General features: G+C 37.3%; 53 protein-coding genes, 1 tRNA gene and 2 riboswitches (2 of these 56 cut by a window edge). Of the genes, 5 read left to right on the top strand and 49 right to left on the bottom strand.

The window, feature by feature from the left end; translation table 11 throughout:
* The 4 genes from GH741_RS04960 to GH741_RS04945 form a co-directional block, all read right to left on the bottom strand.
* Positions 1 to 465 carry the start of an aliphatic sulfonate ABC transporter substrate-binding protein gene (locus GH741_RS04960; protein ID WP_153735677.1) on the bottom strand. It extends 540 nt beyond the left edge of the window, so only the first 465 of its 1,005 coding nucleotides appear in the window; its start codon is at positions 463 to 465; its stop codon lies beyond the left edge, outside the window.
* A 36-nt stretch (positions 466 to 501) separates the two neighbouring features.
* Positions 502 to 2,298, bottom strand: a complete 1,797-nt coding sequence (locus tag GH741_RS04955) for a PLP-dependent aspartate aminotransferase family protein (RefSeq protein ID WP_153735676.1) — start codon at positions 2,296 to 2,298, stop codon at positions 502 to 504.
* A 100-nt stretch (positions 2,299 to 2,398) separates the two neighbouring features.
* Positions 2,399 to 2,513: riboswitch (SAM riboswitch) on the bottom strand.
* Between the two features lie 76 nt (positions 2,514 to 2,589).
* Positions 2,590 to 3,693, bottom strand: a complete 1,104-nt coding sequence (metX, locus tag GH741_RS04950; RefSeq protein ID WP_153735675.1) for a homoserine O-acetyltransferase MetX — start codon at positions 3,691 to 3,693, stop codon at positions 2,590 to 2,592.
* 107 nt (positions 3,694 to 3,800) lie between these two features.
* A riboswitch (SAM riboswitch) is annotated at positions 3,801 to 3,911 on the bottom strand.
* Positions 3,912 to 4,120: 209 nt separating this feature from the next.
* Positions 4,121 to 4,193, bottom strand: a tRNA-Arg gene (locus GH741_RS04945).
* Positions 4,194 to 4,903: 710 nt separating this feature from the next.
* On the opposite strand from GH741_RS04945, the gene clpP reads away from it, so the two are divergent.
* Positions 4,904 to 5,494: an ATP-dependent Clp endopeptidase proteolytic subunit ClpP gene (gene clpP / locus GH741_RS04940; protein ID WP_153735674.1), complete on the top strand. Its 591-nt coding sequence runs from the start codon at positions 4,904 to 4,906 to the stop codon at positions 5,492 to 5,494.
* Between the two features lie 95 nt (positions 5,495 to 5,589).
* Here clpP and GH741_RS04935 read toward each other — a convergent pair whose 3' ends face one another.
* The 9 genes from GH741_RS04935 to GH741_RS04895 form a co-directional block, all read right to left on the bottom strand.
* Positions 5,590 to 5,841, bottom strand: coding sequence for an HPr family phosphocarrier protein (locus GH741_RS04935; RefSeq protein ID WP_153735673.1), 252 nt, complete (start codon positions 5,839 to 5,841; stop codon positions 5,590 to 5,592).
* Between the two features lie 117 nt (positions 5,842 to 5,958).
* On the bottom strand, positions 5,959 to 6,894 hold the full coding sequence (gene whiA / locus GH741_RS04930; protein ID WP_153735672.1) for a DNA-binding protein WhiA: 936 nt from the start codon (positions 6,892 to 6,894) through the stop codon (positions 5,959 to 5,961).
* Positions 6,895 to 6,924: 30 nt separating this feature from the next.
* Complete coding sequence (locus tag GH741_RS04925; RefSeq protein ID WP_153735671.1) at positions 6,925 to 7,878, bottom strand: gluconeogenesis factor YvcK family protein; 954 nt, start codon at positions 7,876 to 7,878, stop codon at positions 6,925 to 6,927.
* A gap of 2 nt (positions 7,879 to 7,880) precedes the next feature.
* Positions 7,881 to 8,765 carry an RNase adapter RapZ gene (gene rapZ, locus GH741_RS04920; protein WP_153735670.1) on the bottom strand — a complete coding sequence of 295 codons (885 nt, stop codon included), beginning with the start codon at positions 8,763 to 8,765 and terminating at the stop codon, positions 7,881 to 7,883.
* Between the two features lie 16 nt (positions 8,766 to 8,781).
* Positions 8,782 to 9,246, bottom strand: a complete 465-nt coding sequence (locus tag GH741_RS04915) for an 8-oxo-dGTP diphosphatase (RefSeq protein ID WP_153735669.1) — start codon at positions 9,244 to 9,246, stop codon at positions 8,782 to 8,784.
* Positions 9,247 to 9,653: 407 nt separating this feature from the next.
* Complete coding sequence (gene trxB / locus GH741_RS04910) at positions 9,654 to 10,604, bottom strand: thioredoxin-disulfide reductase (protein WP_153735668.1); 951 nt, start codon at positions 10,602 to 10,604, stop codon at positions 9,654 to 9,656.
* 127 nt (positions 10,605 to 10,731) lie between these two features.
* Positions 10,732 to 11,733 carry a tetratricopeptide repeat protein gene (locus tag GH741_RS04905; RefSeq protein ID WP_153735667.1) on the bottom strand — a complete coding sequence of 334 codons (1,002 nt, stop codon included), beginning with the start codon at positions 11,731 to 11,733 and terminating at the stop codon, positions 10,732 to 10,734.
* A gap of 215 nt (positions 11,734 to 11,948) precedes the next feature.
* Positions 11,949 to 13,610 carry a glycerol-3-phosphate dehydrogenase/oxidase gene (locus tag GH741_RS04900; protein ID WP_153735666.1) on the bottom strand — a complete coding sequence of 554 codons (1,662 nt, stop codon included), beginning with the start codon at positions 13,608 to 13,610 and terminating at the stop codon, positions 11,949 to 11,951.
* A gap of 133 nt (positions 13,611 to 13,743) precedes the next feature.
* Entirely contained in the window at positions 13,744 to 13,941 is a 198-nt protein-coding gene (locus tag GH741_RS04895; protein ID WP_153735665.1) for a hypothetical protein, read from the bottom strand.
* A gap of 316 nt (positions 13,942 to 14,257) precedes the next feature.
* Here GH741_RS04895 and GH741_RS04890 point away from each other — a divergent pair, with 316 nt between their 5' ends.
* Positions 14,258 to 14,428 carry a hypothetical protein gene (locus GH741_RS04890; protein ID WP_153735664.1) on the top strand — a complete coding sequence of 57 codons (171 nt, stop codon included), beginning with the start codon at positions 14,258 to 14,260 and terminating at the stop codon, positions 14,426 to 14,428.
* Between the two features lie 32 nt (positions 14,429 to 14,460).
* Here GH741_RS04890 and GH741_RS04885 read toward each other — a convergent pair whose 3' ends face one another.
* The 12 genes from GH741_RS04885 to uvrB all read right to left on the bottom strand — a co-directional run bounded on the left by GH741_RS04885 (position 14,461) and on the right by uvrB (position 26,238).
* Positions 14,461 to 14,991 (bottom strand): acyltransferase, encoded by a 531-nt coding sequence (locus tag GH741_RS04885; RefSeq protein WP_153735663.1) that lies wholly within the window; start codon positions 14,989 to 14,991, stop codon positions 14,461 to 14,463.
* Positions 14,992 to 14,995: 4 nt separating this feature from the next.
* Positions 14,996 to 15,634 carry a pyrophosphatase PpaX gene (gene ppaX / locus GH741_RS04880; RefSeq protein WP_153735662.1) on the bottom strand — a complete coding sequence of 213 codons (639 nt, stop codon included), beginning with the start codon at positions 15,632 to 15,634 and terminating at the stop codon, positions 14,996 to 14,998.
* Positions 15,609 to 16,571 (bottom strand): nucleoside recognition domain-containing protein, encoded by a 963-nt coding sequence (locus GH741_RS04875; RefSeq protein ID WP_153735661.1) that lies wholly within the window; start codon positions 16,569 to 16,571, stop codon positions 15,609 to 15,611. The genes ppaX and GH741_RS04875 overlap by 26 nt, the downstream gene beginning before the upstream one ends.
* Positions 16,572 to 16,586: 15 nt before the next feature.
* On the bottom strand, positions 16,587 to 17,414 hold the full coding sequence (lgt, locus tag GH741_RS04870) for a prolipoprotein diacylglyceryl transferase (RefSeq protein ID WP_153735660.1): 828 nt from the start codon (positions 17,412 to 17,414) through the stop codon (positions 16,587 to 16,589).
* 13 nt (positions 17,415 to 17,427) lie between these two features.
* Positions 17,428 to 18,375 (bottom strand): HPr(Ser) kinase/phosphatase, encoded by a 948-nt coding sequence (gene hprK / locus GH741_RS04865; RefSeq protein ID WP_153735659.1) that lies wholly within the window; start codon positions 18,373 to 18,375, stop codon positions 17,428 to 17,430.
* Between the two features lie 124 nt (positions 18,376 to 18,499).
* A complete protein-coding gene (locus GH741_RS04860; RefSeq protein ID WP_153735658.1) occupies positions 18,500 to 18,862 on the bottom strand; it encodes a phage holin family protein in 363 nt (120 codons plus the stop codon).
* On the bottom strand, positions 18,859 to 19,059 hold the full coding sequence (locus tag GH741_RS04855) for a PspC domain-containing protein (protein ID WP_153735657.1): 201 nt from the start codon (positions 19,057 to 19,059) through the stop codon (positions 18,859 to 18,861). Before GH741_RS04855 ends, GH741_RS04860 begins: the two co-directional genes overlap by 4 nt.
* A gap of 11 nt (positions 19,060 to 19,070) precedes the next feature.
* The gene (locus GH741_RS04850) at positions 19,071 to 20,156 is read right to left on the bottom strand and encodes a DUF4097 family beta strand repeat-containing protein (RefSeq protein WP_153735656.1); all 1,086 of its coding nucleotides are present in this window, start codon (positions 20,154 to 20,156) and stop codon (positions 19,071 to 19,073) included.
* A 38-nt stretch (positions 20,157 to 20,194) separates the two neighbouring features.
* Entirely contained in the window at positions 20,195 to 20,851 is a 657-nt protein-coding gene (gene bshB2, locus GH741_RS04845) for a bacillithiol biosynthesis deacetylase BshB2 (RefSeq protein ID WP_338079246.1), read from the bottom strand.
* 20 nt (positions 20,852 to 20,871) lie between these two features.
* Positions 20,872 to 21,225, bottom strand: a complete 354-nt coding sequence (locus GH741_RS04840) for a YojF family protein (protein WP_153735654.1) — start codon at positions 21,223 to 21,225, stop codon at positions 20,872 to 20,874.
* Positions 21,226 to 21,372: 147 nt separating this feature from the next.
* The gene (gene uvrA / locus GH741_RS04835) at positions 21,373 to 24,249 is read right to left on the bottom strand and encodes an excinuclease ABC subunit UvrA (RefSeq protein ID WP_153735653.1); all 2,877 of its coding nucleotides are present in this window, start codon (positions 24,247 to 24,249) and stop codon (positions 21,373 to 21,375) included.
* A gap of 6 nt (positions 24,250 to 24,255) precedes the next feature.
* Positions 24,256 to 26,238 carry an excinuclease ABC subunit UvrB gene (uvrB, locus tag GH741_RS04830; protein WP_338079245.1) on the bottom strand — a complete coding sequence of 661 codons (1,983 nt, stop codon included), beginning with the start codon at positions 26,236 to 26,238 and terminating at the stop codon, positions 24,256 to 24,258.
* A gap of 329 nt (positions 26,239 to 26,567) precedes the next feature.
* Between uvrB and GH741_RS04825 the strand changes: the two genes are divergently transcribed.
* Positions 26,568 to 27,332 (top strand): FixH family protein, encoded by a 765-nt coding sequence (locus GH741_RS04825; RefSeq protein ID WP_153735652.1) that lies wholly within the window; start codon positions 26,568 to 26,570, stop codon positions 27,330 to 27,332.
* A gap of 42 nt (positions 27,333 to 27,374) precedes the next feature.
* Here GH741_RS04825 and GH741_RS04820 read toward each other — a convergent pair whose 3' ends face one another.
* A complete protein-coding gene (locus GH741_RS04820) occupies positions 27,375 to 28,967 on the bottom strand; it encodes a peptide chain release factor 3 (protein WP_153735651.1) in 1,593 nt (530 codons plus the stop codon).
* Positions 28,968 to 30,116: 1,149 nt separating this feature from the next.
* Here GH741_RS04820 and GH741_RS04815 point away from each other — a divergent pair.
* Positions 30,117 to 33,335 carry a DEAD/DEAH box helicase gene (locus tag GH741_RS04815; protein WP_153735650.1) on the top strand — a complete coding sequence of 1,073 codons (3,219 nt, stop codon included), beginning with the start codon at positions 30,117 to 30,119 and terminating at the stop codon, positions 33,333 to 33,335.
* A gap of 200 nt (positions 33,336 to 33,535) precedes the next feature.
* Here GH741_RS04815 and GH741_RS04810 read toward each other — a convergent pair whose 3' ends face one another.
* The 17 genes from GH741_RS04810 to flaG all read right to left on the bottom strand — a co-directional run bounded on the left by GH741_RS04810 (position 33,536) and on the right by flaG (position 51,317).
* The gene (locus GH741_RS04810) at positions 33,536 to 34,279 is read right to left on the bottom strand and encodes a diacylglycerol/lipid kinase family protein (protein ID WP_153735649.1); all 744 of its coding nucleotides are present in this window, start codon (positions 34,277 to 34,279) and stop codon (positions 33,536 to 33,538) included.
* A gap of 187 nt (positions 34,280 to 34,466) precedes the next feature.
* On the bottom strand, positions 34,467 to 35,660 hold the full coding sequence (locus GH741_RS04805; RefSeq protein WP_153735648.1) for a PDZ domain-containing protein: 1,194 nt from the start codon (positions 35,658 to 35,660) through the stop codon (positions 34,467 to 34,469).
* 160 nt (positions 35,661 to 35,820) lie between these two features.
* Positions 35,821 to 37,320 (bottom strand): S41 family peptidase, encoded by a 1,500-nt coding sequence (locus tag GH741_RS04800; protein ID WP_338079244.1) that lies wholly within the window; start codon positions 37,318 to 37,320, stop codon positions 35,821 to 35,823.
* A gap of 133 nt (positions 37,321 to 37,453) precedes the next feature.
* Positions 37,454 to 38,833: a murein hydrolase activator EnvC family protein gene (locus GH741_RS04795; RefSeq protein ID WP_153735647.1), complete on the bottom strand. Its 1,380-nt coding sequence runs from the start codon at positions 38,831 to 38,833 to the stop codon at positions 37,454 to 37,456.
* Positions 38,834 to 38,887: 54 nt separating this feature from the next.
* Entirely contained in the window at positions 38,888 to 39,781 is an 894-nt protein-coding gene (ftsX, locus tag GH741_RS04790) for a permease-like cell division protein FtsX (protein ID WP_153735646.1), read from the bottom strand.
* Positions 39,771 to 40,457, bottom strand: coding sequence for a cell division ATP-binding protein FtsE (ftsE, locus tag GH741_RS04785; protein ID WP_153735645.1), 687 nt, complete (start codon positions 40,455 to 40,457; stop codon positions 39,771 to 39,773). The genes ftsX and ftsE overlap by 11 nt, the downstream gene beginning before the upstream one ends.
* 414 nt (positions 40,458 to 40,871) lie before the next feature.
* Positions 40,872 to 41,171, bottom strand: coding sequence for a c-type cytochrome (locus GH741_RS04780; RefSeq protein ID WP_153735644.1), 300 nt, complete (start codon positions 41,169 to 41,171; stop codon positions 40,872 to 40,874).
* A 125-nt stretch (positions 41,172 to 41,296) separates the two neighbouring features.
* A complete protein-coding gene (locus GH741_RS04775) occupies positions 41,297 to 42,163 on the bottom strand; it encodes a YitT family protein (protein WP_153735643.1) in 867 nt (288 codons plus the stop codon).
* 642 nt (positions 42,164 to 42,805) lie between these two features.
* Positions 42,806 to 43,907, bottom strand: a protein-coding gene (prfB, locus tag GH741_RS04770; protein ID WP_153735642.1) for a peptide chain release factor 2 whose coding sequence is annotated in 2 segments (ribosomal slippage) — positions 42,806 to 43,834 and positions 43,836 to 43,907 — 1,101 coding nt in all. Because the reading frame shifts where the segments join, the coding sequence is not laid out codon by codon here.
* A 99-nt stretch (positions 43,908 to 44,006) separates the two neighbouring features.
* Positions 44,007 to 46,514 (bottom strand): preprotein translocase subunit SecA, encoded by a 2,508-nt coding sequence (gene secA, locus GH741_RS04765; RefSeq protein WP_153735641.1) that lies wholly within the window; start codon positions 46,512 to 46,514, stop codon positions 44,007 to 44,009.
* A 253-nt stretch (positions 46,515 to 46,767) separates the two neighbouring features.
* A complete protein-coding gene (locus tag GH741_RS04760; protein WP_153735640.1) occupies positions 46,768 to 47,001 on the bottom strand; it encodes a hypothetical protein in 234 nt (77 codons plus the stop codon).
* Between the two features lie 375 nt (positions 47,002 to 47,376).
* A complete protein-coding gene (gene hpf / locus GH741_RS04755; protein ID WP_153735639.1) occupies positions 47,377 to 47,937 on the bottom strand; it encodes a ribosome hibernation-promoting factor, HPF/YfiA family in 561 nt (186 codons plus the stop codon).
* A gap of 260 nt (positions 47,938 to 48,197) precedes the next feature.
* Entirely contained in the window at positions 48,198 to 48,581 is a 384-nt protein-coding gene (locus GH741_RS04750) for a DUF8042 domain-containing protein (protein WP_153735638.1), read from the bottom strand.
* Positions 48,582 to 48,589: 8 nt separating this feature from the next.
* Positions 48,590 to 48,943: a flagellar protein FliT gene (fliT, locus tag GH741_RS04745; RefSeq protein WP_170287563.1), complete on the bottom strand. Its 354-nt coding sequence runs from the start codon at positions 48,941 to 48,943 to the stop codon at positions 48,590 to 48,592.
* Complete coding sequence (gene fliS, locus GH741_RS04740; RefSeq protein WP_153735636.1) at positions 48,943 to 49,341, bottom strand: flagellar export chaperone FliS; 399 nt, start codon at positions 49,339 to 49,341, stop codon at positions 48,943 to 48,945. The genes fliT and fliS overlap by 1 nt, the downstream gene beginning before the upstream one ends.
* A gap of 27 nt (positions 49,342 to 49,368) precedes the next feature.
* A complete protein-coding gene (locus GH741_RS04735; protein ID WP_153735635.1) occupies positions 49,369 to 50,898 on the bottom strand; it encodes a flagellar hook-associated protein 2 in 1,530 nt (509 codons plus the stop codon).
* A 17-nt stretch (positions 50,899 to 50,915) separates the two neighbouring features.
* A complete protein-coding gene (flaG, locus tag GH741_RS04730) occupies positions 50,916 to 51,317 on the bottom strand; it encodes a flagellar protein FlaG (protein WP_240795417.1) in 402 nt (133 codons plus the stop codon).
* Positions 51,318 to 51,650: 333 nt separating this feature from the next.
* Here flaG and GH741_RS04725 point away from each other — a divergent pair, with 333 nt between their 5' ends.
* On the top strand, positions 51,651 to 52,517 hold the full coding sequence (locus tag GH741_RS04725; RefSeq protein WP_153735634.1) for a DNA endonuclease: 867 nt from the start codon (positions 51,651 to 51,653) through the stop codon (positions 52,515 to 52,517).
* A gap of 396 nt (positions 52,518 to 52,913) precedes the next feature.
* Here GH741_RS04725 and GH741_RS04720 read toward each other — a convergent pair whose 3' ends face one another.
* From GH741_RS04720 to flgK, 6 genes are all read right to left on the bottom strand, one after another.
* Positions 52,914 to 54,203: a flagellin N-terminal helical domain-containing protein gene (locus GH741_RS04720; RefSeq protein WP_153735633.1), complete on the bottom strand. Its 1,290-nt coding sequence runs from the start codon at positions 54,201 to 54,203 to the stop codon at positions 52,914 to 52,916.
* Between the two features lie 126 nt (positions 54,204 to 54,329).
* Positions 54,330 to 54,560: a carbon storage regulator CsrA gene (gene csrA / locus GH741_RS04715; RefSeq protein WP_153735632.1), complete on the bottom strand. Its 231-nt coding sequence runs from the start codon at positions 54,558 to 54,560 to the stop codon at positions 54,330 to 54,332.
* Between the two features lie 2 nt (positions 54,561 to 54,562).
* Positions 54,563 to 55,015, bottom strand: a complete 453-nt coding sequence (fliW, locus tag GH741_RS04710; protein ID WP_153735631.1) for a flagellar assembly protein FliW — start codon at positions 55,013 to 55,015, stop codon at positions 54,563 to 54,565.
* Positions 55,016 to 55,029: 14 nt separating this feature from the next.
* Positions 55,030 to 55,620: a DUF6470 family protein gene (locus GH741_RS04705; protein WP_153735630.1), complete on the bottom strand. Its 591-nt coding sequence runs from the start codon at positions 55,618 to 55,620 to the stop codon at positions 55,030 to 55,032.
* Between the two features lie 74 nt (positions 55,621 to 55,694).
* Positions 55,695 to 56,609 carry a flagellar hook-associated protein FlgL gene (gene flgL, locus GH741_RS04700; protein ID WP_153735629.1) on the bottom strand — a complete coding sequence of 305 codons (915 nt, stop codon included), beginning with the start codon at positions 56,607 to 56,609 and terminating at the stop codon, positions 55,695 to 55,697.
* A gap of 11 nt (positions 56,610 to 56,620) precedes the next feature.
* A protein-coding gene (gene flgK, locus GH741_RS04695; RefSeq protein ID WP_153735628.1) for a flagellar hook-associated protein FlgK crosses the window boundary here: on the bottom strand, positions 56,621 to 57,671 show its 3' portion. The gene runs 506 nt beyond the window's last position; the window shows 1,051 of its 1,557 coding nt (coding positions 507–1,557); the start codon falls outside the window, past its right edge — the gene reads right to left on this strand; the stop codon is at positions 56,621 to 56,623.

Below are 57,671 nucleotides of genomic sequence, written 5' to 3'. Positions count from 1 at the left end.
GATATATGGATCTGTTCCTAATGTTGCAGCAACTTTTTTGCCCTTAAGATCTTCTAACGATGAAATTCCTGAATCAGGGTTAGTCACCATTGCCGTCCATTCCGGCTTAGAGTAAATATAAACGTTTTTAATCGGTGCGCCTGTTGCCTTTGACATTAAAGCAGCAGCACCGGCTGTTGATCCAAAATCAACACTATCACTGTTTAGGAATTCCAAGGCTTTGTTACTACCTTGACTTAATGTCCAAGTAACCTCGATATCCTCTTCAGCAAATAATTCCTCAGCCCAACCAAAGTTCTTCAATACTAAACTGGTTGGTGAATAATAAGCATAGTCTAATCTAATTTCTTCCGGTTTTTCTTCTGAGCTTGCACTTGAAGAACATCCTGTCGCTAACAAAATTACTAAACCTAAAGTTACTAAAACAAATAAACTTCTAATATCAATTAATGGAACACGTTTCATTTTTTCATCCCCCTGGATTTTTCAATTATTTTTTATTTAAATTTCACAAGCATATGTTGAGATGGTGCCCCGAAGTCTCTGAGCTTCCTTATATGTGCAACGGTTGTGAACAACCTGCAGACCAGCTTCTCTAGCAATCTCTGCTGCTTCTGGTGAAACAACACCCTCTTGTAACCAGAAAACTTTTGGTTTTACTTCAACTGCCTCTCGAGCAATTCCGATGGCTGCTTCTGGACTTCTAAAGACTTGAACAACGTCAATCGGGAACGGAATGCTCTTAAGATCCGGATAAGCCTTTTCGCCAAGTATTTCTGTTTCGCGAGGATTCACCGGTATAATCTTGTAACCAAGACGTTGCATTTTTCTTGCTAAACGATAACTTGGTCTGCCTTCTTTACCACTAAGACCTACAACTGCAAGTGTTTTCTGGTGGCTGACTTCCTTACCATCCTCTTCTACTCGTTCAGTTGAAGAGCTTAGCGCCCATTTAATAACACCTTCATCATTAATAACAATTTCATTTCCTTCTTCCGTACCAATCCCTGTTGCTTTTCCTAACGCCTGGTTAAGGTCATTTATGATATCTCGAACCGATTCAATTCCGACAGATAGGCGAACAAGTTCTTCTTTTACTCCAGTTTCTTCTAGCTTTTCTTTGGACAATTGCTGATGTGTTGTAGAAGCTGGATGAATGATTAATGATTTGGCATCTCCAACGTTCGCAACATGTGACCAAAGTGACACATTGTTAATTAGTGCTTTCCCAGCTTCTTTTCCACCCTTAATACCGAAAACAATCATCGAGCCAAAGCCGTTATTTAAGATTTTTTTTGCTAACTCATGTGATGGGTGACTTTCAAGACCAGGATATGTTACCCAATCAACAGCCGGATGATTTTCTAAGTATTCAGCAAGCTCTGCAGCATTCCGGTTATGGCGTTCAACTCTTAGGTGTAGGGTTTCAAGTCCTTGTATTAATTGAAATGCATTGTAAGGACTTAATGCAGCTCCGAAATCTCTAAGTAGTTGAACACGTACTTTAGTAATAAATGCTAATGTTCCAAAATCATTTGCATATCTGATTCCGTTATAGCTAGGATCAGGTTCAGAAAACGTTGGGAATTTTTCTGAATTCCAGTTGAAACGGCCACCATCGATGATTATTCCGCCAATCGATGTACCATGACCTCCGATCCATTTCGTTGCAGAATGAACGACGATATCTGCACCTAGTTGAATTGGCTTACAAACATAAGGAGTTGCAAATGTATTATCGATAATTAAAGGAATTCCTGCTTCGTGCGCAATGTTAGCAACTGCCTCAACGTCTAGTACCTGTAGTCCAGGATTACCAATTATTTCACCGAAGACTGCCTTTGTTTTATCGTTTATGGCTTCTTTAAAATTATCTGGGTTTGTCGGATCGACAAATTTTACATTAATTCCGTATCTTGGCAGTGTCACTGCGAAAAGATTGTACGTACCACCGTAAAGGTTTGTGCCAGCTACGATTTCGTCACCCGCACTAGCAACGTTTAATATTGATAGGGTGATAGCTGACATCCCTGAAGATGTTGCAACTGATGCTACTCCGTCCTCAAGCAGTGCCATTCTCTTTTCGAATACATCGACGGTTGGATTACCTATTCGCGAATATATATTACCCGGTTCATCTAAAGAGAAAAGACGCTCTGCATGCTCTGTATCATGAAAAACATAAGAAGTAGTTTGATAGATTGGCACCGCTCTTGAACCTGTTGTTGGATCTGGCGCTTGCCCTCCGTGTAAAGATAGTGTTTCAAGATCGTAAGTCGTATTTTTTGATGCTGCCATGTTAATTTCCCCCTAATTAGAATTCATTTTATATTTTTGAAAATTTTTGATGGTACAAAAAAACCCACTTCATAAGAAGAGGGTTTTGTTAATAATCCTCCTCTTATCTGACAGGAAGAAATACTTCCTGCAGGAATTAGCACCTTTTTAAGTTATAAAAACTTAAAGGTTGCCGGGCGTCATCGGGCCAGTCCCTACGCCTCTCTGGATAAGAGATCCAAATATATTTAATTTATTTTAAATTCACAAGTTTCAGAATACTATGTTCATTATGATTTGTCAAAACTTATTTTAGTATTGATAGCTTTTTATTTTTCTAAGATTTTCTTGGAGGATGTTTCCCCATTTTTCAAATTCAACTAAGAACCCATCATGCCCAAATCTAGTTTCAACTTGTTCGAAGCTAGCTGTCTTTCCAATCTTTTGAGCGTGATTAACAAATTTGTTTAGCTCGTTAGGTGGAAATAGTAAGTCTCCACTATATGATATTGCATGTAGAGGAGCCTGAATTAACTCGGCAGCTTTTTCCCAACCTCCACGTTCTCTACCAATGTCGTGTGTATCCATCGCTTTAAGTAAATATAAATAGCTATTAGCATCAAAACGCTTTGTTAACTTTTTACCTTGGTAATCAAGATAAGATTCAACCTCATAGGCAATTTCTTCATGGGCTACGCCAGCTGGAGCTTTTTGTTCCCTACCAAATCGGTCGTTAAACAAATCACCTGAACGATAAGTAATCATTCCAACCATCCTAGCTAAGCTTAATCCATGTTCAGGTATCGCATCCTGCGAATAGTTGCCATTGTTCCATTTAGGATCTTGAAGGATAGCAAGTCGTGCAATATTGTTAAATGCTATTGCATAATCGATAAGGTATGGTGTTACTGCAATTGGGAATAACATATCCATCATTTTGGGATATAGAATCCCCCATTCTAATACTTGCATTCCACCAAGTGACCCACCTGCGACAGCGTGTAAATGATCGATGTTAAATTTTTGTAATCCTTGATATTGAGCTTTCACCATGTCACGTACTGTTATGAATGGGAAATCGGTTTGATACGTGGTCCCTGTATTAGGATTGATGCTCAATGGGCCTGTTGACCCATTACACCCGCCTATTACATTAAAAGAAATTATTTGATAGTTATCTGTGTTAATGTAACCATCCGATTTAATTAAGTTTGACCAGTATCCAGGATTATCATCATCACCAACTGCATATTGACTTCCAGTTAATGCATGACAGATAAGAATAGCAGGATCATCGATTGAACCTATTCGTTCATATGCTAATTCGGTATCATAAAGGATCTTTCCTGATTCTAATTGAAGATCACCTATGTTAATTGTTCCAGTTTCTCGTAATGAGGCAACTTGCACCTTCATAGGAAGCACTACCACCTTTCAAAAGAGGACACTCGCAAGCGAGAAGTTTATTAATGAAATTAAAAAGCCTCTCTAAAAGAAGAGAGGCTCATATCAGCTATGTTCTCTTCTTATCTTGCGAGCATTACGCTCAGCAGGAATTGGCACCTTTTTAAGTACGAATACTTAATGGTTGCCGGGTTTCATCGGGCCAGTCCCTCCACCTCTCTGGATAAGAAATATTTAATTGAAATTCATCGTTTTTGGTCGTTTATTAATAATAAGAATTCTAGCATGGTAAAATTACACTGTCAATACAATTTATTATAAAAAGTTTAAAATATGTATCTAACTAGTTTTCATTCATAACTGTCCGTAACCTTTAAATGTAAAAAAGACAAGGGTGCTATAATAGCTGAAATCGATGTCTTTTCTGCGTTTATATAAGCGCGCCCGGAGGGATTTGAACCCCCGACCCTTGGTACCGGAAACCAATGCTCTATCCCCTGAGCTACGAGCGCATAAGATAAATAAATTTTGCGATCCCTTGACCAAGTCAAAATAGGGACAAGGATTATTATAACCCATCAACAGAACAAATTCAATTGTTATCTGAACCTGATAGAACATTGTATGAAACAATTAATTCAATTAATGGTCTGTTGTTGTTTTGTTATTCTTAATCTTAAGTTGATATATTTCATGAGATAAACATTTCTTGGAGTTTTCCTCACTTGAACAGAAAGCTATTCTAAGCAGCGGAAAAATGCGACACTCCTATGGGAAAGGAACAGTCTGAAGACCCCACAGTGAGCGCTTTTTGCTCACGAGGAGGCTGAGGCGTTCCCCATGGAAAGGGAGTGTTTTTCCGCAGCGATGAATGATCACTCATCCCGGAAAGGATGGTAAGAATCAACGATAGTTACATCGCAATTTACAGATTTTATGAATAAAATAATTCGACTGTCCAAGAAGGGTTTATTTAAATCAAAATAGGGAAGGATGAAGTTAGCGCTAAAACGTCAAGTGAATGCTTGGTAGAAACCCAGAAATGACTCCCGAATAATTGATTGATTACATACAAATTTCAAGGGTAATTCTACATCATTTTAATTTATTTAAAATTAAAATGTCTTTCGTTTGACCTTTATTGACCATTTAGTTAAGATTAACATAGTTAGTCATCAGAAAAACGATGAAATAACTAAGATATAAAGGAGGAAAATATCCAATGAACTTAATACCTACAGTTATTGAACAAACAAACCGCGGAGAACGTGCATATGATATTTATTCAAGACTTTTAAAAGACCGTATAATTATGTTAGGTAGTGGAATTGACGATAACGTTTCGAACACAATCGTTGCTCAATTACTATTTCTAGCAGCAGAAGATCCAGATAAAGATATCTCTTTATACATTAACTCACCAGGTGGTTCTATCACAGCTGGTATGGCTATTTATGATACGATGCAATTCATTAAGCCGAATGTTTCTACTATTTGTATCGGGATGGCTGCATCAATGGGTGCATTCCTTCTTGCTGCAGGTGAGCCTGGTAAACGTTATGCTCTACCAAACAGTGAAGTAATGATTCACCAACCACTTGGCGGAACACAAGGTCAAGCAACAGATATTCAAATTCATGCAAAACGTATTATCGAGATGCGTAGCAAGTTAAATAAAATTCTTTCTGAGCGCACTGGTCAGCCAATTGAAGTTATTGAACGCGATACAGAGCGTGACAACTTTATGGAAGCTTACAAAGCGAAGGAATATGGTTTAATTGACAAAGTTATGGAGAAAAAGGCAGCAGAATAAAGTTAAAAAAAGTGGTCATTCCTTATCTGGAATGGTCACTTTTTTTACTAACTAAATTTAAAGTTAATTGGTATGATATATAGGGCAATTATTATCTATTTTGAGACGAACGCTACAAGTTCATCAACTGCAAGTTGGTCATCTGATCCATCAGCTATTAATTTTATCTGGTCTCCAGTAGTAATAGCTAAACTCATCAATCCCATAATGCTTTTTGCGTTTACACGTTTATCCCCTTTTTCGATAAACAAGTCCGACGAGTAACGATTAGCTTTCTGCACAAACTCAGCAGCTGGTCTTGCTTGTAGGCCAGTAATTAATTCAACAACAAAAGATTTCTCAACCAATGGACAATTCTCCTCTCAATCACTCATGAAGAAAGCGCTATCATTTTGTACAGAAAAAATGACCCTCTTCCAGAGAGTTTTATTAATTATAACATGGTGGGAAGAAAAAGGGAAAAACTAATTCCCTCTTCTTAATTTTTCTGCAAAATCATCAATTTTATGAAGTCTATGGTTAATACCTGATTTGCTAATCTTACCATTAGAAACTAGTTCACCTAATTCCTTTAATGAGACATCTTGGTGCTCAACACGTAAAACTGCTATCTCTCTTAGTTTATCAGGTAGAGAGTCCAGCCCCACGGTTCTATCAATAAAACGAATATTTTCAACCTGTCTAAATGCAGCACCAATTGTTTTATTTAAATTAGCTGTTTCACAATTGACTAGACGATTAACTGAATTTCTCATATCCCTAACGATTCGAACATCCTCAAATTTAAATAGTGCTTGGTGTGCACCAATATTGCTTAAGAACTCAGTAATCTTCTCCGCTTCCTTAATGTATGAAATAAACCCTTTTTTCCTTTCTAAAATTCTTGCATGTAAGTTAAAAGAATTCATTAATTTACAAAGAGAATCATTATGCTCCTGGTAGGAGTTAAATATTTCTAGATGATAGGAGGATGTTTCAGGGTTATTCACTGAGCCCCCAGCTAAAAACGCACCCCTTAAATAAGCTCTTTTACAGCATTTCTTTTTTGTATATTTTTCTGAGATTGTTCGTATAAAATTGAATGGTTCCTGTAATATTTGTAAGTCAGAGAGAAATTTCCGCACGTTTGCCGTTAACCTGACAATATAGACATTATTCTTTTTTAATTTCATTTTCTTCCGAACAAGTAATTCCACAGGATAATTATAAAGGGATTTTATCAGCGTATATATTCGTCGTGCTATCGCAGCATTTTCCGTCTGTACATCAAGCACATAATCCTGTCTAGCCAAAGAAAGAGCACCGTTCATTCGAATTAACGCAGCCAATTCCGCTTGTGCACAGCATGTATTATTTTCTACTTTAGTTAATTCTTTTTTTATTTCAGAAGCAAAAGACAACTTTCCCACCTCCCTGTGAAAACATAGTTGTTATAATAATGAGTATAATAGTCTAGCTACTTTAGATGTATCGTGACGCAGCATCTGTCTATCATGGTCAATAATATCAGCTTCAATGATCTCCAAGTCCATATTTATAAGGCGATCCGTATCGTATATAACTGGCTCAGCATTCTCTTCTGCATAGACAGCTCTAACATCACCCAAGATGGGCTTATTGTGCACGATGATTGAATGGATACATCCTTTTCCTATATGATCAGTAATTGCTTGTACATGGTCAGCTGCAGAGTATCCATTTGTTTCCCCACCCTGAGTCATCACATTACAAACATAGACAACTTTACCTTTTGTATGCTGGAGCGCATCCCCAATTTGAGGAACAATTAAATTTGGCAATGTACTAGTATAGAGGCTTCCAGGAGCAATAACAACGAGATCTGCTTGTTCAATAGCCTGGACTGCTTCTGGTAAAGGGAGTACTGGCTCTGGTTTTAGAAATACCCGTTTAATTTTCTTATTTGCTAATGGTATATTCGATTCACCGGTAATAATCTCCCCATCCGTCATTTCGGCATGGAGAAACATGTTCTCGTTGGCTATCGGATATATTTTTCCTTTAACATTTAATACACGAGATATTTCTTTTATACCGTTGTAAAAATCACCAGTAACGGAAGTCATTGCTGCTAACAATAAATTCCCCATTGAATGTCCAGATAATCCATTACCATTCTTGAATCGATGCTGAAAAAGATCCATTAGCATCGGCTCTACATCTGATAATGCTACAATAACGTTTCTAATATCTCCTGGAGCTGGCATAGACATTTCTGTGCGCAGCCTGCCTGAGCTTCCACCATCGTCTGCAACCGTTACAATAGCTGACAAATCGATTGGATAGTTTTTTAGTCCTCTTAGTAGAACGGGCATTCCAGTTCCTCCACCTAATACAACGACATGAGGATTCTTTTCACCAATCATGGTTAATGTCCTTTTCTTTTCTCTATGTCACGATGGCTTACATGTGTAACATAGTCTTTAGAGAACTGCTTTGCCAAATGCTCTGCAATCGCAACAGACCGATGCTGTCCACCAGTACAACCAATAGCAATTACTAATTGACTTTTGCCTTCCTTTTTATACTGAGGCAGCATAAACCTTAACAAGTCGGTGACCTTTTCTAGGAAGGTTTGTGTATCCGACCATTTAAAAACATAAGAAGAGACTTCAGAACTAAGACCAGTCAATGGTTGCATGTGCTCAACATAATGAGGATTCGGTAGGAAACGGACGTCAAAAACTAAATCTGCATCAATTGGTAATCCATATTTAAATCCAAACGATAATGTGTGAACGGAAAAGATTTCTTGATCCTGTTCTCCATACTTACTAACAATTTTTTCACGTAAATCTTTTGGCTTTAAATCAGTCGTGTCAATAATATATTGCGCTCGTCCTCGGAGCTCGTCTAAAATTCTTCGTTCTTGTTTTATCCCATCTAAAGGTAGACCATCAGACGCAAGGGGGTGAGATCTCCTAGTTTCTTTATAACGCGAAACAAGTGATTGATCCTTTGCATCAAGAAACAATATGTGCTCTTCTATCCAATCTTGTTTACCCAATTTGTCTAATGAATCGAATAATGAATCGAAAAATTCTCTACCACGCAAATCCATCACAAGTGCGACTTTTTGAATGTTATTTGTTGCGTCCTTCATCAAGTCTAGAAACTTAGGTAATAGAGTTGGCGGCAGGTTATCAACACAGTAATATCCTAAATCCTCAAAGCTTTGAACTGCTACTGTCTTCCCAGCACCAGACATACCTGTTATGATTACTAGTTTTGTTTCCTGTTCTTTAATACTCAATTACTTTCTCCCCTTTTTATGGACTTGATGGATCGAAATTAAAATTGATTAACTGATAATCTGGTGTATAGGAGAAAGTCCCATAAACCATTTCATTGCTTGTAAGTATATGATTATAAATATAGCGGTCACCAGCAGCCATCGGCTTATTCAAAACTTCTTCAACAGGCACCCATTCTAAAGATCCTTCATCACTTTTTTCTAACATCTCGCCTTCAAATGATTCACACCAGAAAGTAAACATCATCCATTCATCAACTGTTTCCTTATTCTCTCTCACGAGAAAGGTAAATGCCCCCTTTAGTTCAGGGTCAGTGAGATAAAGGCCTGTTTCCTCTCTATATTCACGAACAACAGAATCCTTAATAGACTCACCGTGTTCCATCTTCCCACCAGGCATAGCATACCAGCCGCGCCTTGGCTTTTGTAACATAAGTATATGATTGTTTTTTTTAACTATACAATTTGTAACAGGGCGCATCTAAATCAACTCTTTCTATATAAGCGCTATAAAATATTAGGATTGATACTAATGCATATAACCTTTTATGAAGAACAGTCTCTCCACTCCCCTTATTATACAATGAATATTTACCATCCTACAATATTATGAACTAATTCCCGCTTTTGAAAAGTTTCTGATTATTTTTTTTTATTAGAAATGATTTAATGTACAATCCCCATTAAAGGGATATCCTAATAAGCTGGACTTAGGAACAATCAGCAAACACAAAAAAAATAACACAGGCGGTAAAACACCTGTGTCGTAAAATATATCTATTAAAAGGGGGTCAATTAGTTAATACCATTGTAACCTACAAATGTTTCGTGCGTGTTACAACAGCGTTAAATTGAATTTACGTTCAAGTTTCTTTTTATTACATTGTTCTATTTAACGGCATTCAATTCATCCACTAAATGCTCTACATACGCTTGAGCAGATTGCGCTGCAATACTACCATCCCCTGTTGCAGTAACAATCTGACGAAGTTCTTTATCACGAATGTCACCTGCAGCAAATACACCTGGTACATTTGTTTGCATTTTTTCATTTGTTGGAATATATCCTTCTTCATTTGTAACCCCTAAAGATTTAAATGGTTCGCTTAACGGGATCATACCAACATAGACGAATACACCGTCAGTATCACGATTATATTCTTCACCATTTTTATTATTAACTAATGTTACACTACCAACTTTTCCATCTTTGCCATTAATTGATTTTATTTGAGTATCCCAAATGAAATCAACCTTTTCATGATCAAAGGCACGTTGTTGTAAAATCTTCTGTGCTCTCAGTTCATCACGACGGTGGACAATGGTTACTTTTTTGGCGAAGCGAGTTAAATAAACACCCTCTTCAACCGCAGAATCACCACCACCGATAACAATTAGATCTTTTTCTTTAAAAAAGGCACCATCACAGACAGCACAGTAAGAAACACCGCGGCCGCTCAATTCCTGCTCACCAGGAACTCCAACTTTTCTATATTGTGCACCTGTAGTAATAATAATTGAACGAGTTTTGTACTCTTTTTTACCGGCGATAACTGTTTTATATTCTTTTCCATCTATAATTTCTTTAATATCGCCATAAGCATATTCCGCACCAAACTTCTTTGAATGGTCAAACATTTTATTAGAAAGATCCGGTCCAAGAATATGATCGTATCCAGGATAATTCTCTACATCCTCAGTGTTTGCCATTTGTCCACCTGGAATTCCACGTTCAAGCATTAGCGTATCTAAAGCTGCACGAGACGTATAAACAGCAGCAGTCATTCCTGCCGGTCCTGCACCTGCAATTATAACATCATAAATTCGTTCTTCGGACATAACATTCAGCCCCTCCACTAGTACAAATATTTATTTTCTTCAACATTATCATATGAAACAGGCTTTAGGTCTAATATTCTGCTCATTGATTTACTATTATTAGCATATTATGTTGAAAAAGATAATGTTACCAAGGACTCGCTTCTTTAGTTAAGAAAGGGTATTTTTTGCATCCTTCCTCCCAAAGGGATAACGCTTTAGTTGAAGCGCCAACCTGATACAAACAAGCACTATACCATTTAAAATAGGACGCATGACCTTTTAAGTGACCTTTAGATAAAAGCTTGAAACGATCATACGCACATTTATAGTGACCAGTACGCGCTAATGTATTGGCTATTCTTAATTTTTGTTGTTCATGGATAGGATAAACATTTTTGATAGAGACTATGTGTTGATTACTTTTATTTAAATCATTACGCTCATAATAAAACACAGCTAAATTTGTATGGCAGAATAAAGATTGTGGGTTATCTTCTAGCCACTGTGTTTCTAAACGGATTGCTTCATCTTGATTTCCACTAAAGAATAAAGCGAAGCTATATTCATGTTTTGCAGAAACATGTTCAGGAAATACAGACATCATTTCCTCTAACAATGTTAACGCTTGCTCCCATTCCTGACGTTCTAAATGATGAAAGGCAGTTTCTTGATAAATTAAAAGTTCATCTTCCTCTTCAAATGCCCATTCGTCATCATCATCGTCACCAATGTCAATAACAGATAATAAGTCTTCCGCTTCTTCTCTAAAATCACCATCTGGTGCTTTATCTAAATATGATTCAGTGTACTTTTTCGCATCCTGAAGCAACCCTAGATGTGCATAATTGTTTGCTATTAGATAATAACAATCTATATAACTATCCCCGTTAACGGATAGAACTTCGGTTAATATTTGATTAGCAGCGTGAAAAGCACCAATCTCTGTATAGATGATTGACATTTGACAATGATATAAGGCTTCCTCAGGCGTAGCTTCTACAGCTTTTTTTAACCATTTTATCGCTATATCAAACTTTCGTTTCTGAAAAGCCTCAACACCTTTAGTAAAATAAAAATCTCCTTCAGGTATGAAAGGGATGACTTTTTCTATTTTATTATCACTCTTAATATCCTCTAAAGTTTGCATTAAGTCTCCCCCTTTATGTTGAAGTTCAAAAAGGAGTAAAATGCTTTTTGAACAATAGTATAAATGCTTATATCGTTTGAAGTATATCATATTTCCTGTCAATATAATATAGCGAACCAAACACCAAAGTCGCTCATTTAGTTGCATTTAGAAGGAATATAGTTAATTTAAAGTACAAAAAAAATCTCAACCCTACTCATGGTTGAGATTTTTACTTATTCCTCTGGATAAACTGAACTATGAATTAAATAATTCAGTTCTCTAATATAGTAATGCTTTTGTTCCTTACTCCAGTGGAATATTTTTTCCATATAGTCAATCACGACATCTTTGTGTTGTTTCACCCAATCAATATCAAAATAAAGGGCTCCCGTACGTCTCACAAAAAAATCAACCGGTTTAACTATACATTCTTCGTCAATAGCGTACCTCAGTTGAGCAAAAACGATAGGATCAATAGTTGCTTCCATTGCTTCGTTTTCCATATCGTTTATAATTTCAAAGATTTTATCTACATTCGCACCATAGCGTTGAATCAACATTTCAGCATCTGCTAAATCTAGGTCAAGTTCCTCTGAAACTGCTAGTTTTTCTGCTTTGAAATCAACAAAACCAAGTGACCCACCTACTTCGCCACCAGAAATCGGAAGTGACTTTGTTTCAGAACTTGAGTACAAGATTCCTATTTCTTCCTTTAATTGATTAACTACGAGGTTGACTACTTCTTCAGCCATTTTACGGTAGCCTGTTAACTTACCTCCCGCCATTGAGATTAAACCAGAAGTCGATACAAAAATCTCGTCCTTTCGAGATATTTCACCAAGATCCTTCCCTTTTTCCTCAATTAAAGGCCTTAAACCTGCCCAACTAGATTCAACATCTGTTACCTCAATGTTAAGGGTAGGAAACATAAAATTGATGGCATCAATAATGTAATCGCGATCCGCTTTCGTCATCATTGGATCTTCGATATCACCCTGATAGCTTGTATCGGTAGTACCTACATATGTCTTTCCTGCTCGAGGTATTGCGAAAATCATCCTTCCGTCTTGATTGTCGTAATAAACAGCTTGTTGTAAAGGAAATCTTGTTCCATCAAACACTAGATGAACACCTTTAGTTAGATACAATGCCTTGCCTTCCTGAGGAGCATCTAAACCTATCAGACCATCTACCCATGGCCCGGTAGCATTGATCACTTTTTTTGCATAAACCTGCATTTCCCTGCCTGATATTTGATCCTCTACTACAGCACCGATAACCCTATTTGATTGATCATAAATAAATTCAATCACCTTTGTGTAGTTAATTGCACTGACCCCATACTGATAAGCCTTCTTGAGAACTTCTATTGTTAAACGAGCGTCGTCCGTCTTATATTCGACATAATACCCTGCACCTTTTAATTGTTCTTTCTTAAGGAGAGGTTCCATTTTTAAAACTTCGTCGGCCTTTAGCATAGTTCGTCGTTCCTTTTTCCGAACCTTTGCCAAATAATCGTATGCCCTTAATCCTACTTTTGCTGCCCATGGTCCAATGTTGCCATTTTTATAAAACGGTAACAGCATCCATTCTGGTGTGGTGACATGTGGACCATTTTCATAAACAACTGTTCGTTCCCTTCCGATTTCTGCAACCATAGCAACCTCAAATCGCTGTAAATAACGAAGTCCTCCGTGGATTAATTTAGTGGATCTACTAGAAGTTCCCGCTGCGAAATCCTGCATTTCGACAAGACCTGTTTTTAAGCCTCTAGTCGATGCATCAAGGGCTATACCTGCACCTGTAATACCACCACCAACTACTAACACATCCAAGGGCTCGTCTGTTAACGAATCATAAATATCTTCTCTATATAAATTAGAAAACTTAGCCATCTTGTTCACACTCCTATCACACTTACGTTCATTAAATATTGCATATTCTTATGGGGTTATGTTTCCTGAAACTGGCAATGCCTATACTTTCTTATTGTATAAAAACAGAAGCCTTTTATCCCATGATTTTATTTCATTTTTTTAAAAGGATCTTTTCGTAAATTTTGTTGCTTTTTATTCTTCGCACTTGATGGAAAATACGACTTTGCGCAGCTATTAGCTGATTTGCGCTCCGGGCAGTCGCTTTCCGCGGGCAACGCCTCAACTTCCTCGGAAGAATACCACTTCCTGTGGGATTTTCAGCTGTTGGGACTGCGATTACTCGTCCCATCGAAAACCTTTGCTTTTCCCGTAGGAGTCGACTGCCCTCCGCTCCAATCACAATCTAATGTGTAGTATAGTTCAAGCAGCTAAGAATAGCTTTCTGTTCTATTAAAAAATATCATAGAAAATAGATCCACGGGTTTTGTTCTTCGATAATCAGAACGCTATTACTACCAGTGTAGGCAGAATACGCAGACTCCTCGAAAATGAAGTTCAATTTTCTTCGTGCGTAGTGATTCAGGAAGATAATTCAAGTCCTATGGGAACAGCGCGTGTCGAAGACCCCGGAAGAATCGCTCTTTGATTCTGAGGAGGCTGAGACCGTGCCCATGGAAAGCGAAGTATTCTGCCGAAATGGTTGTATTGCAGTCAATTTAACAAGAATGAAAAAAATAAGATTAGTAAGAGTTACGTCGGAGTTTATGGACTACCGTAATAACAACAATCTTTTAGAAAACAGCCTTTTAAAAACAAGTAAGCGACTCTTCTTCTAAAAGATAAAGAGCCGCTACCTTGTATAAAAAAATTAATAGTCACCAAGAAAATCATCTTCTTTTTTACGTTGATCCATTTCCTGTTTTGAATATATTTCTCTCATTGGATTTCCACCAACAAAAGTACCAGCGGCGACATCTTTATGTACTAACGTTCCTGCCGAGACAATTGCTCCATCACCAATACTAATTCCAGGTAAAATTGTACTGTTTGCACCTATCATTACCTCACTACCAATAATAACATCTCCAAGGCGATATTCCTTAATTAAATACTCGTGAGCTAATATTGTTGTATTATATCCAATCACGGTATTTTTACCGACAGATATTTTTTCAGGGAACATAACATCGAGCATAACCATTAGGGCAAAAGCTGTCTCATCGCCTACCTTCATCCGAAGAAAATTTCGATATAACCAATTTTTCATCGATAAAAAAGGTGTATAACGCGCAATCTGGATAACAATAAAATTTTTAACTACTTTCCAAAAAGGAACGGTTTTGTATATATGCCATAACGAGTTTGCTTTAGTAACTCGATAACGCTCTGTCCTGCGCATAATCTCACGCTCCTAGTATCTTCAGTAGATCACTCATCTCTTCTAACATATAGTCAGGCTGATAGGCTTCCAATGTTTCTTTTCCTTTAATCGACCAGGAAACACCAGCTGTTTTTGTACCTGCATTTTTCCCAGCCTCAATATCATGATAATTATCTCCAACCATAAGTGTTGTCGATGCTTGTGCGTCTAACTCCTTTAATGCCTTAATAATAGGCTCAGGATGCGGTTTAGCATGGGTAACATCATCAAAACCAATCAATACATCGAACATGCTGTCCATTCCTGTAACCTTTAATCCCTTCCAAGCTGTGGAATTAATTTTTGTAGTGACAATACCAAGCTGGTATCCTAGTTCCTTCAACTTTGAAATCGTGTCTATTACTGTAGGATAAGCAACAACAAAACTGTCATGATGATGAAGATTATGTGTAACGTATGTTTTTTTCATTTGCTCAGCCAAAATAGGATCAATCTTCTCAAAGGTATCTACAAGTGGAGGACCAATAAAATCTAATATTTCCTCCCGCAAATATTCTTTATCGGAATATTGTTGAAGTGTATGTACAAATGAAGCAATAATAAGCTCATTTGTATCAATTAATGTGCCATCTAAGTCAAATAGTATCGTACGAATGGTCATGTAGTTGCTCCTTTCTTTGTCTCCTGATGTTTCGATTCCAAACGAAAGCAATTCCAGCTGTTAAGATAATTGCTGTAGTTACCCGGATAATCAAAAGTGGCCAAACAGGTATGCCTAATGGAATAAAAACAAGTGTATCTTCAACGACTGCATGACAGGACACCAAAAAGATGAATGCCAAATACATATCTTTTTTGGATACTCCGTCCTCTTTTACAGCTTGAATCATCAGCCCAGCGCCATAAGCAAGACCAATCGTGAGCCCAGCTACCAACGTCATCGAGGTGTTTTTATCCATTCCTAATAATTTTGTGAAAGGGGATAACCATTCGGACATTTTATTCATCCATCCCAGCTCTCGGAAAAATTGCATGAATACCATCAGTGGAATGACAATCGCCGCTAACTGTATGATTGCCATCGAAGCAGTCTGGAATCCCTGTAGAAAGATATCAAACCATCCTTCTCTAGCTTGCTCACTTTTAGAAATCATCCCATATTGAGCAAATTCACTTCCGCCTTTCCACACTAGATTGATTACAAAGGCAGAACCTATCGCTAATGCTACTCTCACTCCGACAACAATCCACCAACTAATTCCTACCCTTGTTGCCACCACTGATTCTACAAATAGATTGTGAGAGAAGGACAACATTATAGCCATCAAAAAGACCTCTTTAACAGTGAATTCAAACGAAAGAATCGCACCGATTCCGGCATATAAATTTAAGGCATTACCAATAACCAATGGGACTGCCGCTTCACCGGGAAGGCCAATCCACTTCATCATTGGTGCTAATAAATCAGCAATCCACTGAAGGAAGGGTGTATAACGAAGAATGGTGATTAATAAAGTAATCGGAAAAATTACTTTTCCCAAAGTCCACGTTAATAGTGCCCCCTGTTTTAGTCCTCGTTGTATGATGCCAGTAACCAATGTCTTATCCCCCAGTTATAATTTTTTCCCGTTGTACCTTCTATTTACCTGACCGCTTTTACGTCGGTAAATCATAATTCCAATACAAACAACAATTAATAAAATTGAAATAAACTGTGCAGTTCGTAAGTCGCCAACAATATATAAACTATCAGTACGCATACCTTCGATAAAATAACGACCAACAGAATACCATATGACGTAGCTTAAGAATAGTTCACCTCTAATAGGGTTATATTTTCTCAACATAAGTAAGAAAACCAATCCAAGAAAATTCCATACAGACTCGTATAGGAAGGTTGGATGATACATAACTCCACCAATACACATTTGATTTGTAATGAAATCTGGCATATATTGCATAAAGTTATTATAATAAGCCTCTGAGACAGCACGTCCGTGTGCTTCCTGATTCATAAAGTTTCCCCAACGACCAATTGCTTGACCCAAGATAATACTTGGAGCAGCAATATCTGCAATTTGCCAAAAAGAAAGCTTTTTTATTCGCGTGAATATGATGGCAGTTATGACAGAGCCAATTAGTGCCCCGTGAATCGCAATTCCGCCTTCCCAAATAGCAAAAACAGACCACCAAGGTCCACCTATGTAATTTTCCCACTCAAAGATAACATAATATATTCGTGCTGAAATAATCGCGGCAGGAATAGCAAATACGACCAAATCAATAAATACATCTTTATTTAATCCTAGACGATTTGATTCTCTAGTAGCTAGCCACAAAGCCAAAAAGACTCCTGTTGCAATGATTACTCCATACCAATAAATAGAAAGTGGACCTAATTCGAAAAATACCCTGTCTAAAGCCGGTGCACTACAACTCAATTTTCATTCCCCCTTAATCGAACTCTGAATCTAAACTACTTTTTTCTTTTTCAATCATCGTTGTTAAGCGCTCGGAAAACTCTTCTGCTGCATTTACACCCATTCTCTTTAAACGGAAGTTCATAGCGGCTACCTCAATGATTACAGCTAGGTTTCTACCAGGTCTCACTGGCACAATAACTTTAGGGATATCAACATCAATGATCTTCATCGTTTCTTCTTCTAAACCAAGACGATCATATTGTTTTTTTTGATCCCATGCTTCTAAATTTATTATTAGGGTAATTCTTTTAAATGATCGTACAGAACCTGCACCAAATAAAGTCATTACATTAATAATTCCAAGTCCTCTTATCTCTAGCAGGTGTTCGATTAAAGGTGGAGCATTACCTATTAGACGATCATAGTCCTCTTGACGGATTTCTACGCTATCATCAGCAACAAGGCGGTGCCCACGCTTAACTAACTCTAGTGCAGTTTCACTTTTACCTACGCCACTTTGACCTGTAATAAGCACACCAACACCATAAATATCTACTAATACGCCATGCATAGCAGTAAACGGTGCAAATTTGGCCTCTAAGTAATTGGTCAGTCTACTTACGACTCTAGTTGTTTTATATGGAGAGCGCATAAGCGGTACACCAGATTGATTACACGCTTCAATTAGTTCTTCCGGAATATCCATTCCCCTAGTTATTACAATGCCTGGGGTAATATCGGTGCACAAATTAACGGCACGATCTTTTCTTTCAGTAGTTGTCAAATCATGATAATAAGAAAGCTCTGTTTTACCTAGTAATTGTAATCTATCTTTTGGATAATATTTAAAATAACCCGTCATTTCAATCCCAGGTCGAGATATGTCACTCGTAAATATCTCCCTGTGAACACCGTCTTTTCCTGCGACAAGTTCTAATTTAAATTGGTCTAGTAAGTCCTGCGTACGTACCTTTACCATTTCTATCCCTCCACCAATATCTATCTGAGTTCATTGTAACTTATTGTAGCATTTTTTCTAGTGACAAGCACCACAATCCTATTTGATATGAAAAAAGCATAGGGTTAAATCCCCTATGCTTTGATTACTTACTTGTTTTAATCGTATCCTTCACTAGCTGATTTAGTATCAAATTCAAAACGGATAAAATGACAGCTGCAATAATTGCAATGCCAAACCCATCAATTACAAATGAATTACCAATCACAGCTTGGGTAATCATTAAGGTGATCGCATTAATAACGAATAGAAATAATCCTAATGATAGAAACGTTATCGGTAATGTTAGTATGACTAATATTGGCTTGACGATAACATTAAGAATTGACAGAATAAAACTTGCTAGAATAGCAGTACCAAAATTGTCTAAATGAAAATTATCAAATAACTGAGCGACAACGACAAGTGCAACAGAGTTAAGTAAAATAGAAATTAACCAATGTTTCATTGATAACTATCCCTTTCATTTGGAATGATAAAAATAGCAATAATATAAATTAAAGCTAATGGAATACCTCCGGAAAATATAAATGCAATTGCAAAAACAAGACGTAGAATAGTTGCATCAATATTGAAGTATTCGGCTATACCACCTAATACACCAAATGCCATTTGTTGGCTATTAGATCGAACTAACTTTTTCATTAGTATTCCTCCTATTCTGACGGAATTATCCAGACTGAGCCTGTCTTTGTCTCAGCTTCTAAATGAAACAACTTCTCATGATGGGAGTATGCATCAAAATGTAGTGAACGCTTCATCATTTCTTTCTTCTGTTCCACTATCTTATAATTATCAATATCACAATGAATGTTTCCGATATTTGTCTCCAATTGTCCATCAATTCGAACGCTGTTCGGTAACCTAAGCCTAACACTTCCTGTCGTTGTCTTAAAAAATCCAGTATGAGCGCGTTCTCCGTGCCAATCGCAGTGAATACTTCCGCTCACAGCCTGAGAATCTACTTTTCCGTATTGTCCATCGATTCGGGTCGATCCGTTTATTGTCTCTGTCTCAAGCGTTTCAAAAGATGATTGCTCCACTTTAATTGAACCATTTGCCGTTTCTAAATCTGCCTCATTGCCGTCAATATGGTCAATCGTTACAGTGCCATTTGTACTTTTTGCTTTAAACTGTCCTACAGATAGGTTTTCCGCATTTATTGAACCATTAAACAATTTAATTGCAATTTTATTATAGATTCGATTAGGAATTTTAATTGTCACATCTGCCTTTATATTTTTAGAGGGTATTAAAAAACGCAAATGATCATCAACAATCAAAAACTCAGCTTCTTCGATGAACTTTTTCCGGGCCTTATCTTGGTCATCTGATTGATAAACCCTTGCTTCACATTCAATCCTTACATCTGATTCATTCCATGGAAAAATAGTTAAAGTCCCATTAGAAATATCAATGTCCATATCAGAAAATGATGCAGATTGATTATGGAAAATATGGGAGACAGTATAATGCGGTCCAAAATTAAAATCTAAATCAACATTTTTAATCTTTGTAAAGGCTTCCTCCATAAAATGAACGAACTTTGATTTTTTAGATGTATGCTGCTTATCGTTAGTTTGTTCTTCTCTTTTTTCCCAATCAACATTTTTAGAAACGAATTGTGTTTGGTTTTTTGCCTGTTCAGCCTTTTCTAATGACTCTATTAATTCAACTGCCTCTTCCGCACTAACGATACCGTCCTCAACCATCTTTAAAATTTTCACCTGTTCTTCTTTCATCTGGAAACACCTCCATTATAATTAACCATATTCAGGTATCAGAATTTCCATGTGTAGAAAAATTCAGTACCTAATCGCTCCTTAGCAATCGCCTCTAGGTCATCAGTGGTTTGACTCATACTTCCTAACACACCCTGAGCTTGTGTTTGGTGCGCTAAAATCGTTGCCATTTTTTTCTTGAAGAACGGCAGGATGTTCATCTCGACATCTGGCTTTCCTAGCTCTTCCTCATACGTTCTGCTAATTGCTTGAGCCCAAACTGTGGGTCTAGTTTTTTCGTCCATTCGACTAACAGCCTCGATAACTGCAGCCCCTAAAGCGTTGTGATCGGGATGAACTGCATGATCAGGATAATGTGTAATAACCAAGCTCGGCTCGATTTCTAATAAAATACTTTTCAAATGCTCGGCAACCTCGTCTCTGGACTCAAACTCTAGCGTCTTATCCCTATATCCGAGCATTCTTAAGTCAACATCCAACACCTTACAGGCTGCTATCAATTCCTTCTTTCGAATTTCCGGTAATGTTTCACGGTTTGCAAAAGTGGGATTTCCCATATTTCTACCCATTTCACCAAGTGTTCCACATAAATAAGTAACCGGAACACCCTCTTCTCTGAATTTTGTAATCGTGCCTGATGCTCCAAAAGCTTCATCGTCCGGATGAGGATATATAACTACAACGTGTTTTTCCACTTCAATCACTTCTCCCAACTTTAATATTTGAAGGGTGTTTCACTAATTTGTAATGCCACCATCAATCTACCTTCACGATCATGTCCTGCCATTAACAATTGACCTTTTTCATCTAATTCCCATTTGCTTAGGCCCTCTGCATAAACCCAACCAATTTCGAGCTTTAGCCCTACACGATAAGCATTCCCGATACCTACTATTTTGGCATGGGTGTACGTCACCTTTGCATTCCGTATAAATGCGCCAACATTGTATGCTTTATCATCAAAATGACTAGCATATGCTCCATTAGTAGTCTCTAAATGAACATAAACTTCTTTATTCACAAAACGAGTTAGTTGTTCTTGTACCTTACCAATCTCGATATCTTCCATAGAACTCACCCCTCTATATGACTTAATCTAAATTTACCTTACTCAAAAATTACCTAGGCGTCAAAGTGTACACTATCTATGTAGTAAGTAGAGACTGTCTCATACAAGATTCTATACCCGTAATTCGACAGTCCCTATCTAACCCTATTATTTTGCTATAACCTTTTCTCTCTTTTCCATTCTTTCATCCATACGTTTACGATCTCGTTCAAGAATAGGTTTCAAATAACTACCTGTATAGGAGTCAGGCTCCTGTGCAATTTGTTCTGGTGTACCAGTAGCAATAATTTGTCCACCACGATCGCCACCTTCTGGTCCTAAATCAATAATATGATCGGCTGCTTTAATAACATCTAAATTATGCTCAATGATAAGAACCGTATCACCATTTTCTACTAGACGCTGGATAACCACTAGCAACCGAGAAATATCATCAACATGTAAACCTGTTGTTGGTTCATCTAATATATATAATGATTTCCCGTTAGATCTTCGGTGAAGTTCACTCGCTAACTTAACCCGCTGCGCTTCTCCTCCAGATAAAGTAGTTGCTGGTTGTCCTAGTCGAATATATCCAAGTCCTACATCAAAAATGGTTTGCAGCTTGCGTTTAATCTTAGGTATATTCGCAAAAAAATCAAGTGATTCTTCAATCGTCATATTTAAGACATCAGCAATATTTTTGCCTTTATACCTAATTTCCAATGTCTCTCTGTTGTACCGTTTACCATGACATACTTCACAAGGTACATACACATCTGGTAAAAAGTGCATTTCTATCTTGATGATTCCATCCCCACGACAGGCTTCGCAGCGTCCACCTTTTACATTAAAGCTAAAGCGACCTTTTTTATAGCCTCGTACCTTCGCCTCATTCGTTTGTGCATATACATCTCGAATATCATCAAACGCACCAGTGTACGTAGCAGGATTGGATCTTGGAGTTCTACCAATAGGTGATTGATCAATATCAATTACTTTCTCCAGATGCTCCATCCCTTTAATTTTCTTATGCTTACCTGGCTTTTGCTTACTACGTTGGAGTTTCATTGCTAATCCTTTATGGAGTATTTCATTAATCAACGTACTTTTCCCAGAACCAGAAACCCCTGTAACCGCATTGAACACACCAATTGGGATCTTTGCATCAATTTTTTTCAAGTTGTTTTCTTCGGCACCAATCACTTCAATAAAACGTTTATCGGGTTTACGGCGTTCTAATGGAACAGATATAAATTTTTCACCAGATAAATATTGTCCTGTTAAGGATTTAACATTCTTCATCACTTTATCAGGTGTTCCACTCGCAACAATTTCTCCCCCATGTTCACCGGCACCTGGACCAATATCAATTAGCCAATCGGCAGCTAGCATAGTATCTTCATCATGCTCGACGACAATTAATGTATTGCCTAAATCTCGCATCCGCTTTAAGGTAGCAATTAATCGATCATTATCACGTTGATGAAGCCCAATCGATGGTTCATCAAGAACATACAATACACCTGTAAGCGCTGAACCGATTTGAGTTGCCAAGCGAATTCGCTGTGCCTCTCCACCAGATAACGTTCCAGCTGCACGAGATAGCGTTAGATAGTCTAATCCGACATTATTTAAAAACATTAACCGATTATTTATTTCCTTTAAAATCATGTTAGCGATCGTAGCTTCTTTTTTAGTCAATTGTAAGGAATTAAAAAATGAGTCAGCCTCTTTCACTGCCATCTCGGTAACTTTACCGACATGGAGACCATTGATTAATACTGATGTTGCTTCTTCCTTTAATCGATATCCCTTACACTTTGGACAAGGTTTTTGTCTCATATATTTTTCCATTTGCTCACGGATAAAATCTGAGCTTGTCTCCTTATACCTGCGAGCAATGTTAGCAAGTACCCCTTCAAAAAGAATATCGTTCTCTCGTAAAATACCAAAGTCATTTTCATAACGGAAAAATATTTTTTCCTTGCCACTACCCAGTAAAATTTTATCTAACTGATCCTTAGGTAAATTTTTAATTGGGACTTCCATATCAATCCCGTAGTGCGTGCAAACACTTTCTAGTAATTTGGGATAATATTGAGAGCTAGTAGGCTCCCAGGCGACAATGGCTCCATCTTTAATTGATAAATCCCAATCGGGAATCACTAAATCTAAATCTACTTCCAGTTTTGTGCCTAGCCCATCGCAACGGCCACAGGCACCATAAGGACTTTTAAAAGAAAACATTCTAGGCTCTAACTCACCAATAGAGAAACCACAAATTGGGCAAGCGTGATGTTCATTGAAAAGAAGCTCTTCCTCTCCAATCACATCAACGATTACCTTACCATCCCCTAGTCGAAGAGCAGTCTCAAGTGAATCAGTTAATCGTGTCGAAACCCCTTCCTTAACAACGATACGATCAATCACTACCTCGATGGAATGTTTCTTATTTTTTTCTAAAAGAATTTCCTCGGTAACCTCACGCATTTCGCCATTTACACGAATGCGGACATACCCTTCTCGTTTCAAGTCTTCCAATACCTTTACATGCTCCCCTTTTCGTCCGGAAACGACAGGAGATAGAATTTGTAGTTTTGTCCGTTCAGGGTAGTTGAAAATACGATCTACCATTTGTTGAACGGTTTGCGAAGTAATTTCTATACCGTGCTTCGGGCAGGTTGGGCGTCCCACTCGTGCATATAATAGTCGTAAATAATCATAAATTTCGGTAACTGTACCAACAGTTGACCTTGGATTTTTACTTGTTGTTTTCTGATCGATTGATATTGCAGGTGAAAGCCCTTCAATCGAATCAACATCAGGTTTATCCATTTGCCCTAAGAATTGCCTAGCATAAGCAGATAAGGACTCAACATATCGACGTTGACCCTCGGCATAAATTGTGTCGAATGCTAACGAAGACTTACCTGATCCTGATAAACCAGTTAACACAACTAACTTATCCTTTGGTATCTCTACATCAATATTTTTTAAATTATGGGCTCTTGCCCCTTTAACCGTAATCGCCTTTGTTACCATTTAAGCTCATCCTTCCGCTTTAAGTTCCAGTACTAAATCACGAAGTTCAGCAGCTTTTTCAAAGTTTAACTCACGTGCTGCTTTTTTCATTTCTTTTTCCATGTTTTCTATCATCTTATCTTTTTCCTTCTTAGTAAGGTTTGAAACCTTAGGTGTATCTGACTTATATTCCTCTGCGTCTTCAGCAGCCATCGTAGCACGAATGACATCACGTACCTCTTTCTTAATCGTAGTAGGAGTTACGCCATGCTCTTCGTTATACTTCTGTTGCTTTTCTCGACGTCTAGTAGTTTCGTCAATTGCTTTTTGCATCGAATCAGTAATCTTATTCGCATACATTATAACGCGGCCATTTTGATTCCGAGCTGCACGACCCATTGTCTGAATTAAAGAGCGCTCGGAACGGAGAAATCCTTCTTTATCTGCATCCAAAATCGCCACAAGTGACACTTCTGGTATATCTAAACCTTCTCTTAGCAAGTTAATTCCTACGATTACATCATATTTACCAACTCGCAGGTCACGGATAACTTCAATCCGTTCTAACGTCTTAATTTCTGAGTGCAAGTAAGCAACCTTTATCCCGATTTCTTTTAAGTAATCAGTTAAATCCTCGGACATTCTTTTTGTTAAGGTTGTAACCAGTACCCGTTCATTTTTTTCTGAGCGCTTATGAATTTCCGATATTAAATCATCTATTTGACCCTCAATTGGGCGAATATCAATCTCTGGATCTAATAAGCCAGTTGGACGAATGATTTGCTCCGTCATTTTCGGTGTGTGTTCTAACTCGTAAGGACCTGGTGTCGCTGAAACAAACACCATCTGGTTTGCCTTTTTCTCAAATTCCGGAAAAGTTAATGGCCGATTATCCATTGCTGATGGTAATCGAAAACCATGTTCAACTAGTACTTTCTTTCTTGCTTGGTCACCATTATACATACCTCGCACTTGTGGTAGTGTTGCATGGGATTCATCGACAACTAGTAAGAAATCTTCGGGGAAATAATCGATTAAAGTGTAAGGTGTCGATCCCGGTTCTCGAAGAGTTAAATGCCTAGAATAGTTCTCGATTCCAGAGCAAAATCCCATTTCTTCCATCATTTCCAGGTCATAATTTGTCCGTTGCTCTATTCGTTGTGCTTCCAATAATTTGTTTTGTTCATTAAAATTTTTCAATTGCTCCTGTAACTCTTGTTGGATATTTTTAATCGCAACCTTTAATTTTTCTTCTCTGGTTACGAAGTGGGAGGCTGGGAAAATCGCAATATGTTCCCGGTCACCAATGATTTCCCCTGTAAGGGCATCTACTTCTCGTATCCGGTCTATTTCATCACCAAAAAATTCAACTCTCAAGCAATGCTCTTCTCTAGAGGCAGGAATAATTTCGACTGAATCCCCACGAACTCGAAATGTTCCACGTTGGAAGTCAATGTCATTTCTCGCATATTGAATATCAACTAAATTACGTAATAGCTCATCCCTGTCCTTTTCCATGCCTACTCGAATAGATAACACCATGTTTTTATATTCCTCTGGTGAACCCAAGCCATAAATACAGGATACACTTGCTACAATTAGGACATCGTTACGCTCAAACAATGCAGATGTTGCTGAGTGTCTAAGTTTATCTATTTCATCGTTGATACTGGCATCTTTTTCAATAAAAGTATCTGTTGAGGGTTTATATGCTTCTGGTTGGTAATAATCGTAGTAACTTACAAAATACTCAACAGCGTTATTCGGGAAGAATTCCTTAAACTCACTATAAAGCTGTCCAGCTAATGTTTTGTTATGGGCAATTACTAATGTAGGTTTATTTATTTCTTTGATTACATTAGACATCGTGAAGGTTTTACCTGTTCCGGTTGCACCTAGTAGTGTTTGGTGTCTTTTTCCTTGTTTTAAACCTTCCACTAACTCTGCAATTGCCTTTGGTTGGTCTCCTTCGGGTTGATATTGAGACACTAATTCAAATTGATTTTCCACAACGTTGAACCTCCGATCGGATCAAATTTAAATCGTTTTTATCATATTATACTATAACTTCAACAAAAACACGAACAAACATTCGTTTCATTGAAGTGGAATTTATATTAGATAACTATTATTATGCTCTACCTTAGCCGTGTTCACACTACAACGAAACATCAAGGTTTTCTTTATTCACCATATCATGTTATTGGTATTTATTTGTAGAGATATGATTTGACTATAATTTCTTTTAAATGAAATCATTATACATTGTGGATTAATTTGTTATTCCTTATAATCATAAAGGAAGTTTAATTTTAAAAGAAAATGAGAGTAGGGATTTTATGAAACAAGTTATATATTCGGTTGTCTTAGTGTTTATCTTAATTGGCTGCGGCCAAAACAATAACGATTCATCGGATGGTCAGAATGATATTGTTCCTGTAGCAATAAGCGTGGATTTGCAAGCACCAGAAACAGTTGAAATTCACGAAGTAGTAACAATTGAGGCTGTGGTTACTCAAGGTGAAGAGGCAGTTGATGACGCAGATGAAGTTGTTTTTGAAATATGGAAAGAGGCTGCAAAAGAGAGCAGCGAAACCCTTGAATCAAAACACGAAGGTGATGGAGTCTATTCATTAGAAAAGACCTTCGACGAAGAGGGTGTTTACTTTGTTCAATCTCATGTGACGGCTAGGGAAATGCATACCATGCCACAGGCGGAAATTGTAGTGGGCAATCCGGAAGAAACAGAAGAAGCACAAGTAGATGACGCCGACACCTCTGAAGAAGAACATCATCACCATCACGGTGGGGAAGTAACCATTGAGTTTGATCCAGCTTCATCTTCACCGTTTACAACTGGAGAAGAAGTCAAGCTAACCTTAAAAGTTTTTAATGCGGAGGAACCATTGTCCGACGCTGATGTCACACTGGAAATTAAACAGGCTGAAGAAACGGATGCTATTTGGATAGATCTCAAGGAGGAAGAGGCTGGTAACTATTCAGGTCTTACTTCATTAGAACAAGCCGGTAATTACACTGTTACTGTTCATGTCAAAAAAGGCGATATTCACGAGCACCAAGATTTTCCGATAACTGTTGAATAAAGAAAAAATCGCCTTTTCATGATGAAAAGGCGATTTTTTTATTTACTCCGCATAGCTTTGATCATATTTGTTTACTTCAAACAAGTCAGTTAGTTCAACCTTAGGATGTTTATCCTTGAACCATCTAAGGGCAAAATCATTTTTGAATAAGACGAGAAAATTACCTTCACGATCCTTTACTAATAAATTCCTCTCGTCAAATAAAGATGTGTCTACTTGTTCCGCCTTTAACCAGCGTGGTATTCTTTCACCAATTGATTCTAGCATGATTTCAACGTTGTACTCATGCTTCATTCGATATTCAAATACCTCATATTGTAGTTGACCAACAGCTCCAATAATAATTGTCTCCATTGGATGCCCTTTAAATAACTGAATAGCACCCTCTTGAACCAATTGTTCAATACCTTTTCTGTACTGTTTAGATTTCATTACATTTTTAGCTGTTACTCTCATGAACAATTCTGGTGGGAATTGTGGTAACTCATCATATTCAAAGGTATTCTTACTTTCAGTAAGTGTATCTCCAATTCGATAGGCATTCGGATCATAGATACCAATAATATCTCCAGCATAGGCTTCCTCAACCGTACCACCAGCTGATGCAACAAACTGTTGTGTTTGAGATAGCTTAATTGGTTTGTCTGTCCGAGCGAGTTTTACCGTCATACCTCTTTCAAATTTACCTGAACATACACGCAGGAAGGCAACTCGGTCCCGGTGTGCTGGGTTCATGTTTGCTTGTATTTTGAAAACAAAACCTGAAAATTCGTCACTATCAGGACTAACTAAACCATCAGTAGTTCTTCTTGCTGTTGGAGTAGGTGCCATCGAAATGAATGTATCAAAGAATGTTTGGACTCCAAATGGTGCTAGTGCACTTCCAAAAAACACTGGCGTTTGGTCTCCTTTTAGTACCTCTTCTATTGAAAAATCATCCCCGGCCTGGTCAAGTAACTCAAGTTCACCGTTTGTCTCCTGATAGGTTGCGTTATTAACAAGATCTTTGTGTTCTGGATTATCTAATTCTGTATATGGAATATATGACTCTTCTTCATTCCCGTTGTATTTAACAAATTGTTTGTTGTGGCGATCAAAGATTCCTAGGAAACGTTTTCCCATTCCCACCGGCCAATTCATTGGATATGTTTTGATGTCCAACACTTCTTCAATCTGCTCTAACAACTCAAATGGTTCTCTACCTTCACGATCTAATTTATTAATAAATGTAAAAATAGGAATACCACGCATTTTACATACCTTAAATAGCTTAATTGTTTGTGCTTCAATACCCTTGGTTGCATCTATAATCATGACAACACTATCAACTGCTGTTAAGGTACGGTACGTATCCTCACTAAAATCCTCGTGACCAGGTGTATCTAAAATATTAACCTTGTAATCCAGATATGGAAAATTCATTACACTGGAGGTTACTGAGATTCCACGTTGCTTTTCTATTTCCATCCAATCGGACGTAGCAAATTTACCTGATTTCTTTGCCTTAACGGTTCCCGCAGACCGGATTTGATTACCAAACAACAGTAGTTTTTCCGTTAATGTTGTTTTACCCGCATCTGGGTGAGATATAATTGCAAAGGTCTTTCGTTTATTTACTTCTTCACTTATTTTCATAAAAAAATCCCTTCCATTTTAAATATAAATAAAGGTCTAAATTAACATATGATGAGGAAGAACTTCTGCGTTCAACCAAGGGATTCAAAATTACATCGGATTAATTCTCCTTTAATGTATAGTTCACATCTTTAATTATATTTTAGTAACCATTATTTGAATGGTAAATTTATCGTTTACGTCATCTATAAAAAATTGCTCTGTAATAGTAAAAGATAGCATGAGAATGCCGTTAAAGTCAACTATGACAAGAAACTGGATGTAAGATTTAAAAAACATTAATTTACTATTTATATGAAAATCCTCTCACATAAGATTATAATGTCCTTTAATTTCGTAGTAGATATAAATTGCGACGTAACTAACTGCTTTGAATTTTCTATCCACCTTCTCTTTTTAATTGCTGCTAAACACCGTTTCGGCAGAATACTTCGCTTTCCGTGGGCACGACCTCAGCCTCCTCAGAATCAAAGAACGAATCTTCCGGGGTCTTCGGAACGCGCTGTTCCCACTGGAGTCTACGTATTCTGCCTTCACTAGTAGTAGTGTTCTGGTATCGAATAGAAAAATCCCAAGTTCTATGTCTCAAGGACTTTACCGCCTTTAACAGAAAGTTATTCTAAGCTGGCGGATCTTCACTACGCTACTTTTGGCTGTACTTATCCATCTTCCTTTCATTATAGTTGCAATAAGAATGGTGAATAAAGCGGCGAGTAGTCGACTCTTCGAAAATACAGATCAATTTTCATCGTGCGATGTTGATCCAGGAAGATAATTCAAGTCCTGGGCGTTGACTATCAGCTGCTCCTGCGGTAAACCTCGCATGAAGTCCGTTGTTGATTGTTTTAATGTAACGAACTATACCAACGAAGGAAATATATGGAGACTCCTGCGGGATGGGAAAGGCATAGATGAGACCCCACAGTGCGCAGCACGAGGAGGCTCAACAGCCACCCGCGGAAAGCGTAGTGTATTTCCGAAGTGGTGTAAGTTACGCCGCAACTTATAAGTCTTGTGAATCATACAGCAATCTTTTGAAAACAACCTGTAAAAAATAGAAACACAACATCTACACTTGAACGCCGCTATAAGCATTTTTTTGTTATAATGGAAAGATGTTATTTTAATCAACAGAGGATGGGATAAACGTTGAGAACCTTCTTTTTAGATAAACAGGACATCGTTCGTATAACAGGCGAACGTTTTTATAGAAGAGGATATGATTATTTTAAAAAAGGCCGGGTCCATGGCCTTACTTATAACCCATCAATTAATTCATGGCGTGGCCAAGTTCGTGGTACAGAAACCTATAGTGTTCGCGTCTTCTTTTTTGAAGGAGATGAATTAGAAGGAAGCTGCGATTGCCCAGCATATGCAACCCATTTCACCTGTAAGCATATCGCTGCTGTTCTATTAGCAATTGGGCAAGATTCTTGGAGTCAATTAGGTGAAAAGAAAAGCACTAGTGAAACAACTTATTCAACTCCGCCAACTATTCCAAATGATTCATTCTCCACACGAATCATTGATGCATTTTCAAAAGACCAACAAAGTCAATCACGTCAAAAAAGAACCTTAAATATAGAATATATAATTGGTAGCAGAATTAATCCACATAATTCTAAGTCCTTTTTGGAAATCGAACTAAAGATAGGAACGAACAAAACCTATGTAATTAAAAACATTCGCGAATTTCTAGTTCATATAAAGAAGGAGAAACCCTATAAAATTACTCAATCATTTTTGTATGAACCGGATATTCATCAGTTTGATGAAGAAGATCAAAAAATAATAACAAATTTGATATTAGCTCATGAAAATGAGTCTTTATTTGAAAACTCTTTTTCTAATCCTCTACATGATAAACGTACAATCATCATTCCCCCTGGTTTTGCTGATCGTTTGTTGGAGTCAATTAGTACTCAAAAGAATTTTTACAAGTCCTACAGCGGGGAAACAATACCCGGTATTTCTATCTCAGATAAAATAGATACCTTAACATTTGATTTGGATAAGGACAATGAGCAAACATTTAATATCGATGTTTCTGACCTTTCCAACTATGCCTATTTAGAGAGCTATGGTTACCTGTTCAGACAAGGACAATTCTTTCAACTTAGACGAGAACAACAATCAGTAATGGAACAGCTTTATGGTTTGTTACCTTATCGGACTGGCCAGGCCCATCCGATTACCAATGAAAATATCGAATCATTTATCACGAATGTTATCCCTAAGCTAGAAAAAATAGGCAAGGTAAACTATTCAAAAAGTACTCAATCAACGATAAAAGTGGATCCACTCCAAACGATAATCTATCTGGATGAAAATAAGGGAACGCTATTAGCAAAAGTGGAATTTCATTATGGTGATACGATTATTTATCCATATCTGGATGAACAGCCTACTAACGTTGTAGTTCGTCGAGAAATAGCAAAAGAAATGGAAATACTGAGGGACGTTGAGGCCTTTGGATTTGTATATATAAATAAGCAATTTCAATTATTTAAAAATGACTCCATCTATTCGTTTATTAATAAAGGGATGGCTGAGCTAAAAGAAAAATCGATTGTGTTTCTTTCCGAAACCGTCGAGTCAATGATTACACAAGAGCAACCCACGCTTACTTCCACAGTAGATTTAGATAATAAACGTGGTATGCTTGATATTCATTTTGACATTGGTGGAATCTCAAAAAAAGATGTACAGCACGTTTTGCAGGCAATGGTTGAGAAACAACAGTATTACCGGATTCCTAACGGGCCACTTCTTGCTTTAGAAGGAGAGGATTTTGAATCCTTTCGTCAGTTGTCTGATCAGCTGCAATTAAGCAAAAAGCAGTTGGAGCAAGGACAGTTACAAGTTCCAGCAGCGCGAAGCTTCCAAGTCGAAGAGGTGTTAAGTGCGACTTATTTTCAATATAGTGATGCATTTCAAAATCTACTCACTGAATTGAAAAATCCGAATAAGCTCAATTTTACGTTACCTGAATCGATTCAGGCAGAATTAAGAGATTATCAGCTTACAGGATTTCAATGGTTTAAAACGTTGTCCCATTACCATCTAGGTGGAATATTAGCTGATGATATGGGGCTTGGAAAAACAATTCAAACCATCTGTTATTTGGTGTCAGAAAAGGAGGAGAAACCAGAAACGTTTAGTAGTCTTATTGTTGTACCTGCGTCTCTTCTTTACAACTGGAAGAAGGAATTTGAAAAATTCGCCCCTAGTATCAAGATAGAAATTATTATTGGAAACAAGGAACAACGAAAGACAATTATTGCCAACAGTCAGGCGGATGTCTATATTACTTCTTATCCACTCTTAAGAAAAGATATCGAACTCTATGAGAATACACATTTTGATGTGCTCATATTAGATGAAGCACAGGCAATTAAGAATCATTTAACACTTACAGCTAAGGCTGCTCGTGCCCTAAACACAAGTAAACGGTTTGCTCTAAGTGGAACACCAATTGAAAATTCGTTGGATGAATTATGGTCTTTATTCCATACGATATCACCCGGATTATTTGGGAATAAGAAATCATTTCTCGCATTTGAGCATGAGTATATCGCTAAGATAACCCGTCCTTTTATTATGAGACGGATAAAAAAGGATGTTTTACACGAATTGCCCGATAAAATAGAGTCTGTTCAATACTCTGATCTTACGAAAGATCAGAAAGAGGTCTATCTTGCCTATATAGAAAAAATGCAGCAACAAATTACCGAAACTATTAATGAAAAAGGTTTCGAAAAAGGGAAACTCGAAATTTTAGCTGGTTTGACAAGATTACGACAAATCTGCTGCCACCCGCTGTTATTTTTAGATAACTACACAGGTAAATCAGGCAAACTGGAACAGCTTAAGGAATTAGTTCATGACTTACAAGCTAGCGGAAAGCGAGCCTTAGTCTTTTCTCAATTTTCTAGCATGCTAACAATTATTAACCAGACACTCCAAAAGGAACAGGTAGATACTTTTTATTTAGACGGTTCTACACCTTCTGAACAACGAATGGAAATGTCAGAGCGTTTTAATGAAGGTGAAAAATCAGTGTTTCTAATATCATTAAAAGCTGGAGGAACTGGGTTAAATTTAACTGGAGCAGATACGGTAATATTATATGATCTATGGTGGAATCCAGCGGTAGAAGAACAAGCGGCAGGCAGGGCACATCGAATTGGACAAAAGAAAGTCGTTCAAGTCATACGACTAATCACTGAGGGGACAATTGAAGAAAAAATATTTGAAATGCAACAAAAGAAACGAGAACTAGTTGATCAAATTATTCAACCTGGAGAGACGATGCTTTCTAAACTATCTGAAAAAGAAATACGCGAGCTACTAGAAATGAAAAACTAATATCCCTCAAATAATCAATGCCGGCCCACAATAACTAGGGCCGGCTTATTTATTTTCATTATTCATATTTCCAACAATCATTTGAATATGTTTTGGTAACACAACTATTTCAGCCGGCGTTACATCTCGGTGCTCTCCATCACAATCTACTTGTTGTTCCGGCGTGGCAGCGACATGAAGCTTGTCTGTTTGAAAAGAAATTACTCTTCCTCAATCGAAGGCTCCTGAACTAACTTAGACTGAAGCATTGACCAAAATACCTGGACAGACGTTTCCTTTATTAATATTACGTCTAACATCCCATCCTGTATGTCCGCCTTTGGGAAAAACACATTAACCCCTCCAGTAAACATACCATTTCCAACAATCATCATAACTACTTCCTCATCAATACGAACAGACCCAGCATCAAGTTGAACATGAAACGGCTTAGCCTGTCCCATCGTTTGAGCAGTTCGAATATAGTATGCGAGCTGACCAAAGTTTTCTTTGGCATCGGAATCGACGTTTTGTGCTACTTCTGTCACTAGACCAATCCCCCAAAAGTTCAAGAAATAACTATCATCTGCTTTTCCGACATCAACATCTCTAAGTTGTTTTTCAAGTAATTGATCAGTTGCTTTTAGAGGGTTCTGAGACATACCTATCGCTCTAGAAAAGTCATTACTGGTCCCACCTGGTATAATAGCTAATGTTGGCCTATGATCTAATAAACAAATGGCGTTTACAATTTCATTGACCGTCCCATCTCCACCAGCGGCGATAACATAATCCACACTGCTTCCTACTTGATTGACAATGCAAGTTGCATCGCCCTCTTTTTCCGTTTGATACAGTCTTACATCCTGAAATTGATTACGTAATGTTGATGTAATTGTATGAATAAATTTGCTTAACTTCCTTTTACCTGACGCAGGATTGTAGATGATAGCTACCCGTTCCATGGAGGAGAATCTCCTTTCACAATTTATCTAAAAAACATCGATTTTATTACATAAATTCCCGATTTTATTAATTATAAACCGTAATACTTTCGAAGGCATGCTTGAATGTTTTGTGAGTAGATGAGGATTGCTGATAGAAAGTGGAAGGAGCAGCCTGAGACCGCTCCCCATTTTGTAGGATAGCTTTTTATGCTAATCGTTCTTTTTTTCGTCTACGAAACTTATTTTTCGCAAAAACAATACCAAGTTCATAATGCTCTCCTTGATACATAGCACGTTGAACAAACCGGATTTCTCCACGATCATCACGTATATCTAATTTACAAAACGAACTACTTAGTTGTAATGCCTCGTAAAATTCCTGTTCACTAAAGACACGTTCGCCATTTACTTTTATTATTTTTTCGCCTACTAATAACCCAAGTCGCTCAGCAGGTGTTCCTGGAATAACTCCAAGTATGACTAGACCCGTCTGATCGGGTCTGAAAAAAGGACGCAACTGTTGGTCCTTATACTTAAATCGGTATGAGATAAACTCTCTTCCTATAATCGCTATTGAAACAGCCACAATCGACATAATAGCTAAGTAAAGGCCAGATATTGCAAAACCAACAGTTAATAATCCTAAAATCAAAATATACTGACCTAATTCTCTAACACCCTTAATTGGGGAAATACCTTTAACAACATGTTCAAATCCTACCATTAAAGGTAAAACAAGCAACCCGTAGCTTTTCCCACCAATAGAGAAAATAGGCCACCATTCAATAAAAGGTAAGATTAAACCACTAGGAACTAAAGTGAAAAAAGGAATAATTGCAATTTTTTTAATACGGTGTTGACCGACCCATTTTCCTCGATTACCCTTAATAAGCTCTGGAAAAGTTTCATTTCTTTTAACCCGCATCATCATTACTGCTTCAATAATAATAAAAATCCCTAATAATATAGTAAAACTTACTAAATCTACTTGTCCAAACTCTGTTACCAAGTCTGCAGGAACCACATCATTAGGTAAAACTGGAATAAGCAATAAAAGTAAAAAAGTGAAACCAAACGTGTACGCTGCAGATAGCCATGTGAACTTTGTAGCAATAGAAAATAAAAACATAATACTAATTAATAAAAGAATAACTGCATAATTAAAAACAATTCCTAAACCAATTGCAAATAATGAAAGTAAAACACCACTTACTAACGATACCGGCCATGTACGTTTATTCTCCGCAAACATATCGAATATTTTTGTACCAAAATTCTGACGCTCTTTCTTAATTCTTTTCATAGAGGCAAGTATTAATACAATAACAAACCAATATAGTAAAGGATTAAGGAACATTTTGCCTATGCCTTTTGCACTTTCTATTAACCAATCCTCCATTTTGTGAACTCCTTCCAACTACATCACAACACTTACCATATGTACAACAGATTCGATATATTAGGGGGTTTTTCCTGCTTAATCAGTTGAAATCAATCGTAGAAATTTGCACTAAAGAAAATAAATAACCCGCGAGCTTCCTCGCGGATTATTTACCTACCTATTGGAAAAGTACTTGTAACGCTTTTTCTAGTTGATTATCGTCTTCGCCACTTCTTATTTGGTCAATGATACTAGCCTGTAACCGCTCTGCTGTCTGTTCATCAATCTCACCAGTAACAGAAAGGTCATTTGCTTGTTGATAATTTTCCACTGCCTCAACGGTTTGTTGACTAAAGAATCCATCTTGTCTACCTGGATCAAAGCCGAGACCGTTCAGCATAATCTGTGCATTCTCAACCTTTTCACTGCTTTGATTATACGTTAAAGTTTCCTCTACTTGAATAGGGTTAGTATAGAAATATTCTGGTTGCTTGACCTCTATCGTTGGCTCAATCCCATCCTCGTGAATCCAGTTACCATTTGGTGATAACCATTTAAAGAGTGTAAGCTTTATCGTACTGCCATCCCCCATTGGAATAGTTTGTTGCACCGTACCTTTACCAAAACTTGTCGAACCTATAATTTCGTAATTCCCTGCTTCTTTCATTGCTACAGCCAAAATCTCAGAAGCTGAAGCACTTCCTTCATCGATCAGAACACTAATTGGATAATCCTTCATTTCTTCTAACTCAGAAAAGTAACGTGATTTCTCACCATTTCTATCCTCTATTTGAACATAGGGCTGATCCTTTGTGATGAAGTTTTTTAATATTTCTTCCACTGAAGGTAATAGTCCACCAGGGTTTCCACGGACATCAATAACTAGGCCATCAATGCCGTCATTTTCTAAGTTTGTTAATTCTTCATGGAAGCGCTCGGCTGTGTTTTCAGAGAATGAAGTAATTTCAATAACACCTACATTGTTGCCGTCAACTTGTTTAGTTTCTGAATAAACTGTCTCAAGTGGAATATCATCACGAACCAATTCCACTGTAAGTAAATCTGAAACTCCCTGACGCATTATTTCTAACGTGACAGTTGTTCCCTGCTCTCCTCGAATCTTAGAAACTGCTTCATATAAATCCAGGCCCTCTACACTCTCATCATCAACCTTAAGTATTTGATCATTTGGTTTCAATCCAGCTTCTTCTGCCGGTGAGTCTTTGATCGGTGCGATAATAGTTACTCTACCATTCACCATACTAACTTCTGCACCAATCCCCTCGAATGAGGACTCAATCTGATGATTGAATTCTTCCACAGTCTCTTTATCCATGTAAACACTGTAAGGGTCCTCTAACGTGCTCAGCATTCCCTGTACAGCACCCTCAATAAGTTTGTCTTTATCAATTTCCTCCAAGTAATTATCTTGAATGAGATTCATTGCTTTCAGAACTTTAGACATCTCATCCATGCCTTCCACACCATCGAATATTTCCTGTTGTTCATCGGGGCTTAAGTCGACGAACCTGTTTCCTTCATCTGATTCATTGTCAGCAACAGTATCAGTCGATGAGCCTCCTATTTGGGCTAGCTGAACTCCTGCATAGGACCCAACTCCACCTAATAGCAACGCTGCTATTAAGATCCCTACTATGTAACTCTTTTTTATGTTCACGACTATCACCTCTATTTTAATGAATTCTACTGTTGTCGTACTATACTAGTCCACAAAAAGGCATCACACCGAATTTGTGCGATGCCTTCTTACTATAGTTTATGCCATATTTAATCTATTCATAACTGCTTTATTATTTCAAGTATCCCATTGGGTTAAGTCCACCACGGTAGCTCCAGCCACCATTATGTACTTCAAAGTGTAAATGATTTCCAAAGGAGTGACCAGTATTACCCATTCCACCAAGTTTTTGTCCTTCGGATACTGACTGTCCTAAGGATACAGACAAGCTTATCATATGTGCGTAGACCGTAGTTTTATTATACTGCGGATGATACACATATACAACATTTCCGTAACTCGGAGATCGATCTGCTCGCGTTACATATCCAGAAGCTGCGGCAGCTATTTTTGTACCCGCGCCATTAGCGATGTCTATTCCATAGTGATAGCCTAAGCTTCTCCCACCAAAGCCTGAGCTCAATCTTCCAGAAGCTGGCCAGCTGAATATTCCACTACCACCAGCAGAAAGACCTGGTGATGGCTGAGTTGTAGATGTTTCACCAGATGGCGCATCACCGTTAGCAGCAGATGCCTTCTCTTTTTCTTTTGCTAATTGCTCTAACCTAGCTATTTCTTGCTGAGCTTCTTTCTTTGCTCTTTCTATAATAGCTGCCTGGTTACTTAATACACGCCGTTCTTCTTCTAATGACATCTTATGTTCTTCAAGTGCATGTTCCTCTTCTTCTAATTCAGCCATTAGGTTTTCTTTTTCTGTCATTTGACCATTAAGTGTTGCTTGTAATGAGTCCAATTCTTGTTTTTGGCTTACTAGTTCTGTTCTCTTTTCATCAAGTTTAACTTTCTTATCTTCAAGATTTGCTTGTTTAACCTCTAATTCTGTCTGCTTATTATCAAGATCTTCTTTTTCCGCTTTGTGAGTTTCCATGATCCCTTTATCCTGGTCCATGATTTTCGTCACTGCAGACGCTCTGTTGATGAAATCGCCAAAGTTTTGGGCTCCCATCAGAACCTCTAGGTAGCTGATATCTCCACCCTTTTGTTGTAATGCGCGTAACCGGTTTTTTAATAATTCTTCTCTTTCTGCGATACGCTCTAATAGTACAGTGATTTCTCCTTTTAATAGCTCAATCTCTGTCGTCGTCTGCTCAATTTCTAATTCAGTTAGATCAATTTCTGTATTTGTTGCTGTTATCTCATTCTCTTTTATTGTTAATTTAGATTGAGTCTCAGCTAGTTCTGCATCAATTTGAGTAATCTGAGATAACACGTTGTGTTGCTCAGATTGATTTTCCGCAAGTTTATTCTCAGCTTCCTGTGCTGCACTGCTTATATCACTCTGTTCTTCTTTTAAATTACTATTCTCTTGATTAAGTTCCTGGAGTTGTTGTTTTAGTCCTGATATACTCGCAGCACTTACCTGCTGTGAAGTTGGGATGATAGCTGTGATAGTTACTATCATGATAACAAAAAAAGATAACAACTTTTTCATCGATATTTTTCCCCTCTCTCTGTGAAATCTAGTTATCCGGTGATTTTACCTTGGTTATACCTTCAAGAATTTGCGAACACTCATCACGCTACCCCAGACACCGATTGTTGCTCCAATTGACAGGATAATCAATGATAATTGCCATGCAAATGGATTAAAAGGTAACAATTCAATAAAAGTAAATTGAGTCAAGGCACTTACATTGTTGATTAGATAGAGATAACCAGAAACTATCACAACAATTGGAATAATACTTCCTAACACCCCAAGTAATAAACCTTCAACAAAGAATGGCCAACGAATGAATCCGTTCGTTGCACCGACAAGCTTCATAATTCCAATTTCTCTTTTTCTAGCCAAGATCGTAATCTTGATCGTATTTGAAATTAGGAAGATCGCGGTAAATATCAGGCCAATAATTAGACCCAAACCTATGTTTCTAGCAAGTTCATTAAAACGAAACAGATTTTGAACAACATCTTTTCCGTAGTTAACTTCTTGAATATTAGCTATTCCTTCTAATTGTTCAGCTACAGCTAATGTATCTAGTGGATCGGTCGTTTTGATAATGTATGCATCATTTAGAGGGTTGTCCTGTTCAAATAACTCCCAAGAATTCCCTTCTTCTCCCATACTTTCTATCAAGTTAGCTAGCTCTACTTCCTTTGAAGAAAAAGTTACTGAAGAAATTTCTGAGATTTTATTAATCTCACTCTCTATTACTTCAATTTCAGCATCATCTGCAGTCAAATCTACTAATGCTTTAATCTCAACATCTTTTTCTATGTTAGTAGCTATTTGATTTAAGTTAAACATTAATGCCAGGAACGCACCCACTAATACTAGAGTCGTGGTAACTGCACCAACTGAAGCGACAGTCATCCAACCATTACGCCATATATTTTTCGCACCTTCATTAAAGTGCCTTTTTAAAGTTCTAAATTTCATAGCCGTATTCACCTCGATGTTCATCGCGAGCGATTAATCCGCCCTCGATTGCTATAACACGTTTTTTAACTGTATTTACTATCTCTTTGCTGTGTGTCGCCATGATTACGGTGGTACCACTTGCGTTAACTTCTTCTAAAATCTTCATGATTTCCCAAGATGTGTCTGGGTCAAGGTTACCAGTAGGCTCGTCCGCTATTAGTAGCTTCGGATGGTTAACAATGGCTCTAGCAATAGCTACACGTTGTTGTTCTCCACCTGATAGTTCATCGGGGATAAAGCGGGCTTTGTTTTTAAGTCCAACTAAGTCTAAGACTTCCATTACTCGTTTACGTATATTTTTAGGAGTTTCTTCGATAACTTCTAATGCAAAAGCAACATTTTCATAGATTGTCATTTTAGGTAATAGTTTGAAATCCTGATAAACTACACCAATATCTCTACGTAGGTAAGGGACATCCTTCCATTTCATTTTAGGAACGTCCTTATTATTAATGATAATGCTTCCTTTAGAAGGCTTTTCTTCTCTAAATATTAATTTTATAAAAGTAGATTTCCCTGCACCACTCGGTCCAACAACATAGACAAATTCACCTTGTTCAATGGTGACATCAATACCATTTAAAGCTGTTACACCATTTGGGTAAGTCTTATAAACGCTCTGCATTTCTATCATATATCTATCACCTTTTATCATTAGTATGTGGTTTCTCAAAGCAGTCTGAACTTTACTTAAGTAGTAACCTGCATGTTCTGTCGAAATAACAGGTCCTAATTATTATAACATCTATTTTCTATTATTTTAGACATAAAATTATTACATTTGTATTTCAATCCTTGTAATTTTTTGGATATTCGTTTAATATATTGCATTTATATTACAATTATTGGATGTATTTTATCATTTTATTAAAAATTGTAAGTTTTTAATAGATTATAGTATTCCTAAGCCACTACTGGTAACCACTTCCACGTTACTAGTTTCAAATAGCGTTGTAAACATGTTGAAGTACTTTTTAATAGATGAATTTTGAGAACATAAAAAAGCCTGGTAAATGGTAAGTCCCATTTCCAGGCACATTTCACTTTATTATTTTTTAGCAGCTAGCCAAGTCGCTATTAGCTCTGCATCTTCTCCGCGTGCCTTCCCAGCAGTCATTGCACCGATACCGTTGTGAATTATATCCAAAATCTCTTCCTTCGAATACTTTGAACCGATAGATTCTAATGAAGGACCTGCCCCACCACTAAGATCTCCGCCATGACAAGATGCGCAGTTCTGTCTGAAAGCTACCTCAGCAGGATCCTTTGATTCTTCACTAGAACTAGAACCACAACCACTAAGTGCTAATACAGCACCAAAAAATAACATAATTATACTCATCCTCATTATTGCTACCATCCCCTATCAAATAAATGCATGAACTTACTTGATTATAATTCAGAATCACCTAGAAAGGGAGGAATAAAGAGTGACCATTTCCTTCAAAGGATCCTATTCAAGTAATATTGTCTTTAAGAGGTCTTAAATCCTTCTCCTAGAACCTCGGTAGCATTCATCGCGACAACGAAAGCATGAGGATCTATCCGTCGAACTATTTGGGTGACCTTACTAAATTCGTTTTGGGCGACAACACACATTATAATGCGCCTTTCCTCGTCCGTGTATCCACCCGTGGCATTTAAAACAGTAACACCACGGTCAATATCCATTAACAATACTTGACGAACCTCATCAATTTTATCTGTAATAATCATTACATTCTTGGACGTATTCAATCCCACCTGGACAAAGTCGATTGTCCTGCTAGTAATGAACAATCCAATCAAAGCATACAATCCCTGTTCAATTGAAAAAACAAAGGTTGCTGTTAAAACAATCATTCCGTCAAACAGAGCGACACAAACACCTAATGGTAATGGAAAATACTTGTGGAATATTTGAGCAGCTAAGTCGATACCACCCGTCGATGCTCTGCCTCTAAATACAATCCCAATACCTAGACCAACACAAATCCCACCAAAAATGGCTCCTAACAAAGGGTCTGGAGTTGCAGCAGGCCAATCCCGTGTTAAATAAACGAAAAAAGGCAATACTACAGTACCTACGAGTGATTTAGCTCCGAAGTTTTTGCCAAGGAAAACTACTCCGGCTATAAACAAAGGTAAGTTTAATGCCCACTGAACGATTGAAGGCTCCCATCCAAAGACTGATTTAGTAATCGTACTAATCCCAGCCACTCCTCCAGAAGCAATTTCATGGGGAAGTAAAAATACATTAAATGCCATCGCCACGAAAAATGCACCAATCAAGACAAGTGTATATTCAATTATAGTTATAAGAGCAAAAGGCATTGGTTCCCGTCTATATTTCGCAATCATAAATCTGCACCTCATTTTCACGTGATTATCTAATAAGTTTGGATTTATTAATGGCTCTTACATCAATTTAGTTGTTGCTGTTGCTCCGGGTAGTCGCTTTCCGTGGGCAACGCTTCAACTTCCTCGGAAGAAAAACGCTTCCTTGAAAAAGAAATACACTTTTTCTGCGTGTGGTGCTAATTCAGGAAGTTAATTCAAGTCCTGTGGGATTTTCAACTGTTGGGACTGCGATTACTCGTCCCATCGAAAACATTTGCTTTTCCCGCAGGAGTCGACTACCCTACGCTCCATTCACCATCTTATAAATAATTAGCTTTTGATTGATTTATTGTAGTTATCAAACACAAAATAAAAGAAGACTCCTCGAAAATATAAACCGATTTTCTTTGTGTGGTGAAAATTCTAGATTTTTCGTGTTAAAAATAACTAGAATACAACCTTATTAATTAACGACTCTACGATCGATATCCGATAGTCAACCTTATGGAGTATAACACGTCAAAATATAGGTGTAAATATTGCCACAACAACGTTTAGCGCTTTACTGTAATGCATGGATGATGCGATAAAGACAAAGGACGCAAAAGAACCGTCCCTATGGAAAGTGGCACCCTCATAATGAGGGTGCCACTTCTTATCGTTTTAATCCATTTGTGATCTTAAGTAGGCATCGATGAATGGGTCTAAGTCACCGTCCATCACGCCTTGGGTGTTGCCAACTTCGTGGTTGGTTCGATGGTCTTTTACCATTGAATAAGGATGAAAAACATAAGAGCGAATTTGACTTCCCCAGCCAATTTCCTTTTGTTCTCCTCGTATTTCGTTTAATTCTTGTTGCTGCTTTTCTATTTCTAACTGGTATAGTTTCCCTTTTAACATTTTCATTGCACTTTCACGGTTTTTTATTTGGGAACGCTCGGACTGACAAGTAACAACAGTGTTAGTAGGAACATGTGTAATCCTGACAGCTGAATCTGTAGTGTTGACGTGCTGTCCACCAGCACCACTAGAACGATACGTATCAATCTTTAAATCCTCGGTTCTTACTTCGATATCAATATCGCCATCCATCTCCGGCATAACCTCGCAGGATACAAATGAAGTGTGTCTACGGCCAGACGAATCAAACGGAGAAATTCTTACTAACCGGTGAACACCTTTTTCTGCTTTTAAAAATCCATATGCATTGTGACCTTTAATCATTAAAGTTACACTCTTAAGCCCAGCCTCATCACCTGGCAGGTAATCCATTGTTTGAACCTTGAAATTTTTCGATTCAGCCCAACGAGTGTACATACGTAACAGCATGCTTGCCCAATCCTGTGACTCTGTACCACCAGCACCAGGATGCAACTCTAAAATTGCGTTATTTTTGTCGTATGGTTCACTTAGGAGCATAAATAATTCAAATTTATTTAATGCCTCGGTTAATTCATTTACCTCAGTTTCTAATTCTGCACGTAAATCAGGATCTTCCTCTTCTTTTACTAACTCGTGAGATACCTCAAGGTTTTCTAAGCTTTCTTGGTGCTGATCAAAGGTATTGACTAAATCCTTAAGCTCATTCACCTCATTAATAACTGTTTGAGCCGCTTGTTGGTCATTCCAAAAACTTGGGTCAGTCATTACCTCATCCAATTCAGCGATACGTGATCTCTTTTCATCTAAGTCAAAGAGACCCCCTAAAGCCAGCTAATAGTTTAGCCATTTTATCTAACTCTTGTCTTATTTCCACTAATTCCATATCATTCACCTCATAAAGTTAATAGTACCTTTTCAAATAATTCGGTAAGAAGAAAACACCTCCTACGAGTAGGAAGTGTCTCCCTATTTACAACCCTTTTTAAGCTCCGTGACAGTGCTTGTATTTCTTACCACTACCACACGGGCAAGGGTCATTTCGTCCAACATCTTCTGACTTAACAAATGGACGTTTCACCTTCTGCTTTTCTTGATTACCTGAAACGGCTTTAGCATCCTTAACAACTTCCTGGCGCTTCAAGTTTTCACGAATTTGAGCTTTCATTACATATCTGGCAACATCTTCGTTAATTGCCTCAACCATTTGTTCAAACATCGCGAAGCCTTCCATTTGGTATTCACGTAACGGATCATTTTGTCCATATGCACGTAAATGAATCCCTTGTCGTAGCTGATCCATCTGATCAATATGGTCCATCCACTTTGTATCAACTGTACGTAGTAGAATAACCTTTTCAAACTCACGCATTTGTTCTGAAGTAAGTTCTTCTTCTTTTTCATCATATTTCTTAATGACACGTTCCATAATAGTGTCAACAATTTCATCGGGTTCTTTGCCCTTTAAGTCTTCTTCTACAATATATGTTGGCTCTAATAGGTTTGCGTATAGAAACTCTATAATAGCAGGAGTGTTCCACTTTTCTTCCATTTCATCCTGCGTATGGCTTTCGACTGTTTTTTCAACAGTAGTTCGAATCATTTGTTCAATGATGTCACGAAGGTTTTCAGAGTCAATAACGTCAAACCGTTGTCGATATATGATTTCACGTTGTTCACGTAGGACATCATCATAAGAAAGAATTGTCTTACGTGCATCAAAGTTGTTACCCTCAACACGCTTTTGAGCAGATTCTACTGCACGAGAAACCATTTTACTCTCAATTGGTTGAGTATCGTCCATTCCCAGTTTTTCCATCATTGCTCGCATGTTGTCTGATCCAAAGCGGCGCATTAGTTCGTCTTCCATCGATAGGTAGAACTGAGTAATACCTGGATCACCCTGACGACCAGAACGACCCCGTAGCTGATTATCAATACGACGTGATTCGTGGCGTTCCGTACCAACTACCGATAAACCACCAAGATCAACAACACCTTCACCAAGTTTAATGTCAGTACCACGACCAGCCATGTTAGTAGCGATCGTAACCGCCCCACGCTGACCTGCATTTTCAATAATTTCTGCTTCACGGAAGTGGTTTTTGGCATTCAACACGTTATGTTTAACACCAGCTTTTTTCAACAGATTAGAAATTATTTCAGATGTTTCTACTGCTACAGTACCAACAAGTACAGGCTGTCCAGCTTTGTTTCGCTCTCTTATTTCTTCAACTACTGCTCGAAACTTACCTTCGACTGATTTATAGATCAAGTCGGCTTTATCATTACGAACGATTGGTTGGTTTGTTGGAATTGCAATAACATCCATATTATAGATGTTACGGAATTCCTCTGCCTCAGTTTTCGCGGTACCAGTCATACCAGCAAGCTTTTCATACATACGGAAAAAGTTTTGGAACGTGATTGATGCTAGTGTCATACTCTCGTTTTGGATTTGCAAGCCTTCTTTTGCTTCGATTGCTTGATGCAATCCATCACTATAACGACGCCCTTTCATCAGACGACCAGTAAATTGGTCAACAATAACAACTTCATTTTCCTCAACAACATAATCTGTATCTCTGTGCATCGAAACATGTGCTTTCAATGCTTGATTAATATGGTGAGTTAACGTAACGTTATTTAAATCAAAAAGGTTTTCGATCCCGAAGAAACGCTCTGCCTTATTAATTCCTTCTTCAGTTAATTGAACACCCTTCGTTTTTTCATCATAGGTATAGTCTTCTTCATTTTTTAACGTAAAAACAAACGAATTTGCTTGTTGATACATATTGGCCGACTTTTGTGCCGAACCAGATATAATTAAAGGTGTTCTCGCTTCATCAATAAGAATAGAGTCTACCTCATCAATAATCGCAAAATGCAATGGCCGTTGAACCATTTGTTCCTTGTATAGAACCATATTGTCACGAAGGTAATCAAAGCCAAATTCATTATTAGTACCATAAGTTATATCGGCCAAATAAGCGGCACGTTTTTCTTCCTTAGTCATTCCATTACCATTTATTCCAACGGTAAGACCAAGAAATTCAAACAACTGTCCCATATCTTTAGCATCACGGTCAGCTAAGTATTCGTTAACCGTTATGATATGAACACCCTTACCTGTGATTGCATTTAAATAGGCAGGCATGGTTGATGCAAGCGTTTTACCTTCACCAGTTTTCATCTCTGCAATGTCACCTTCATGTAAGGAGACTGCACCTTGTAACTGAACAGGAAATGGGCGCATCTTCAGTACCCTTTTTGCACCCTCGCGAACGACTGCATAGGTCTCTATCATAAGATCATCAAGCTTTTCGCCATTTTCATAACGTTTTTTAAACTCTTCTGTTTTTTGTCTTAATCCATCATCAGACAATTTCTCATATTCCGGCTCCAGCGCTTCAATTTCATCAACATAATTCTGTAGACGATTTAATTGACGTTGGTTACCATCCCCAAAAACTTTTGTTAGTAATCCACGCATGTTAAACGCTCCTCTGCATATAAAAAGTCATTAATTATTTATTTTATTTATTCATACATTTATAGTTTTATCCAAACCTAATAATAACACTAGCACATACCTATGACAAGATAGGGCCTATTATTAGCAAAACTTACATTAGTCTAGGATTACCACACTATCTTTTAATTAAAACCGATGAATGTGGAAGTGCCTTTTTACATTAATTTATACAATGACTAACTAAAGACAAAATGAGCAGCCTGGGGAGTTGCTACTCATCATGTTTGGGCGTATTCGAGGTTTGCGAGGTTACTTCTAAAGCAAAATTAGTGGAGGTTGAGCGTTGGTTGGGGAAATGCATAAGCTCATAACTATTTTGCCGGAAATTTAATTCAATTAACTTCTTATTAGTAACAGCAATAATAGCTAATAATTGTGTTATCGTTTGCTCATGTTGTTCAAGTTTTTGATAGATAGATTTACATTTACCACAGTCATTAGTCATTAGGATACGCCCCCTTTGCAGCTGTTAAATTAGTTATAGCATAAGGGCAATAATCGGTCTAACTTCCATTTTTGAAAAATGGATAGCTAATAATGTTGTTTTTCTCCATTTTTCTTCTATTTTCAATCTAAATTAACTTAATCTGTCTTTAAACTACGGTTTTCACAAGTTGATAATGCAAAAATGGCAGAAAAACAATAATGTTTCGACATTATCCGACACTTTAGGTGTCAGCATCGAAATTAGGTGATTTATTAGAAAACTAGAATGACAAATAGGGAGTATAATAAGCAAATTCTATACATGATAATATTGCCAAAATAAATAGAGATGATCCCGAATTAACGGAACCACCTCTATAACTATTTTTATTAATTAACTAGGCTCTATTAGACCATAGCGACCATCTCTACGACGATAAACAACATTTGTGTCGCCAGAAATAGCATTTGTAAAGACGTAGAATGCGTGACCTAACATATCCATTTGCAAGACTGCTTCTTCGGAATCCATAGGTTTTAAATCAAATCGCTTCGTACGTACAATCTCTAACTCTTCTTCTGCGTCCAATTCCTGTACAGCTAATTCTTCTCGTTCACGCTCTAATTCTGCAAATACATGCTTCGGAGCGCCCTTTTGACGGAACTTACGATTTACTTTAGTTTTATATTTACGAATTTGGCGTTCTAACTTATCGACCACAAGATCGATGGCAGCGTATAAATCTACATGGTTTTCCTCTGCTCTAAGTAGTAAATTAGTCATTGGAATTGTTACTTCAATTTGCTGTTCATCATTATAGACACTTATATTTACGTTTACATCTGATGTTGGGGGAGTATCAAAGTATCGTTCTAGCTTACCTATTTTCTTTTCAACGTACTCCTTGATTGACCCAGTTACCTCAACATTTTCACCACGGATGTTATATTTCATGGAAAGTGTCCTCCTTTATGTCTTTATATACTTACTATTCTAGGATACCCTGTCTAATTCCTGCTTAAACAAGATAATTTTTATAGATTGTCAGTAATTTTGACACAAACTTGTTAGAAACTTTATAGTTTAAAAACTAAACTTCCTTCATAGAGGTATTTTGGACTCCTAGTTGAATAGCGGAATCTATAAAAAACTCTACTAAAAAAAATTTAATAAATAGGAAAATTACCTATTTTGATTTTTTTAGTAGAGTATTCTTAATGGGAAATATATGGAGAAATGAATTCTTCCATTTGTATTTTCCAGCTTTCAAATGCTGGAATAACCTTCCTTGTTACAAGTTCTTTTTTTTCTTCATCTGAAGTAGCTTCAAAACATTCCGAGAAGTCCTTAATTATTTCCTTAAATTCGTCTAGCAAATCGATTAATAGTTCCTCTTCTGAAAAGATAACTAGCATTTGCTGGTGACAGTTGTTCAACTGCTCAAAAGCAGCTAACAAATCTTTAAACACTCGTACTGTATGTAAATGAGCCTCTTCATTATAGTCTGTATTTAAATAATCAAAACCTTCGCTCATTACTGATAGAAGGTCCTTATAATCTCTTAACATTTGACGTTGTGCGTCTGTTAATTCTTGCAAGCAATCACCTACTTCTTATGATCTAGAAACATCCCATCGAAGTTCGATAGATTCTGGTATGGATTGGTATATTTTGTATTAGAGCTCTTTTTCTTTTTCAAAGCTCCCATGTCATTTTTCACTTGAGTAAAAATAGATTCTAGTCTCACTTGAATTTCTTGATTTTTCGGTAGCAAACTTTGACCAACTTCTTTTTCTTTTTCCGTATAAGGTGGCTTTATTTCCTCAAGAAGTTGCTGGCGTTTTTCTAATAAGTCACTTATTTCGTCAATAGTTTCTTGTCTATTTTCACTAGTAATACTATGAGTGACTACTTGATGTAACTCATTCGTAATTTCGGATAAACGATCCATTCGATCCATTAGAAATTAGCACCTTTTCCATACTGTTGCTGACGATTCAGTTTGATAACTTCTTTCCATGTATCACGGAACTCTGTAACGAGTTCAGCTACTTCATCTAACATTGCTTGATCATTCTTGATATTGGCATCCATTAGTTGGCGGTTTATATAGTCGTATAACGGCATCATTTCTTTAGCAACAGCTGAATCCTGATCAAGTGTCACCATTAACTCTTGAATGATTCTTTGTGTCTTTTGAATGTTTGTGTTTTTTTGTTCGTAATTTTTTTCTTCCATACCGCGTTTAGCAATCTTGATAAACTTCAGACAACCGTTGTAAAGCATTAATGTTAGTTCACCAGGCGAAGCGGTTGATACTGAATTGTTTTTATATACTTGAAACTGTTGTTGTGACATAGAATTGAACACTCCCTGCATATATCATTAATAACTAAATTGTTGCATTAAATAGTTGGATTGATTATTCATTTGCTGAATTGCTTTTTCCATTTCAGTAAACTGTCTCCAGTAACGATTCTCTATCCGTACTAAACGATCTTCAAAAGCTGAAATACGATCGTCCAAATTATCTAAGTTTCTTCCTAGAGTATATTGATTCTGAACAGAACTAGTTTTTCCTGCTCGGGATTCAATATTTTTCATCGTAGATTCAATTGAATCCTCTAGACGATTGATAATCCCACGACCAGAACCCTTAACATCATTTGAAAATAGCTGATGAACGGACTGAGGGTCTTCTCTTAAAGCCTTTTTTAATTTGTCCGGATCAACTTCTAATTTTCCTCGTTCCATATAGTTTGAAGAAGTTTTTATACCAATATGAGTCAAATGAGTAAAGCTACTAGTGTTATCAACTTCCCCATACCAGTTTTGTCTCATTGAACTTAGACCGGAAGATAAAATACTTTCACCTTTTAGTGTTCCACTTTTGGCTTTTTCTTCCCATCGTTCTATTTCATCTTCAGACAATTCTTTTTTTTGCTCATCGGTCAACGGTTTGTAAGTTCGAAAACGCTCTTCGTTTAGATAACCATTTACTTTTTCGAGTGTTTCATTATATTGATCAACAAACGCCATAATTTTATCATAAGAAGCATCTATATCATTTCTGACAGTTACAGTAGAAGTACCCAATTCATTAAAGTTAAATGTTATGTCGTTTATTGTATAAGAATTAGTAGTCGGAGTAACGGTTAACTTTCCATTGTATAAAAAGTCTGCATTTTTTCCGTCTTTTTCTTCATTTTGGGTTAACTTCAAAGTATCAGTTAGAAAACCAGTTCCAAAAATAATTTCATGACCACTATCCGCAGTTGTATCCGTTGCAGCACTAGTATTAAAATTACCAGTTTTTGTTCGCTCCATAACTACTTTATTAGCAGTAGAGTCATAAAAGGCACGAACATCTGCACCACTATTTGTTATTTTTTTTAATACACTATTTAGTGTATCCCCCTGTACGATATTAATTGTAAAAGGGTCGCTCTTTCCATCCTCATTGTACACAGAGAATTCGAATGAACTCGGGACAGTAACATTGGAAAACTGACTTGATAAACTTTTTGCAGGATCAATCTTTTTACCGTCTGCAGTTAAGCCCAAGTCACTTCCTACATTAATTGCGGAAGATGCTAATTGATTGACTTGAACAGAGTAGCTTCCATTTGAAGCATTGGCTGTAGCTGTCGCGCTTACAGAGTTACTCGATGAATTTGTCGTTTTTGAGCTATACGTTCTTTGCATTTTCATATCTAATATTTTACTATCTAAATCATAAAGAAGTTTGTTGACATCGCGGAACGAATCCCTTTGCCAAGTTGTCCAAGTTTTATCTTGTTCTAATTTGTCAAGTGGCATCCGTTCTGCAGCCATCAATTGTTTAACCATAGTATCGGTATCCATACCAGAAGCCAGTCCAGATATACGATTTGAAGTATTTACACTATAAGCCATATTGATGCTCCTTTCTTCTAAACTTTTTCATCTACAATAAATCCCATTAATTCAGCCATAGAAGCATAAACATCTAGCAGCTTCTTTGGTGGAATTTCTTTAATAATTTCTTTAGTTGTCGGGTCTACTACTGTAACATAGTACTTTTCAAGCTTTTCATGAAATTCGAATTTCAGATTAGTATAGGTTGGCTCTAAAAACTTGTTCAAGCTTTCTACTAAAGTCTTTGCCTCTTTTTTATTTGGTTCATTAGCAACATCTTTCTGCTGACTATCGTTACTTTTAATACTGTGATACAACTCTAGTGGTTCGTTATTAACGGATCTTTCTCTTGCCGATGTCGGAAACTCGATGTTTTCAGCTCTTTGCAGGAGTTGGGATCCAGAAATTATTTCCCCAACGTTCATGGCTTTTGCCATCCCCTCTTTATTGTTTCTTTTTATATCGGATGATTGGGTGAATAAGTAAAGGGGATTTAAGAATTTTGATTAAACACATGATTAGAGGCTTCTTTACTAGAAGGTCTTTTTAGACAATTCCTTCCTATTTGAAGAGTATCTACTCTCTTTTTATAACAGTACCCTTTAATCGATTATCGTTTTCTTACACAATTCAAGTAAAGGGATAACAATGGAATTTCCTCGTGTTATCTCCACAATAATTATTATCACCAAAGACATGGTCAAGCTTTACTATACTACAGAAACAAGTTATAATAGGAACAAATGTTCCTGATAAGAAGGGTGATTATTATGTTATTCATAAAAAAGTTTGATCCCGTTCAAATCAATATTTTATTTGCTAGTATCTTGGGTGATGGTGAAATCACTAAGGCTTATCCTAATTCAAGGAGAAAAAATGTTAGCTACCGAGAACACTTCAGTTTAAACCAATATGAGTACCGTAAGTGGAAGTCTGATTTTTTTCCTGAATTTCTCTATTTCCGAAAACAAAAAGACACATTAGTTTCTAAGTCATCACCGATAATGACTGAATTATACGCATACTTTTATAATAGTTCCGGGAATAAACGTATCCCACCAGAGCTTTTATTGTATTGTTTATCCCCTTATTTTGTCGCTACACTATACATGGATGATGGTTCTTTACTAGTTTCCAAAAGAATCAACCACAAATCTCAAAAAATATATCTATCACCAGTCATAGCTCTTTATCTTCAAAATTATCCTTACGACGACCTAGTAATCTTATCTAGCCATTTTGATAAACACTTTAAGATAAAACTTCGTTTACAAAAAAGAAAAGATGGACATGGATTTATTTTAAGAACTAGTAAGATGAATGACACTTTACACTTCCTGAAAATCATTATGGAAGCATGTAGAAATTGCATGTCTATGTATTACAAAACTAATTGGGAATATCGATTTCAACTAGAAGCAAAAATACTAAATCAACAGCATCCTGATTATTCTGTAATAGCCTCCTCCTCTGAAAGAAATAAGAATTATACCCCTGTAGAAATAAAGAAACTAGCAGAGCTTAAAATCAACGGATATACTGACCAAAAAATTGCAGATGAACTTAACCGGTCATATTGGTCCGTTGTGTACAAAATTGCTGAATTAAAGAAAAAAGGTCACCTGGAATCCAGGTGACCTTTAAAAATTTAAATATTAAACTTATTGAAGTAACTGTAGTACTCCTTGTGGTTGTTGATTGGCTTGCTTTGCCACTATGTCTTTCGATCATAGAATAGACTATATCTTCACCCATCTAACGATGTGGGGCTGGGCACTTCGAATGATAAAAACCTATCACCCTACGAGATTCATAGTCATAGCTTTCGCCTTAGACCGTAGTTCTCTAGTCGTTGAACCTTCTCCAGAGTTTCCTCACAGGAGCTTGGCTGCTGATTGTCCATTTATCTCTTTCATTTTTGAACCGCACGCCTGCCGTTTCCAGCTACGTTGTGGTTGAAGGAGCTTTAGGAAGTTCCAGCAATTCACCCAGTTATTCTCTTATCCATTACTGGATAAGACGCCCTTGAATAGTTATTGAAGTAGTTGCAATACACCCTGAGGCGCACTATTCGCTTGAGCCAACATTGCTTGTGCTGCTTGTGCAAGAATTGAATTCTTAGTTTGGTTCATCATTTCTTTCGCCATGTCTACGTCACGGATACGAGATTCCGCTGCAGTTAGGTTTTCAGAAGATGTTCCTAGGTTGTTAATTGTGTGGTCTAAACGGTTTTGAACAGCACCAAGTTTAGAACGTTCTGATGATACTGTTTCAATTGCATCGTTGATATCCGTAATAGCAGAATTAGCTGATTTTTGAGTAGAAACATCTATACCACCAACTTTTAATTCTGTATCTGCATCAATTGCAGCACCAAATGAAAACGTTCCAGATCCATCAGAAAGTGCATAATCCGTTGCGTTTGTAGACGTTGCAATTACATTTCCTTTTTCATCTTTTAATTCAGTTGTAGTAGCTGTATATGTGCCTGATTGAAGTAATGAGTTATCTATTTGAGCATCAAACTTGTCAACATCTCCTGACGCAAGTACAACTTCTCCACCAATTTTAGCGGTATCAGTTAATGTGATTTCGTCATCACCAAATGCTGAACCATCAAGATCTGTTCCAGTACCAGTAAATGTTTTACCGTCACTTCCTTTAGCAACTACGTTTCCAGCACTATCTTTCAATTGATAATCAGTACCATCATGTCCAACTGTAAAAGTCCCACTTGTAGAAGCCAAATCATCAGTAGTACCAATTTGAGTATGTGCAATCGCTGTAGCAGGATCAATCGTTGTTGATGCACCACCAACTACACCTAAATCTAATGCTCTCATATCACTAATATCCAACGTGATGTTTTGACCTTCGTTAGCGCCGATTTGGAATGTACCTTTAAAATTACCACTTAAAAGGTTTTGTGTATTAAATTCAGTAGTGTTACCAATACGTGAAAGTTCTTGAGATAACTGATCAACTTCTTTTTGGATTTCATTACGATCGCTACCAGTATTGGTATCGTTAGCAGACTGAGTTGCAAGTTCACGCATACGTTGAAGGATACTGTGTGATTCGTTCAATGCGCCCTCAGCTGTTTGTATCAATGAATTTGCATCTTGAGCATTCGTTGAAGCCTGCTCTAACCCACGTACCTGAGCACGCATTTTTTCTGAAATAGCTAAACCGGCTGCATCGTCCTTTGCACCATTGATACGAAGACCTGAAGATAATTTCTCCATTGAATTTTGTTGAGCATTTTGCGCTTGCCCTAACTGACGATGTGTGTTAAGTGCGGCAATATTGTGATTAATTCTCATTTGTTATTTCCTCCTTGAATTTTCGTTTTCCCACATCCTTGTGGTTAACACTAGATGAACTAAAGTCGGCCGCCTTTAGTACCATTTAGCTTTACAATTATAATATCGGAGGAAATATAAGAATGTTTAATCTTTTTTTGTATTATTTTTCAATAAATGGATTAAATCTGTCGAAACGCCTGCCGCTTCACTGTTCTGCTCTTGAATATCTAAGTAAATTTCCATTCGGTGAATGTCGACATGCTTTGGTGCGGAGATGCCTAATTTAATTTGATCGCCATCTATCCCTAGCACTTTCACTTCGATTTCATCACCTATTTTAATTGCTTCGTTTATTTTCCTAGTAAGTACTAACATGTTTAGTCCTCCTTTACCTGGGAGGTTAGTTGTGGAGTGAAGATAGCTTCTTTCGTAGCGAATTTCTTAATATTCGTAATATATTGTTTCCCTATTTTTTTTACTTGATTAATTACAATAGGTGCCTGTAGATTAGCTGTACTAGTCTCAAAAGGTTCTCTGAGCGATACAATCGATAATATCTGCACATCGGTTTCAGATTGAATATCTAGCGATTCTATTGTGTTTTCATCAATATCAAATTCATAATCCTTTACAAATAGGAATGGATTAACGACGATAAAAGCGAGTTCCTGTTCATTTGTCGATTGAAGAACTTGAAAGACAGGGTTGTCCTCTAACGGTAACAATACAAATTCCTTTTCATCTTGAAAGCCTGGCACTCCCTGTGGAAACGTGATTATATCTTGTTGATTTACTTTAATCTCACCGAAATATTTAGTATGTAAGTGCAAAATGTCAACCCCTCTTATAATGTCATTTCAAAATTAATTCCATGATGTTTAAGATTTACAAAGTCTATATTTAATTGATTTCTTTGATGTAAACTAATGTCAACAGAACCGGGTTGATAGTTAGTTATCGGTTTTTGTGCTTGTGTATTGATGACTGGTTTTCTTGGTGTTATCCGTATATCTACTTGGGATGGCTGGTAGTCTATTTTCACTGAACCAGCTGATGGAATCCAGCCAATGTTAAATTGTTTAGGAGCACCCTCGCTATTCGCTTGTGCTTGTCTTGCTATAGGGTTGCCTCCATTTTCAATTTTCATAAGCTCAGTACCCTGTCTAATCCTACGAGCTGTTCCCTGGTAGACTGCTTGTTTTCCGTCTTGGGCAGCCTCGGCTATTCGTCTAAAAACAGATTTCAGATCCATGTCAGCCCACGCTTGTGTTTGATCAATCGATAATTTTGAAGGTGTGTGATTTATCGTTAGTTCCGCGTTTGGCTGTTGGATTGATTGAATTGCTTTAGGTTGTTGAATGGTTTGCTGACCAGCAGTCTGATTAATTTGGATTTGGGCATTTTGTGATTGAATTCTTATTTGCGGGAACTGCATGAAAATCCCCCTCATCATTTTCATATATAGTAAAAAGCCTTGCCACAAACTACGTGACAAGTGCTTATTAGCTACTATCTTAAGAAATCTAGCAATGTTGGCTGAATAACTCTAGAACCAGAACTTAGTGCTGCACGGTGGACACTTTCTTGTGTTGTTAACTTAATAATAACCTCTTCCATATTAGCGTCCTCATTATCCGACATCATACGAGTCGCTGTTATTTCTTGACTAGCAAGCCGATCCTCAATTAATTCTAATCGGTTCATCCTAGCTCCCAGGTCAGCACGTTCATTAACAGTGTTATCAATATGTGTATCCATGTTAGTAATAGCCGTTTGCATACCTGCATCTGGATTGTCAGATTTCAAAGCGACTGAAAGGGCTTCAATGTCCTCAAACAATTGAGTCCCAAACACATTAGCTGGATTGATATTCGTCTGAAGCTTTGTTCCATTAGTTACTTCAATATTCACAGCTTCCCCGTTTGCGGATACATTTGTAACGATGCCGTTGTTATCAACAGTAACTGGCTTTGTATAACTACCATCAGCCTGTTCAGTTCCAGTCGTGCTAGTACCATTAAAAATATACTTATTATTCACTTTTGTGTTTGCAATTTCGACCAAATGTTCTTTTAACTGATCAACTTCTTCAGCTATATTTTCACGTTGTCCTTTTTCATAAGTACCATTACTTGCTTGAACTGCCAACTCACGAAGACGTTGCAAGGTTTGTGTTGCTTCACCCAATGATGAATCCGAATTATCCATCCAGTTATGTACTTCACTGATGTTACGTTGATATTGCTCAACATTACTCACCTGCGACCGGTAGTTCATTCCCTTCATCGCCACAACCGGATCATCTGATGGTTTGTTGATCTTTTTCCCTGTTGAAAGCTGATCCATGTATTTATCGAGGTTATTGTAACTATTACTTAAATTACGCAACATATTATTTGTTAACATACTTTGTGTTACACGCATAGTCTAGTCACCTACCTTCCTACTAAGCCCATATTATTAATAATTCGATCGAGCATTTCATCTACCGTCGTCATATTTCTCGCCGCCGCATTATAGGCGTGTTGAAATTTAATCATGTTCGTCATTTCTTCATCAAGTGATACGGCACTAACCGATGATCGGTTTTCCTCTACCTGCTGACGAAGGACGCCAGAATTACTGGCCATTCGGTTTGCTTCCTGGGTAACAACACCCATTTCACCTATCATCGATTGATAGTAGCCTTTGACTGACGTTTTGTTTCCTAATCCTACATCCAAATTATTCATTACTTCTGCTAGGAGAACTGCGTTGGAACCATCTCCACTATCTCCATTAGCACTAGCAGCAATTTTATCTGTATCATTTTTTATATCATCCGTAACCTCGATGGATGCTGCCGCTCGCCCAGTTGCACCCATTTCGAAAAAGTCATAGGCTTGATCATCAACTAAGTTTGTACCCTGCCTATGAATCTCATTAAATTCATTAACAAATGCTGTCGCCATTTCATCTAGACCATCTAGCATCTGATTGTAATAGCCACCAACCTCTGGATCTGGACCTCCACTAATAACATAGCCATTCATTTCCATTAATGCTTTTAATTCTCCGTTTGAACCAAACGAATTTCCGGCCACTGTTTGGGTATCTGCTAGTGTAGTCGGATCTTGTCCTTCACTTAATTCACTAGGATTGTAAAAGGTAAAATTATCTATATTATTATCATCATCGTAACTAACATGGAGATGATTCACAGTACTTGCCACCCCATCGACTAGGGTAAGACCATTTTCAGCACCACTACCAGTTAATTTAATGGTAGCTTTACCCATTGCAATATCACTTGGTTGACCACTACTTTTTTCATAGCTAACGCTAATATTTGCAATACTTGAAAGCCTGTCCACTAAGCGATCGCGTTCATCATAAAGGTCATTGGGAACATGACCATGTGGCTCAATTTCACCGACTTGTTTGTTGATATTGTTAATCTGATCAACGATCGAATTGATTTCTTTTGCTGTAATATCTGTTTGATTT

The organism is Aquibacillus halophilus, from assembly GCF_009649745.1.
GTDB classification, from domain to species: domain Bacteria; phylum Bacillota; class Bacilli; order Bacillales; family Amphibacillaceae; genus Aquibacillus; species Aquibacillus halophilus.
This window is presented reverse-complemented; position numbering and strand designations above follow the sequence as displayed.

Bases quoted from the DNA above. Each gene is read 5' to 3' on its own strand.
- GH741_RS04905 (WP_153735667.1), bottom strand. From the start codon at position 11,733: ATGCAAACTTTAGAGGATATTAAGAGTGATAATAAAATAGAAAAAGTC.
- GH741_RS04885 (WP_153735663.1), bottom strand. From the start codon at position 14,991: ATGCGCAGGACAGAGCGTTATCGAGTTACTAAAGCAAACTCGTTATGG.
- GH741_RS04810 (WP_153735649.1), bottom strand. From the start codon at position 34,279: ATGGAACGGGTAGCTATCATCTACAATCCTGCGTCAGGTAAAAGGAAG.
- flgL (WP_153735629.1), bottom strand. From the start codon at position 56,609: ATGCGTGTAACACAAAGTATGTTAACAAATAATATGTTGCGTAATTTA.
- GH741_RS04705 (WP_153735630.1), bottom strand. From the start codon at position 55,620: ATGCAGTTCCCGCAAATAAGAATTCAATCACAAAATGCCCAAATCCAA.
- GH741_RS04855 (WP_153735657.1), bottom strand. From the start codon at position 19,059: ATGAAAAAGTTAGTTCGATCTAATAGCCAACAAATGGCATTTGGTGTA.
- GH741_RS04775 (WP_153735643.1), bottom strand. From the start codon at position 42,163: ATGATTGCGAAATATAGACGGGAACCAATGCCTTTTGCTCTTATAACT.
- ppaX (WP_153735662.1), bottom strand. From the start codon at position 15,634: ATGACCATTCGTACGATACTATTTGACTTAGATGGCACATTAATTGAT.
- secA (WP_153735641.1), bottom strand. From the start codon at position 46,514: ATGCGTGGATTACTAACAAAAGTTTTTGGGGATGGTAACCAACGTCAA.
- GH741_RS04900 (WP_153735666.1), bottom strand. From the start codon at position 13,610: ATGGCTAAGTTTTCTAATTTATATAGAGAAGATATTTATGATTCGTTA.
- GH741_RS04805 (WP_153735648.1), bottom strand. From the start codon at position 35,660: ATGGAGGATTGGTTAATAGAAAGTGCAAAAGGCATAGGCAAAATGTTC.
- csrA (WP_153735632.1), bottom strand. From the start codon at position 54,560: ATGTTAGTACTTACTAGGAAAATAAACGAAGCAATTAAAATAGGTGAT.
- flaG (WP_240795417.1), bottom strand. From the start codon at position 51,317: ATGGCAAAAGCCATGAACGTTGGGGAAATAATTTCTGGATCCCAACTC.
- GH741_RS04820 (WP_153735651.1), bottom strand. From the start codon at position 28,967: ATGAAAATAAGTGAAGAAGTAAATAAACGAAAGACCTTTGCAATTATA.
- trxB (WP_153735668.1), bottom strand. From the start codon at position 10,604: ATGTCCGAAGAACGAATTTATGATGTTATAATTGCAGGTGCAGGACCG.
- GH741_RS04795 (WP_153735647.1), bottom strand. From the start codon at position 38,833: ATGAAAAAGTTGTTATCTTTTTTTGTTATCATGATAGTAACTATCACA.
- GH741_RS04760 (WP_153735640.1), bottom strand. From the start codon at position 47,001: ATGACTAATGACTGTGGTAAATGTAAATCTATCTATCAAAAACTTGAA.
- GH741_RS04735 (WP_153735635.1), bottom strand. From the start codon at position 50,898: ATGGCTTATAGTGTAAATACTTCAAATCGTATATCTGGACTGGCTTCT.
- GH741_RS04725 (WP_153735634.1), top strand. From the start codon at position 51,651: ATGTTATTCATAAAAAAGTTTGATCCCGTTCAAATCAATATTTTATTT.
- hpf (WP_153735639.1), bottom strand. From the start codon at position 47,937: ATGAAATATAACATCCGTGGTGAAAATGTTGAGGTAACTGGGTCAATC.
- GH741_RS04955 (WP_153735676.1), bottom strand. From the start codon at position 2,298: ATGGCAGCATCAAAAAATACGACTTACGATCTTGAAACACTATCTTTA.
- fliS (WP_153735636.1), bottom strand. From the start codon at position 49,341: ATGTCACAACAACAGTTTCAAGTATATAAAAACAATTCAGTATCAACC.
- ftsE (WP_153735645.1), bottom strand. From the start codon at position 40,457: ATGATAGAAATGCAGAGCGTTTATAAGACTTACCCAAATGGTGTAACA.
- uvrA (WP_153735653.1), bottom strand. From the start codon at position 24,249: ATGGTAACAAAGGCGATTACGGTTAAAGGGGCAAGAGCCCATAATTTA.
- fliT (WP_170287563.1), bottom strand. From the start codon at position 48,943: ATGGATCGAATGGATCGTTTATCCGAAATTACGAATGAGTTACATCAA.
- GH741_RS04825 (WP_153735652.1), top strand. From the start codon at position 26,568: ATGAAACAAGTTATATATTCGGTTGTCTTAGTGTTTATCTTAATTGGC.
- GH741_RS04850 (WP_153735656.1), bottom strand. From the start codon at position 20,156: ATGAAAGAAGAACAGGTGAAAATTTTAAAGATGGTTGAGGACGGTATC.
- metX (WP_153735675.1), bottom strand. From the start codon at position 3,693: ATGAAGGTGCAAGTTGCCTCATTACGAGAAACTGGAACAATTAACATA.
- GH741_RS04860 (WP_153735658.1), bottom strand. From the start codon at position 18,862: ATGAAACATTGGTTAATTTCTATTTTACTTAACTCTGTTGCACTTGTC.
- GH741_RS04840 (WP_153735654.1), bottom strand. From the start codon at position 21,225: ATGGAAGATATCGAGATTGGTAAGGTACAAGAACAACTAACTCGTTTT.
- GH741_RS04895 (WP_153735665.1), bottom strand. From the start codon at position 13,941: ATGGGACGAGTAATCGCAGTCCCAACAGCTGAAAATCCCACAGGAAGT.
- ftsX (WP_153735646.1), bottom strand. From the start codon at position 39,781: ATGAAATTTAGAACTTTAAAAAGGCACTTTAATGAAGGTGCGAAAAAT.
- GH741_RS04780 (WP_153735644.1), bottom strand. From the start codon at position 41,171: ATGAGGATGAGTATAATTATGTTATTTTTTGGTGCTGTATTAGCACTT.
- hprK (WP_153735659.1), bottom strand. From the start codon at position 18,375: ATGGTAAAGGTACGTACGCAGGACTTACTAGACCAATTTAAATTAGAA.
- GH741_RS04915 (WP_153735669.1), bottom strand. From the start codon at position 9,246: ATGCGCCCTGTTACAAATTGTATAGTTAAAAAAAACAATCATATACTT.
- GH741_RS04925 (WP_153735671.1), bottom strand. From the start codon at position 7,878: ATGATTGGTGAAAAGAATCCTCATGTCGTTGTATTAGGTGGAGGAACT.
- clpP (WP_153735674.1), top strand. From the start codon at position 4,904: ATGAACTTAATACCTACAGTTATTGAACAAACAAACCGCGGAGAACGT.
- GH741_RS04720 (WP_153735633.1), bottom strand. From the start codon at position 54,203: ATGAGAATTAATCACAATATTGCCGCACTTAACACACATCGTCAGTTA.